We start from the raw sequence: 57,671 nt of genomic DNA on the forward strand, positions 1-57,671 counted from the left end.
TAAAATCAATTTTAGAAAATAGCAAAAAGAAAACAAAACCAAGAAGTTTAGATTTATATGAAGTATTTTGTGCAATTTTATATGTATTAAAAAGTGGTTGTCAATGAAGAATGCTACCAAAAAATTTTCCAAAATGACAAACTGTATATTATTATTTTCAAATTTGAAGTAAAAATAACGGTAAAGAAGCTAGTGTATGGCAATTAATTTTAAAAAAAATTGGTTAAAAAAGTTCGTATCAACAATAATCGCAAAGAACAAACTAGTTTTTGTATAATTGATTCGCAAAGTGTTAAAAATACAGATACTACTGAAAATAAAGGTTATGATGCTGGTAAAAAGATTTCAGGAATAAAGCGTCATATTATTGTTGATTCTCAAGGTTTACCACATGCAATTTACATAACCACAGCAGAAAAAACAGATCGTAATAGCGCTATAATAATGATTGAAAATGAAAAAGAAAATCTTTCTGCAGTTCAAAAAATAATAGTAGATGCTGGTTATACTGGTGAAAAATTTGCTTCTGAAATCAAAACAATCATAAATGCAAATGTTGAAATTATAAAACGCAATGAACTACATACTTTTGTAGTATTACCAAAAAGATGAATTGTAGAACGAAGCTTTGCTTGATTAGAAAAATACAGAAGATTATGAAAAAATTGTGAAAGAAAACTAAATACTAGTTTACAAATGGTTGTTCTTTCCTTTATTTCAGTTTTATTAAAAAGATTCTAAACAGGTTCTTATTAAAAATTTTAATTTTACTTGTTTTAGGATTATTTTTACTAGTTTTAATGGGTAAAAATGTATTACTATGAATTTTTTGTAAACCTTGATAACCTTTATCTGCAAGAATTACAGTTTCTGACAAAAATTCTAACTTTGAATTTTTAAAAGTTTTAAAATCATGATTTTTACCAGTATCAGGAAAAATATTTAAAATTTCATTAGTAGACTTACTGCATAACTAGTTATGCAGTAAGTCTAAGAACCTGTTTAGGATCTTTTTTGATTAATTTTTAATAAAATTTATATTATAATGGTTATTTTATAATAAAAAATAGATTTTTAGTCGATAAGTTTTCAAATGATAAAATCTTTTTAACAAAAAAATGAAAAAGAAAATAAATTATTGGTTAAGTACCTATTTATAAATGATTATTTCTTGTTTTAGTTAAATTCTATTAAAAAGATCCTAAACAGGTTCTAAGGTAATAACTAAACTGCAAAAAGATAAACTAGTACGAATGAATCTTAAGGATGCACAACGTCAAAGAAAACTTAATAAAAAAAATAGTCCTTTATTAGGAACACTTAGTGATAAAATTATAAAAAGTAAAAATAAAATTAAAAAAAGAAAAGATAAACTGCAAGAAGCAGAAAATAAATTAAAAAATTTAAAAGCAAAAAATCAAAGATTAGAAGAAAAAGAACTTAATAAACAAGTTAAAATAGCTAAAAAGTTAAAAAAAATTAATAATTTTCAAAATGAAGTAAATGATAGTGAACCATTAATTACTAGATATAATTCTTCACCTTCACGTTCATTATAATATTTTTCTTATTTAAAAAAAGATTGCAACCGCAATCTTTTTTATTGTCAACAATATAATATTTTATTCATAATATAATTTATAAAAATAATATTAAGTTAGTTGTTAAAGAATAATAATTAATTAATGAATTTTGCAAAAAATGAAGTTTTATAAGTAAAAATATAGTTACTCTAACTTATCAATGTTATAATTTATCAAAGGAATAACTAATATTAATTTATGAAAATTTAGATAGAAAGGTGCTATTGCCATTAATATGTTTTTTAAAAGTGTAAAATTTAAGAAGACAAATGATGATTTTGAAACAGATGATAATTCTGAATCAAAAGGTAATATAGAAGGAAAACAAGAAATAATTACACCTTTTAAACAGTATAAAAGTAAAGATAGTAAAAATCTTTTTGCTAAAAAAATGTTATTAAAAAGAAAGCAATCAAAATTAAATAGTAAGAAAAAATTTAGTGTTCATGATTGAGGGATTGATAATACTAATTATGTTTTTATTGATTTTGAAATTGCAAATTCGAATAAAACAAGTGCTTGTCAATTAATTATGATAAAAGTAACACAAGGTAAAATTGTCAAAACTTATAGTTCGTTAATTAAACCACATCCCGAAGAATTTACTTTTTCTCATGTTCATGGAATTACAAGTGAAAGCGTATCTTTAATGTCAAATTTTAAAGAATTATGAGTAGACATCGTTGCCTTTTTTACTGAAAATACTGTTGTTATTGCTCATCATGCTAATTTTAACATTAATATCTTAAGATCATTAATTAATCATTATGATTTAAAATGTCCTAATTTTTTTTACATTTGTTCAGTTAATTTATTTAGAATAACATATGATTATCCTAATAACCGTTTAAGTGCTCTTGCTCATAGTAATCAAATTAAATTTGAACATCATGATCCATTGGCAGATGTTACCACTTTACATAAATTAATTAATATACATTTCAGTAAACATTACCATTTAAAAACTTTATGTAATAATCTTAATATTAAAATGGAGAGATTATTTGGTGATTCTTTATCTTAATTAATATAAGATGTATTTTTATATATAAAAATACTTTTTAAGTTTAAAGGTATAGTAAATAAAAATTTGCAAATTTAAAAATTAACATTATAATTATACTTATGTAGGGATATTAAGATAAATTATTTAAGTCAAATTGTATACAAAAGAGGTTACAGTTATGGAAAAAGAAATAGATGTTGCATATGTTTTATCACCATTGGATACAGTCACTAATGTTAATGACAAAAGTGTCTTTTCAATAAAAACACATCTTGTGCTAATAAATAAAATACTTAAAAGTAAGTAATTACTGATTTTAAATTAGTATTAATGATTATTAATTAAAACAGTTGCTATTTTTAGGTGCAACACTAATTCTTTAAATAATATTTATATCTTGTATAAAATATAATGAATTATAATCGAGAAGATTATTAACTAAAATTCAATTTTTATTAAATAAAAATCTAAAAAGTACATGAATATTTTGCTTATTTATGATAACATTACTAAAGAAATTAAAAATAAAATTTCTTATTTTTGATGTTATTAATTTTGATATGTAATATTTTATGAAATGGAGGTGAAATCAATGGAATATGACTATGAAATTATTGTAATTGGTGCTGGTCATGCTGGTGTTGAAGCGGCATTATCTTCTGCCCGAGCAGGTCATAAAACTGCTATTATTACTCTTGATAAAACTAAAATTGCATTAATGCCATGTAATCCTTCTATTGGTGGACCCGCCAAAGGAGTTGTGGTTCGTGAAATTGATGCACTTGGTGGCGAAATGGCTAAAGCAGCAGATGCTACTGCTTTGCAAATGAAACTATTAAATCATTCACGTGGTCCAGCAGTTTGAGCTATTCGTGCTCAATCTGATAAAATTGCTTATTCACAATATATGCAAAATGCAATAAATAAACAAGAAAATTTAACAATTTTAGAAGTTATGGTACAATCATTAATAATTGAAAAAAACACCGCTAAGGGTGTTATTTTAGAGAATGGCGAAAAAATTACAAGTGAAATTGTGATTTTAACTACTGGCACTTATATGACAGCTTTAACTTTACAAGGTCATAATAAGAAATCAGAAGGACCAGATGGTCAAAGAACAAGTAATGGTATTTCTGAACAATTAAAAATTGTAGGCTTTAATATGATACGTTTAAAAACAGGAACACCACCTCGTATTAAAAAAAATAGTATTGATTTTGACAAAACTAATATTGAACTAGGTAGTGATTTACCTTTAGCATTTTCACATGAAACTAAAAATTTTTTACCATTAGCAAAACAATTACCTTGCTATTTACTTTATACAAATGATAAAACTCATACCATTATTAATAATAATTTAGATAAATCACCAATGTATAATGGTGAAGCACAAGGTACTGGACCACGTTATTGTCCAAGTATTGAGGATAAAGTAGTACGTTTTGCTGATAAGCCTCGTCATCAAATTTTTTTAGAGCCAGAATCACTTGCTTTGGATTCAATTTATGTCCAAGGTTTTTCAACATCGATGCCAATTGATGTGCAAGATAAAATGTTGAGAACGTTACCTGGTTTAGAAAATTGTGAAGTATTAAAATGAGCATATGCTATTGAATATGATGCTTTTGAACCAACACAATTATGACCAACATTGGAAACTAAATTAATTAAAAACTTATTTAGTGCTGGTCAAATTAATGGTACTAGTGGTTATGAAGAAGCAGCGTGTCAAGGTTTAATGGCCGGAATTAATGCACATTTAAAAATAAAAAAAGAAAAACCATTAATTTTAAAGCGTGATGAAGCATATATCGGAGTTTTAATTGATGATTTAGTAACAAAAGGAACAGTTGAACCTTATCGTTTATTAACTTCTTTAGCTGAACATCGTTTATTATTACGAAATGATAATGCTCAAACAAGATTAATTAAATATGGTTATCAAGTTGGCTTAGTTAGTGAACAACGTTGATCACAATTTAATATTCAACAAACATTAATGTCTAATATTGTTGAAAAATTAAAAACTATTAAAGTTAGTCCCAATTCAGAAGTTGCTAAGTATATCATTAATAATAATTTAGGTCCAATTCCAGATAATCATATTATTGCTTATGAATTATTAAAACGTCCAGGTGTCAAATTATCAATGTTTACTTCACAGTTACCTTTAATAAATGATTTACAATATCATGAATTAATGGAATTAGAAATTACAATTAAATATTCAGGGTATATTAATCAACAACTAAAAATGGCGCAACAAACTAATAGTTTAGAAAAAAAACAAATTCCTAGTGATATTGATTATGATTTAGTAGAAAGTATTACTGGTGAAGCTAGAGAAAAATTAAAGCGTGTTAGACCATTAACAATTGGTCATGCTACAAGAATTTCTGGTGTTAGTCCTGCTGATATTCAAGTTTTATTATTTTTTTTAAAGCGCAAATATCCAAATTTAAATATTTAATAAATTAGCGATTTTTTAATTAAGTTCGCTAATTTTATATATTAAATATTTTATTTGCATTTTAAAGTTTAAAGAAGATTTTGATTTGTGATGACCAAAAAAAATAAACAATAATAAAAATCGTAAATCTGAAACAATGACCCAGATTTAAGGGGTGATAAATTTATGAATAATGAAAAACAAAAAGAGTATAAGAACCTGTTTAGAATCTTTTCGAAAATAATGTAAAATGATTATATATTTTAAAATCAGAGGTATATATTATGCATAAAAATTATCCAAGTCATGTCACCAAAGAACAATTTGAGAACATAAAATCAATTTTAGAAAATAGCAAAAAGAAAACAAAACCAAGAAGTTTAGATTTATATGAAGTATTTTGTGCAATTTTATATGTATTAAAAAGTGGTTGTCAATGAAGAATGCTACCAAAAAATTTTCCAAAATGACAAACTGTATATTATTATTTTCAAATTTGAAGTAAAAATAACGGTAAAGAAGCTAGTGTATGGCAATTAATTTTAAAAAAAATTGGTTAAAAAAGTTCGTATCAACAATAATCGCAAAGAACAAACTAGTTTTTGTATAATTGATTCGCAAAGTGTTAAAAATACAGATACTACTGAAAATAAAGGTTATGATGCTGGTAAAAAGATTTCAGGAATAAAGCGTCATATTATTGTTGATTCTCAAGGTTTACCACATGCAATTTACATAACCACAGCAGAAAAAACAGATCGTAATAGCGCTATAATAATGATTGAAAATGAAAAAGAAAATCTTTCTGCAGTTCAAAAAATAATAGTAGATGCTGGTTATACTGGTGAAAAATTTGCTTCTGAAATCAAAACAATCATAAATGCAAATGTTGAAATTATAAAACGCAATGAACTACATACTTTTGTAGTATTACCAAAAAGATGAATTGTAGAACGAAGCTTTGCTTGATTAGAAAAATACAGAAGATTATGAAAAAATTGTGAAAGAAAACTAAATACTAGTTTACAAATGGTTGTTCTTTCCTTTATTTCAGTTTTATTAAAAAGATTCTAAACAGGTTCTAAGAAAAAGTGATATCAAAAAAATAAAAAAAGAATACAAGAATATGCTCAAAGGCCAGAAGTGAAGACAAAAAAGCAAAAATATGAGCAAAAATCTGAGGTAAAAGCAAAAAAGAAAAAATATGACCAAAAAAGATATCAAAAAACTAAAAAAACAAAACAAAAATTACAATTTAATAATAATTATCAAAAAGAAGTAATGGTAAATGCAATCAACAAATTAGTTGATGAATATCCTCCTGCTGCACATGTTTTAAGTGAAAATCAAAAAATTTGAAAATCTTATTTATAAAATAGAAATAAATTAAAAAAATGAATTGATAAAAAATAAATCTAATTCTTTTTCATGTAAATCATATATAGCTAACTAAAGTAATGTTTACTCATATCTTGAAAAACAAAATCAATCGCTTTTTTAATATTTGGTCAATAATTTGGTAATATTTTTCTTATATTATGTTTTATAGCAAATCAAAAATGTTCAATTGGATTTAAATTAGGAGAATATGGCGGAAGAAATAATAGTTTGCATCCAGCATTTTCAATTAATTGTTGTGTTAATTTAGATTTATGAAACGTTGCATTATCTAAAACTGGAATGGCAACACTTTTTAGGACTATTTTTTGGTAGACATTTGTTTTTGATAATTAACTGGAGTTAAGTAGTTTAAAGTGCTGTGGATTCTTATGTTGTTGTATCAATTGATGTAATCAAATAATTCTAATTTTAATTGGATTAATGATCTAAAATTTTTATCATTAATAAATTCAGTTTTGAAAGTTTTAAAAGTTGCTTCAGCAACAGCATTGTCATAAGGACAACCTTTTTTGCTTAAAGAGCGAGTAATATTGAATGCTAGTAAAAGTTTATCAATAATTTTATTATTAAATTCATTACCACAATCACTATGAAATATTTGAATATCTTTTAAACAGCGATTTGATTGCATAAATGCTTGATGTACTAATAAGGCATCTTTTCTAGTACCTACATATGTCCAATAATTTCGCGGTTAAATAGGTCAATTAATAAGCAAATATAGTTTCATTTACCATTAACTTGAACATAAGTTAAATCACTGACAATAACTTCATTTTTAAGCCTATTATTAAAGTTTCTATTCACAAGATTAGTGATTTTTTCATCATTTACTTTGTTATTATGATTTTTGAATGATAATTTAGTGTATTTTGATATTAAATTATGCTTATTCATAATTTCTTTAATTTTTCGTCTTGATAAATAAATTTCTTGGTTTTCTAATATTACTTTTAATCTTCTTGTTCCATAAACACATTTATTTTCTTTAAAAGCACTAATAATAGCTTCATCATAAATATTATTTTGAATTTTATTTTCTTTTTTCTTTAAATTAAAATAATATGTTGATTTAGAAATTTTTAAAAAATGACACATTGTGCGAATTTTATATTTAAACTTATTGTTTGTAATAATTTCTATTTTCTGCCTATTATTAGTGCTGCTTGCTTTAAAATATCATTTTCCATTCGTAATTGTTTTAATTCTTTTCTTAATTTAATTAATTCATTTTCTTCAACAGAACGATTATCTTTAGCTTTAAAACTACCTGAATTAGTAAATTGCTTAATTCAATTATAAGTAGCTGCTCTTGTAACATTATATTCTTTAGCAAGGTAAGATACTGATTTGCCGCTTTGATATAAAGCTACTATTTGTTTTTTAAATTCATCGGTATATGAATTAATATTGGCCATAATTATAGTTCCTTTCTTTCAACTAATTTGTTCACTTGTCTACGTAATTAGTGTCCAATAAAGTGTAACCCATCCATAGTTTATATGCCCAGTTTCTTTTTTTCTTTTTCTTCATAAAAATAAAGTCTTTCTAGTGATATTGAACACTTTACAAATTTCTTTAATTTTCATATTTTTACTTTCATAAGCTTCTATTACTTTTCTTCGTAAGTCTTCACTGTATGGTTTTGGCATAATTTAATCTTCCTAATCTATTTTAATTATTGCTGAATTGTACTTTTAAATTCAAAAACTGTTTAAATTACATATTATTATTTTACATTATTTATGAGTAAATATTACTTTAGTTAGCTATATATTAAATTTATACCTTATAAAAAATACAAAAAATATATTCGTTGTAAACCAAAACCAACAATACTAAATAACATCGACTATTAAAATGTATGACCTAAAATGTGAGGAAAACTAATGAAACAAAGTAGTATTAATAGAATAAAATTAAGACAAAAAGTTAATATAAATTCAATTGAAATGTTTAAAGCATGCTTGCAATATAATTCTCAATTTCAACCGAAAGTTAAAATTGAATTAGCAAAATGGCCAATGTATTTTGAATATTGAGAATACCTAGAAAAACATGAAAATATAATTCCTTTTTCAATTAAAACATCAATTGACAATTTAACATTATACGGTAATTTTTTAAAAAGTCCCCTTAAAAATGAAAATAATAATAAAACAATAATTTTATTACACGGAATAACTAATACAAGATTTTGAATATTTAAACAGGCTTTCATTTTTTTACGTGCTGGCTACAATGTTATTTGATATGATGCTCGTAACCATGGTGAAAGTGATGCATCACCAACAACTTTTGGTTTAAAAGAATCACAAGATTTACAAGACATTATTGAATACTGTTGTAAAACATATAAACAAGAAACTACTGCTTTAGGATTATATGGTTTTTCATTAGGTGGCGCAACAGTAGTAATGTGAAGCAATTTATATGCAAAACATAAAATTAATCAAAAAATAAAATTCATTATTTCTGATTGTACATTTAGTCGCTTAGATCGTACGTATAGTGAAAAACTATACAATTATGCTTTCTTACCTACTAATTTAATGCTGAAATTAAGTCGTAAAAAAGCACAAAAAACATTTGGTGTCGATGGTTTACAAGAAATACAACCAATTAAATATTTAAAACTAATACCTGATATGCCAATGTTATTTCTTCATGGTCAAAATGATCACTTTATTAACTACACTAATGCTAACGAATTATTTCAAGAAAAAATTCGATATGAAATACCAAAAAAAAGTTCATTATACACTATCCTTGATGCTAACCACGGTCAAAGTTTTTTAATTGGTGATTTAGACCACACAGTTGTTAATGAATATAATTTAGTAACTGATAAAGGTATTAGTGACACTACTTTAGAATTTGTTGAAAAATGAATCAATACTTAAGATAAACACTATTAATTGATATTTTTATTAAATATATATTATAATTAATGAGAGTGGAGCGATGATAAAAATGAAAATTAAAGTTATTATTATTGGTGCTGGCGCGACTGGGATGGGAGTTGCGAGTAAATTATTACGTAGTGAAAAAAATAGTGATAAAAATTTTGATATCCATGTTTATCAAGAAAAAAACTATATTTCACTTGGTGCTTGTGGTATTCCTTATTATATTGCTAATGAATTTAAAGATAAAAAACTTTTAAATGATTGTACAAAAAAAGATTTTTCAGAAAAAACTAATAATAAAAATAAAATTAAAATTCATTTAAATCAAAATGTTATTAAAGTCGATACAGCAAAACAAGAAATTCATGTCAAAAAAACAACAGACGATAAAACTAAAGCAAAAGTTGTATCTTATCATGCCTTAGTTATTGCAACAGGAGCCAAACCAAAAATTCCGCCACCTTTTAGTCATGGTATTTTACCACATAATGTTTATAATGTTTTTACTAAAGAAGATGCTATAAATCTAAAAAAAGCAATGAAAAATGCTAAAAAAATAGTTATTATTGGTGGTGGATTCATTGGCATGGAAATGGCAGAAGCATGCTTAAAACAAAAAAAAGATGTCACAATCGTTGAAATGAAAGATCGATTAATGGCAGACGTTGTTGATAAAGAATTTAGCCAATTAATTTATGATGAACTAACCAAAAAAAATATTAATCATAAAACTAAATCAAAAAACGATGCCACTATTTTACTAAACTATCAAGTTGAAGAACTAATGATGACTCATAATAATGTTAATGATTTGCGTTTAAGAAGTGTAAGTGATAAAAAAAATGGAAAAACAATACCTTGTGACTTAGTAATACTAGCAGTTGGTTTTGAACCAAATACGAATTTTTTACAAAATAGCAACATTGAATTAAATAAAAATAAAGCAATTATTATTAACGAATTCTGTCAAATTCCTTCTAAAGAAAATGTTACAAAAAAGTTTTCAAATATGTATAGTGGTGGTGATTGTGCACAAATATATAGTGTCAATTTGATAAATCATCAATATATGTTCCCTTGGCAACTAATGCTAATAAAATGGCACGTATTATTGCTGATAATATTAAAAACCCAGAACATAAATATCCAGGAACTTTAGGATCAAGTATTTTACGTGTTGGTAATTTAGAAATAACAAAAACTGGTAGTTTTGATACGATTGATAAAAATAAAATTGGTAGTGTTTATATTAAAGATTATGATCTACCAAGATACTTAAAACAATCTCGTCCTTTATACTTGAAACTATTTTATGATAAAACAAATTTCCAATTACTGGCAGCACAAATGGCAGGCTATAATCATGCCACATTAAGAATTAATGCTCTTGCTACTGCCATTTGAAATAAAATGGACATCCGTGATTTACAAAATTTAGATTTAGTTTATTCACCTCCTTTTGCTCGTACTAGTGATATTATTCATATAGCAAGCAGAAAAGTAACATCGTCATAACCTATAAAAAATAAAAAGAATGAGGTAGCAACTATGACAACTCTTAGTAATGACAATATTAACTTATTAAGAGACTTTGTTGGTATTTCACACTGACAAAGTCTAATCGGGATAATTGTCTTTTTTAGTATTATCCTAGCACTTTCTATTTTTATTAAAAAAACTAAACCTAAATTTCCAATTCGTATTTTTACTGGAATGGGATTAGGACTAATTTTTGGTATTACTATCCAAGCTATTACTGGTTTTAATAGAGTCATAACATTACTTATCCTAACTTACCTGGAACACCAATAAAAACTAATCCTGACTTATATACCCTGAGTTGCAGAAATTGTACACTGAATTGAATTATTAAAAACTATTTTTATTATTGGTATTACTATGTTAACTATTCCATTAGTATTTTTAGCTATTGCTAGAATTACTAGTAAAAAAAATAGTAACTCAAAAACAATAACTAAAGTTTCAGGAGTTGGTATTACTATTTTATTAATAAATGTGGCTATTGCTTTTACTATTCCTTTGGACTAGGAATTACTTTTAAAATTGGCCAAGGTTTTAATTTAACTGATGGTGGTAGTTACGATAAAACTACTGCCAAAACAATTCCCGAAATTATCATTAGTTACGTTCCCAGCAGCTTAATTGGTGTTTTTACTCAAACATTAATTATTCCAATCATTGTCCTTGGTGCTTTAATTAGATTTGCAATTAAAAAACTAACTAAGCATAATGAAGAACGAATGGACAAAGCAAGAAACACTTTAGAAACAATGTGAAAAATTATTATTTCAATATTAATGATGTTTATTAAAATTATGCCATTTGCTGTTATGAGTATGCTAGCAACAGCAATTATTAATCAACCAATTGGTGCACTTGCTAATATTGGCATTATTATTGGAGTTGCTTATTTAGCACTACTTATTACTTTCTTATGACATTTATTATCATTATATTTATTTGGTATTAATCCTTATCGTTGATTATTAAAAGCACAGAAACCAATTATTGCTGGTTTTACAACTCAGTCTTCTAATGCCGCTTTACCAATTGCTATGAATACCTTAAAAGAAGATTTAAAAGTGAAAGAAGAGGGTAGTGATACAGTAATGCCGCTTTCAACAACAATAGGTTTAAGTGGCTGTGCTGGAGTGCAAGCTGGCATTATTTTATCTTTCTTATGATTTAGTGTTATCCTTCCTGGTAATTTCCCCAACTGAACAATTGCTATTTTATTTATTAATGGCTTAATTGTAACATTAGTTGCTTCATTAGGAATTGCGGGAGTACCAGGAACTGCTGCTGTTGTAACAGCTGGTGTTTTAGGTGGTCTTGGTTTTGGTAGCTATTATGCTGCTGTTTATGGTATTATTGGTGCTTTAGATGGTTTATTTGATATGGGCAGAACTGCAGTTAATATTTCTGGTGGTTTACAAGCTACTGTTATTGCTTCTCGTAATCAAGAATTAATTGAAGATGAAAAACTTTTATTAAAAAAATACCCTTTTAGGGGTTTACACATTTTAACAAAGAAAGTTGGAGCCAAATTGTTAATTAGATCTGAAAAAAATGATAAGATTCAAGCATTAAAAAAAGATACTAAAGTTAAAATTGAAGCATTAAAAAAAGTAAAAAATAGTGAGAATGATATTAAATTTTTAAAAGAGCAGTTAAAAAAAGATATTAAAGCAATTAAAAGTGGTAAAGATATCTAATTTCCAATTATTATCTAAATAAATTTTTAGTAATCTATTTCATAAAGATATCACAAAACTAAATATATAGTAGAAATTAAGTGAGGAAAATAACTAATTTTTTGATATGGACTAATAAAAATTAATTGATGCGCTAATATATTTCTACCTTCAATAATACCTTTTATTAAAGGACTCTTATAAAATCTTAATGTATAATCATTATCCTTTGAAAAACCTCATTCAAATTTTTTTTGATTAACTTTTGCTTTTTTAATTTCTAATTCATTAAAATTAGTTTTATTGGAAATTAAAAAATTTAATTTATTAAAAATAAATATTAAATTTCCTTTAACTTCAAAAAAAATACTACTAAAAAATCAATTATCTTGTAAAAAGTTTAAACTTTCCATTAAAATATTAAAATTATCTTTTAAATTAATTTCTATAACTTCTAAATAATATTTATTTATTTCATTTCAAAACAATTTTTCTAAATCTTCATATTGTTTTTTTGTTTTTATTAAATCTCATAATTTCATTAAAGAAATTTTTTTATTAACTCCATTTTCATTAATAAAAACGAATCTATTTCATATTTCTCTATTTTCAAAGAGAAATTTTTCAACATATTTATATATAGCTAACTAAAGTAATGTTTACTCATATCTTGAAAAACAAAATCAATCGCTTTTTTAATATTTGGTCAATAATTTGGTAATATTTTTCTTATATTATGTTTTATAGCAAATCAAAAATGTTCAATTGGATTTAAATTAGGAGAATATGGCGGAAGAAATAATAGTTTGCATCCAGCATTTTCAATTAATTGTTGTGTTAATTTAGATTTATGAAACGTTGCATTATCTAAAACTATAATTTGTCCACGCTTTAATACTGGAATTAGTTTATTTTTAACATATGATTCAAAAATTTTACTATTGCAATGTCCTTCAAATGCTCATAAGGCTTTTAATTTACCTTTATTTAGTGAACCAATTATACTCATTCTCTTTATTTTATATGCGGGTTTATTATCAAATAATCTTTTACCTTTTTCAGATCAACCATATTTATAAAATTCATTATCATCAATTCCAGATTCATCAATATATACTAAATCTTCATTCATTATTTTAGCTATTTCTTTTAAAAAATCTTCTTGTTTATTTTTATCTCTTTGTTCATATAGAAAAGTTTTTTTTATATGTATAATTTAGTTTTTTAAAATAGTTATAAACTGTTTCTTTAGTCATATTTCCAAATTTATCAATTACTTTTTGAACTGTAACATCTTTATTTTCTGCTAAATAATTTTTTAATTCATCTAAATCCTTTATTTTGTGGCTATGTCCTTTTTGATAATTCAAAATTGGTTTTATATGCCCAGTTTCTTTTTTTCTTTTTCTTCATAAAAATAAAGTCTTTCTAGTGATATTGAACACTTTACAAATTTCTTTAATTTTCATATTTTTACTTTCATAAGCTTCTATTACTTTTCTTCGTAAGTCTTCACTGTATGGTTTTGGCATAATTTAATCTTCCTAATCTATTTTAATTATTGCTGAATTGTACTTTTAAATTCAAAAACTGCTTAAATTACATATTATTATTTTACATTATTTATGAGTAAATATTACTTTAGTTAGCTATACTTTATCTTTAATTTTATTTTTCAAAAATAAAATCTCTATTCTATTAGAGTAATTTATTTGGGCGGTTGTCAAATTTACGAAATAATTAATTATCATATTAGTAACTTGTTTCCAAAAATGAATTATTGCAAAATAATGAAAAAATAGACAAAATTACTCTCTTTAACCCTTAAATTTAAATTTATATTCGACGTATTTTAAAAATATACATTTAAAAAAAATAAAAATTATTCTCAAAGTTATTAGAACCTGTTTAGGATCTTTTTTGATTAATTTTTAATAAAATTTATATTATAATGGTTATTTTATAATAAAAAATAGATTTTTAGTCGATAAGTTTTCAAATGATAAAATCTTTTTAACAAAAAAATGAAAAAGAAAATAAATTATTGGTTAAGTACCTATTTATAAATGATTATTTCTTGTTTTAGTTAAATTCTATTAAAAAGATCCTAAACAGGTTCTTAAGGAAAAGACAAGAAATAATCTTGTCTTTTTTTGTAATTGTAAAATTTTAAAATTTTTAATAACCCTCTTTAATACTATTATCAACACGTGTTAGGGAATTAAAAAAGTGAACTACAACACAGTTGTTAAAAATAGTAGCTAGAGCATGTGGACTTGCATGGATAAATAATAAGTGGAGTGATACCTAATAAAATATACTAACCATTAATGGTAATTCTTGGGGTGGGAGCGAATTGGAAACTAGTATAGCTAACTAAAGTAATGTTTACTCATATCTTGAAAAACAAAATCAATCGCTTTTTTAATATTTGGTCAATAATTTGGTAATATTTTTCTTATATTATGTTTTATAGCAAAGCAAAAATGTTCAATTGGATTTAAATTAGGAGAATATGGCGGAAGAAATAATAGTTTGCATCCAGCATTTTCAATTAATTGTTGTGTTAATTTAGATTTATGAAACGTTGCATTATCTAAAACTATAATTTGTCCACGCTTTAATACTGGAATTAGTTTATTTTTAACATATGATTCAAAAATTTTACTATTGCAATGTCCTTCAAATGCTCATAAGGCTTTTAATTTACCTTTATTTAGTGAACCAATTATACTCATTCTCTTTATTTTATATGCGGGTTTATTATCAAATAATCTTTTACCTTTTTCAGATCAACCATATTTATAAAATTCATTATCATCAATTCCAGATTCATCAATATATACTAAATCTTCATTCATTATTTTAGCTATTTCTTTTAAAAAATCTTCTTGTTTATTTTTATCTCTTTGTTCATATAGAAAAGTTTTTTTTATATGTATAATTTAGTTTTTTAAAATAGTTATAAACTGTTTCTTTAGTTATATTTCCAAATTTATCAATTACTTTTTGAACTGTAACATCTTTATTTTCTGCTAAATAATTTTTTAATTCATCTAAATCCTTTATTTTGTGGCTATGTCCTTTTTGATAATTCAAAATTGGTTTTATATGCCTAGTTTCTTTTTTTCTTTTTCTTCATAAAAATAAAGTCTTTCTAGTGATATTGAACACTTTACAAATTTCTTTAATTTTCATATTTTTACTTTTATAAGCTTCTATTACTTTTCTTCGTAAGTCTTCACTGTATGGTTTTGGCATAATTTAATCTTCCTAATCTATTTTAATTATTGCTGAATTGTACTTTTAAATTCAAAAACTGTTTAAATTACATATTATTATTTTACATTATTTATGAGTAAACATTACTTTAGTTAGCTATATATGGCTAACTAAAGTAATGTTTACTCATATCTTCAAAAACAAAATCAATCGCTTTTTTAATATTTGGTCAATAATTTGGTAATATTTTTCTTATATTATGTTTTATAGCAAATCAAAAATGTTCAATTGGATTTAAATTAGGAGAATATGGCGGAAGAAATAATAGTTTGCATCCAGCATTTTCAATTAATTGTTGTGTTAATTTAGATTTATGAAACGTTGCATTATCTAAAACTATAATTTGTCCACGCTTTAATACTGGAATTAGTTTATTTTTAACATATGATTCAAAAATTTTACTATTGCAATGTCCTTCAAATGCTCATAAGGCTTTTAATTTACCTTTATTTAGTGAACCAATTATACTCATTCTCTTTATTTTATATGCGGGTTTATTATCAAATAATCTTTTACCTTTTTCAGATCAACCATATTTATAAAATTCATTATCATCAATTCCAGATTCATCAATATATACTAAATCTTCATTCATTATTTTAGCTATTTCTTTTAAAAAATCTTCTTGTTTATTTTTATCTCTTTGTTCATATAGAAAAGTTTTTTTTATATGTATAATTTAGTTTTTTAAAATAGTTATAAACTGTTTCTTTAGTCATATTTCCAAATTTATCAATTACTTTTTGAACTGTAACATCTTTATTTTCTGCTAAATAATTTTTTAATTCATCTAAATCCTTTATTTTGTGGCTATGTCCTTTTTGATAATTCAAAATTGGTTTTATATGCCCAGTTTCTTTTTTTCTTTTTCTTCATAAAAATAAAGTCTTTCTAGTGATATTGAACACTTTACAAATTTCTTTAATTTTCATATTTTTACTTTCATAAGCTTCTATTACTTTTCTTCGTAAGTCTTCACTGTATGGTTTTGGCATAATTTAATCTTCCTAATCTATTTTAATTATTGCTGAATTGTACTTTTAAATTCAAAAACTGTTTAAATTACATATTATTATTTTACATTATTTATGAGTAAATATTACTTTAGTTAGCTATATATAGCTAACTAAAGTAATGTTTACTCATATCTTCAAAAACAAAATCAATCGCTTTTTTAATATTTGGTCAATAATTTGGTAATATTTTTCTTATATTATGTTTTATAGCAAATCAAAAATGTTCAATTGGATTTAAATTAGGAGAATATGGCGGAAGAAATAATAGTTTGCATCCAGCATTTTCAATTAATTGTTGTGTTAATTTAGATTTATGAAACGTTGCATTATCTAAAACTATAATTTGTCCACGCTTTAATACTGGAATTAGTTTATTTTTAACATATGATTCAAAAATTTTACTATTGCAATGTCCTTCAAATGCTCATAAGGCTTTTAATTTACCTTTATTTAGTGAACCAATTATACTCATTCTCTTTATTTTATATGCGGGTTTATTATCAAATAATCTTTTACCTTTTTCAGATCAACCATATTTATAAAATTCATTATCATCAATTCCAGATTCATCAATATATACTAAATCTTCATTCATTATTTTAGCTATTTCTTTTAAAAAATCTTCTTGTTTATTTTTATCTCTTTGTTCATATAGAAAAGTTTTTTTTATATGTATAATTTAGTTTTTTAAAATAGTTATAAACTGTTTCTTTAGTCATATTTCCAAATTTATCAATTACTTTTTGAACTGTAACATCTTTATTTTCTGCTAAATAATTTTTTAATTCATCTAAATCCTTTATTTTGTGGCTATGTCCTTTTTGATAATTCAAAATTGGTTTTATATGCCCAGTTTCTTTTTTTCTTTTTCTTCATAAAAATAAAGTCTTTCTAGTGATATTGAACACTTTACAAATTTCTTTAATTTTCATATTTTTACTTTCATAAGCTTCTATTACTTTTCTTCGTAAGTCTTCACTGTATGGTTTTGGCATAATTTAATCTTCCTAATCTATTTTAATTATTGCTGAATTGTACTTTTAAATTCAAAAACTGTTTAAATTACATATTATTATTTTACATTATTTATGAGTAAATATTACTTTAGTTAGCTATAATTGAGAAATTATTTCTTTACAAGTATTTTTATTTTTAAAAATAAAACAAAATTTTCTAAATTTACGATAATAAATATTAACTTTATTAATATTTTTATCATTTTTATACTTTTCTACAAATTTGTTAAATTTATAATCAAATTTAGTAAAATCAGCACTATTAATTAAATATTTCATTTTAAACTACACCTCAACTAATAATATAAAGTTATAAAAACTTTTATTAGTCCAAAAAGTGTGTCTAATCTACATATTTAATTAAAGATTTGATTTGCAATCAAAAATTAAATATGATAAAGTTAAATTATAAAAATTGAATACTAAAATAGGTACACTCGCGAAATTATTATAGACCTATCTAGTTTTTTTATTTTATTCTTCTTTTTTTGTAAGTAAGGAAAATTAAAAATAATTTGAGTTGTAACCTATGATGTTACAATTTTTATTTTTAAAAATACTTTGAAAGGAAGATTTTTTTTATGAATAAAGAATATTTAAAAATTATAGAAGTTGAATTTATGCATGGAGTAGAAGAACCTTGATGCAATAACCAAGGTGTTGCTATATTACCCTATGTTTTAAAAGATAATGAATATCATTATTTATTAACTAAAGAATACAACCCGTTGTTTAAAAATAAACAGATTAGTCAGTACAGTACTATCACTGGTGGTTTAGAAAAGCATAGTCATTATCAAACTGTAATTCAAGAAATGTTAGAAGAAACTGGTATTGATGTTAGAAATGAAAAAACTAAAATTCATTATTTAGGAAAACATTATGCAAATAAGTCAAGTACGAAATTATGATATTTTTATGGAATTGATTTGTCTAAATTAGATTTAGATTTAACTGCAACCTATAAAGGAAAAAGTGATAATACAGTTGGTGAAAAAGAAATTAGTGCAAGATTTGTTAATGAAAAGCAATTAAACAAATCAAATGACGCTTTAAGTTTAGCTACTTATGGCAAATTAAATTTAAAAAATATGATTAATTTTGATAATAGCATAAATCAAAAATTAGATATGATTTTACAAATTTTAAGTGAACAAAAAAATAATACTGATAAATCTAACGAAATATCTTGAAAAGATTAGGAGGAGAAAATTATGCAATTAACAAATAATGAGCAAGAGCTTTTATCAAGTTATCAAAATTGATTAAAGAAGTATAATTTAAGTAGCTATTGTAATGCTTATTTTATTTTTAAAACTTCGATGTTGGTGTTTCAAGTATGAAATTTACAAAAAATTATTAGTGAAACCATTTGATTAAAAAATGATAATGAAAAATGACAGTTTTATATTAAAAATTTAGGAGAAAAATTTAGTAAATATTTTTCATTAGAAGAAATTTTGAAAATTGAAAAAGATTTTGTTTTGAAAACTTTTAAAGAAAAGCAGAATTTGTAAACAATATGGAACAATGTATAATAATATAGTGTTTAAACAAATATAAAGCGTTGAATTTAAGAATATGAATACAAAAACCATTCATATTCTTAAACATCGCTAAAAACAGCAAATATGAGCGAAATAAGGGATGGTAATTATGAGAGGCTTTTATGTAATCTGTGTATCTTTGTTTTACAAAGTTACTAGTTCAGATTAATTCTATCTTCAAATTTTATCATAAAATGAGCAATTGCTGTATTTCAATTTTGAATGGGCATTGTTCATTTTTTTGTTATATTTTCAATTGCTAAGTAAAATATTTTGAAAACTGCCATATCATTAGGAAAAACTTTTTTATTTCTGATAACTTTTCGTAATTGACTATTAACAGATTCAATAGCATTTGTAGTATAAATCACTCTTTTAATTTCTGGTGGATAACTAATAAAAACCATTAAATTATCTCAATTTTTATATCAAGATTTAGTAATTTGCGGATATTGTTTATTTCATTTACTTTCAAATGATTCTAAAGCTTGCATTGCTTGTTCTTCACTACATGCACTATAAATTGGTTTTAAATCTGCAACTAAGGTTTTTCGATGTTTGTATGAAACATATTTTAAACTATTTCTAATTTGATGAACTATGCATAATTGATGTTCAGTTTTAGGATAAACTGCTTGTATTGCTTCTGACATGCCTGTTAAATTATCACTACAAGCAATCAAAATATCATTTAAGCCTCGATTTTTCATTTCTGTAAAATTAGCTAGTCAAAATTTAGAACCTTCATTTTCACTAATTCATAAACCTAAAACATCTTTTTTGCCTTCTAAATCCACTCCTAATGCTATATAAACTGATTTGTTAATAATGCGTTTATCTTGCCGTACTTTAACTACTATACAATCAAAATAAACAATAGAATAAATACTTTCTAATGGTCGATTTTGCCACGCCTTGACATCATCTATCACATCATCAGTAATTTGACTAATAACACTTTCACTAATATCTGCACCATGATATAACTCTTGCAACTGCATTCTAATATCTGATAAAGTCATTCCTTTGGCATATAGTGAAAGAACTTGTTGATCAAAGCCATCAAATCTTCTCTGTCTTTTTGCAACTATTACAGGAGTAAAATCACTATTACGATCTCTTGGTACATTAATTTCAATTTTACCTTGTTGAGTTATTAATTTTTTTGAACTTATACCATTACGAGCATTTTCACTATTACTATGTTGATTTTTTTCATACCCTAAATAATTTTGCATTTCAGAATTTAACATCTTTTCTACTAATCTTTTTGTTAATTCTTTATATAATCCTCCTTCTTTAAATACTGTTGTTAAATCTTCAGTATTTTCTAGTAATAAATCTACTGCTTTTGATATTGGATCATTATTATTAATACTTTGTTTTTTAGCCATCTGTAACTCACTCTTTCTAGTCATTTAATTATATTTACTAGAATTAATTAAACATAGTTATTTTTGTAAGTTACACAGATTACTAAACATTACCAATTATGAATCAAAATTTTTCAGAAAAAAATATCATATTATTAGAAAATATAGTATTAAAAATTATTGGTTATGGAGTTGCTGGTATTTTGTGTGTACTTGGAATTATAACTATGGCCAGTCACGTATATTTAAAATTACCTTATCCAGATTGATTGATTATTGGTTTAGTTTCTACAATAATTTGTTCACTTGTCTACGTAATTAGTGTCCAATAAAGTGTAACCCATCCAGATGATATGTTTATCTTGCAACTAATAATAGATTTAAAAGTATAGAAATTGAAATAAAAGATGCACCAACAATTGATAGTTTACAAAAATTATTATTAGATATGTTAAGTTATACATATAACTATAATAGAAATTTCGAAGGTGCAGATTATGATGATAAAGGTAAACCAAAAAATAAAATAGCAGAATTAAGAAAAAAATTTGAAGGTCAAAAACCCGATGAAGTAATTACCAACTTATTTAGGCAATGAGAGTTAGATTATCCAAATTATGTTAATTTATCACAAGTTAAAATATTTAAACAAATATTTACTATGTTATCAAAATATATAGCTAACTAAATTAATGTTTACTCATATCTTGAAAAACAAAATCAATAGCTTTTTTAATATTTGGTCAATAATTTGGTAATATTTTTCTTATATTATGTTTTATAGCAAATCAAAAATGTTCAATTGGATTTAAATTAGGAGAATATGGCGGAAGAAATAATAGTTTGCATCCAGCATTTTCAATTAATTGTTGTGTTAATTTAGATTTATGAAACGTTGCATTATCTAAAACTATAATTTGTCCACGCTTTAATACTGGAATTAGTTTATTTTTAACATATGATTCAAAAATTTTACTATTGCAATGTCCTTCAAATGCTCATAAGGCTTTTAATTTACCTTTATTTAGTGAACCAATTATACTCATTCTCTTTATTTTATATGCGGGTTTATTATCAAATAATCTTTTACCTTTTTCAGATCAACCATATTTATAAAATTCATTATCATCAATTCCAGATTCATCAATATATACTAAATCTTCATTCATTATTTTAGCTATTTCTTTTAAAAAATCTTCTTGTTTATTTTTATCTCTTTGTTCATATAGAAAAGTTTTTTTTATATGTATAATTTAGTTTTTTAAAATAGTTATAAACTGTTTCTTTAGTCATATTTCCAAATTTATCAATTACTTTTTGAACTGTAACATCTTTATTTTCTGCTAAATAATTTTTTAATTCATCTAAATCCTTTATTTTGTGGCTATGTCCTTTTTGATAATTCAAAATTGGTTTTATATGCCCAGTTTCTTTTTTTCTTTTTCTTCATAAAAATAAAGTCTTTCTAGTGATATTGAACACTTTACAAATTTCTTTAATTTTCATATTTTTACTTTCATAAGCTTATATTACTTTTCTTCGTAAGTCTTAACTGTATGGTTTTGGCATAATTTAATCTTCCTAATCTATTTTAATTATTGCTGAATTGTACTTTTAAATTCAAAAACTGTTTAAATTACATATTATTATTTTACATTATTTATGAGTAAATATTACTTTAGTTAGCTATATTTATTCATCATTATCAATAAATAAAGGATTAAATGATGATAATAAAATTTTATTGCCATATTATTTTGAATTACAATCAGGTCCAATACAACCTAGCGAAAATGATATTTGACAGTATAAAGATATAAAAGTAATATTAAAATCTGTATATTTTGATTTTACATATATGGAATGGCAACACTTTTTAGGACTATTTTTTGGTAGACATTTGTTTTTGATAATTAACTGGAGTTAAGTAGTTTAAAGTGCTGTGGATTCTTATGTTGTTGTATCAATTGATGTAATCAAATAATTCTAATTTTAATTGGATTAATGATCTAAAATTTTTATCATTAATAAATTCAGTTTTGAAAGTTTTAAAAGTTGCTTCAGCAACAGCATTGTCATAAGGACAACCTTTTTTGCTTAAAGAGCGAGTAATATTGAATGCTAGTAAAAGTTTATCAATAATTTTATTATTAAATTCATTACCACAATCACTATGAAATATTTGAATATCTTTTAAACAGCGATTTGATTGCATAAATGCTTGATGTACTAATAAGGCATCTTTTCTAGTACCTACACTATGTCCAATAATTTCGCGGTTAAATAGGTCAATTAATAAGCAAATATAGTTTCATTTACCATTAACTTGAACATAAGTTAAATCACTGACAATAACTTCATTTTTAAGCCTATTATTAAAGTTTCTATTCACAAGATTAGTGATTTTTTCATCATTTACTTTGTTATTATGATTTTTGAATGATAATTTAGTGTATTTTGATATTAAATTATGCTTATTCATAATTTCTTTAATTTTTCGTCTTGATAAATAAATTTCTTGGTTTTCTAATATTACTTTTAATCTTCTTGTTCCATAAACACATTTATTTTCTTTAAAAGCACTAATAATAGCTTCATCATAAATATTATTTTGAATTTTATTTTCTTTTTTCTTTAAATTAAAATAATATGTTGATTTAGAAATTTTTAAAAAATGACACATTGTGCGAATTTTATATTTAAACTTATTGTTTGTAATAATTTCTATTTTCTGCCTATTATTAGTGCTGCTTGCTTTAAAATATCATTTTCCATTCGTAATTGTTTTAATTCTTTTCTTAATTTAATTAATTCATTTTCTTCAACAGAACGATTATCTTTAGCTTTAAAACTACCTGAATTAGTAAATTGCTTAATTCAATTATAAGTAGCTGCTCTTGTAACATTATATTCTTTAGCAAGGTAAGATACTGATTTGCCGCTTTGATATAAAGCTACTATTTGTTTTTTAAATTCATCGGTATATGAATTAATATTGGCCATAATTATAGTTCCTTTCTTTCAACTAATTTGTTCACTTGTCTACGTAATTAGTGTCCAATAAAGTGTAACCCATCCAGATATAAATAATATTAAATTAAAAAAACAATGATATTAGTCAAAATGAATTATGCAAACTAGATGATAATCAATTTAACTGACTATCTATAACTAATGAACTAGAAAGTAATAATATACCTTCATTAATTCCAGCAGACTGGACATTAGCAAATGGTGAATATGGTAAATATTTTACAAGAGCAATTATTGGAAAAATGAAAAATGAAAATGCTTTAAATTTATATGGTTCAAATAAATCTCAATTATTTTCTAAATTAGAATTTTATAAAGAAATTTCTCAAATTGATAATTTTAATGAATTTGAATTACAAATTGAAAATCCGATTAATAATTTAAATCGGATTGAAATCAGTGGCATTTTTGGTGCTGGTAATTATGATTTAATTTTAATTACTGATAAACAAGAAATAAACTTACAAAATATTAATTTATTTGATAAATATAATGAAAATATTTCTTATATTAACTTAGAGATATAAATTATTTATTAAAATATCCATTAGGATATTTACCATTTCATACTATATCTGTACTATAATATCAATTTTGAAAAGATATATCAAATTTTCTTCTTAATGGTTCATCTGCAAAATATAACTCAAATTTATAATCTTTTTTTTAAAGTATCATTAGGATTAGTTGTCCAAATAGTTTGAACACCTCATTCAACTTGTTTATGTGGAGTTAAAAAATATTTAACTCCACTAACATTATGGGTAAGCATTCCCCCCCCCATGATTAATCCTATTGTTCCAGTTGTAGCACCAGTTAGTGCTAATGCTAATGTTATTTTACTTAAATTTGTTTTTATTCATGTTTTCATATTAAATTACTCCTTTTTTATAAATGAGGTGCAGTTGAATTTATTTCATAAATTTCTGGAACTGAACAATATTCATCACCTAATTTATTTATTTCTTCAGATTCTTGAAAAATATTTTTATTTTTATGGTAAAATTTATGAGCTTGTAATTTCAAATCTTCATGTAAATTTGATGAATGTGAAATTAACATTTCATCCCTTAATCTTTGCAGTTTATCAAATATACTATTGTCTAAATCTTCTTCAAGTTTCAAAAATTCTTGTCGATTTTCTATAAGTAAAAATTCATTTATTAATTCTGGGTTTTCTTCGTCAATTTCATTAATATGAATTCCAGTTAAAAACTTATCAGATAATATGTCATTTTTAAAATTAAATAGTTGTTTTGCTTTTTCTTTTATTATTTTTTTTCTAGAAGTTCAGTTACCAAAAATTGCTAAACATAAAGAATCATTAGATTGGCAAATTTTTTCATAACTTATAAATTTTGCAATGATGTCTTTTTCTGCTTCTGTTCCATCACCATTACCTTTGTATGTTTTTGTTAAATTCAAATTCAACATTGTTAAATCTATAGAAAAAAAATATCATAATTTTGTACTTGATTTATTTGCATAATGTTTACCTAAATAATAAATTTTTGATTTATCATTTTTAACATCAATTCCAGTTTCTTCTAACATTTCATTAATTACTGTTTGATAAGGGTCAAGATTTTCAAGACCTCCAGTGATAGTACCATATTCACTAATTTCTTTATCTTTAAATAATGGATTATTTTCTTTAACTAGTAAATAATAATATTCATTGTTTTTAATAACATAAGGTAATATCGCAACTCCTTGGTTATTGCATCAAGGCTCTTCTACACCATGCATAAAATCAACTTTAACTAATTTTAAAAATTCTGGATTCATTAAATTACTCCTCTATTTTTTAATTTTACTTATAAATTGTACTATTTTTGATTATTTTTACAAGTATGCTTATAAATGCAAAATAAGGCCTAAATTAAAGGTGTTTATTTTGTGAGACCTATACTATTAATTATATGTAACTTGTTTATTATATAGCAAATATGAAAGGATTTTTTTAAATAATTTTTATTTTAGTTAAAATTACACTTATATATGTTTATAATATTAAAGTAAATTATTTTTTTAAATATATTTACAATAAATTTAAAATTTAAAAAAAGTTAGAAGAAAAAATGAATTTTAATATGGATTTTAATTATAAATGAAATTATAAAGAACAATATCCTAAAATTGATAAATTAATTATCGAAAATTTTAAAAATAAATGAGAAAAATGAGATAGAAAAATATTTAAAACAAGAGATAAAAAGAAATATAAAATTGTTGACTATCAATATCGAACTAGAAAAACATTATATGGAATGGTAACTTATAAAAGAAGAATTTATGAATATTTTAATGAAGAATTACAAAAATGAATTCGTGTTTGTTTAGTTGATGAAATACTACAATTACCTAAATATAAAAGAATTGGTGAAGATATTGAAGATACTATTATTGAAAATTTTGCAGATGGAAAAAGATATCGTGATATTTGTGCTATTTGTAAAAAAGCAGGTATTAGTGTTAGTAGTGTTCATAGAGTTTTTAAAAATTTTGAAATAGTTGAAGCAAATCCAGTAAAAGTAAAATTAGAAAAAAATCAACCTATTTTTGTAGCAATTGATGATGGTCATCGAAAATTTTGAAATTTTAAACGTAAAGGTACAAAACATTCTATGCGATTAATAGTAACATATACAGATAATATTAATCACAAAGTACAAAATAAAAGAGTAAAAGCAATTATAAGAAAAACAAGAACTCCAATTGGAGTTAAAAAAACTGCTGAATTTGTTAAAAAACATTGTCAAAAATTTTATGAAAATATTGAACAAGCAAAAATTATTATTTGTGGTGATAGTGCAGGATGAATTAAAGAAGTTGCTGATTATTTAGGTGCAAAGTTTGTTTTAGATAAATTTCATTTAATTAGAACATTATATCTTGGAATAATGGCTGGAAATAAAGAAAAATATTTAGAAGAATATAATCATTGTAAATATTTAATTAATAATGGTCAATATGAACAATTAATTAACTATTTATATAATCAATTAGATAATCATAAAAAAATAAAAAAACAATACTTTAAAAATAATAAAGAAGGTATTGAAAATCAAGGTGCAAAGTGAAATATTGGTTGTTTTACAGAAACTAATATTTGACATGTTTTAAAAGAAATGCTTGGTAATAGAACATATAATATTTCAATTTATATTAAAATGGTTATTTTTAAATGTAATAAGATAAATTTAGAAACATAATTTTATATAAAAATTTCTAATTAAAAATATTTTAATAAAAAATAAGTACTTTACATATACTTAATAAGTTAAGTATTTTTATTGTGTATAAATATTAAATTTATTTTAGTAATTTTTAAAATTAAGTATTTTAGTTGAAATATTTTTTAAAAAATAGTAATATGAATGTACGAGGCTTTTATGTAATCTGTGTATCTTTGTTTTACAAAGTTACTAGTTCAGATTAATTCTATCTTCAAATTTTATCATAAAATGAGCAATTGCTGTATTTCAATTTTGAATGGGCATTGTTCATTTTTTTGTTATATTTTCAATTGCTAAGTAAAATATTTTGAAAACTGCCATATCATTAGGAAAAACTTTTTTATTTCTGATAACTTTTCGTAATTGACTATTAACAGATTCAATAGCATTTGTAGTATAAATCACTCTTTTAATTTCTGGTGGATAACTAATAAAAACCATTAAATTATCTCAATTTTTATATCAAGATTTAGTAATTTGCGGATATTGTTTATTTCATTTACTTTCAAATGATTCTAAAGCTTGCATTGCTTGTTCTTCACTACATGCACTATAAATTGGTTTTAAATCTGCAACTAAGGTTTTTCGATGTTTGTATGAAACATATTTTAAACTATTTCTAATTTGATGAACTATGCATAATTGATGTTCAGTTTTAGGATAAACTGCTTGTATTGCTTCTGACATGCCTGTTAAATTATCACTACAAGCAATCAAAATATCATTTAAGCCTCGATTTTTCATTTCTGTAAAATTAGCTAGTCAAAATTTAGAACCTTCATTTTCACTAATTCATAAACCTAAAACATCTTTTTTGCCTTCTAAATCCACTCCTAATGCTATATAAACTGATTTGTTAATAATGCGTTTATCTTGCCGTACTTTAACTACTATACAATCAAAATAAACAATAGAATAAATACTTTCTAATGGTCGATTTTGCCACGCCTTGACATCATCTATCACATCATCAGTAATTTGACTAATAACACTTTCACTAATATCTGCACCATGATATAACTCTTGCAACTGCATTCTAATATCTGATAAAGTCATTCCTTTGGCATATAGTGAAAGAACTTGTTGATCAAAGCCATCAAATCTTCTCTGTCTTTTTGCAACTATTACAGGAGTAAAATCACTATTACGATCTCTTGGTACATTAATTTCAATTTTACCTTGTTGAGTTATTAATTTTTTTGAACTTATACCATTACGAGCATTTTCACTATTACTATGTTGATTTTTTTCATACCCTAAATAATTTTGCATTTCAGAATTTAACATCTTTTCTACTAATCTTTTTGTTAATTCTTTATATAATCCTCCTTCTTTAAATACTGTTGTTAAATCTTCAGTATTTTCTAGTAATAAATCTACTGCTTTTGATATTGGATCATTATTATTAATACTTTGTTTTTTAGCCATCTGTAACTCACTCTTTCTAGTCATTTAATTATATTTACTAGAATTAATTAAACATAGTTATTTTTGTAAGTTACACAGATTACTAAACATTACCAATTATGAATCAAAATTTTTCAGAAAAAAATATCATATTATTAGAAAATATAGTATTAAAAATTATTGGTTATGGAGTTGCTGGTATTTTGTGTGTACTTGGAATTATAACTATGGCCAGTCACGTATATTTAAAATTACCTTATCCAGATTGATTGATTATTGGTTTAGTTTCTACAATAATTTGTTCACTTGTCTACGTAATTAGTGTCCAATAAAGTGTAACCCATCCAGATGATATGTTTATCTTGCAACTAATAATAGATTTAAAAGTATAGAAATTGAAATAAAAGATGCACCAACAATTGATAGTTTACAAAAATTATTATTAGATATGTTAAGTTATACATATAACTATAATAGAAATTTCGAAGGTGCAGATTATGATGATAAAGGTAAACCAAAAAATAAAATAGCAGAATTAAGAAAAAAATTTGAAGGTCAAAAACCCGATGAAGTAATTACCAACTTATTTAGGCAATGAGAGTTAGATTATCCAAATTATGTTAATTTATCACAAGTTAAAATATTTAAACAAATATTTACTATGTTATCAAAATATATAGCTAACTAAATTAATGTTTACTCATATCTTGAAAAACAAAATCAATCGCTTTTTTAATATTTGGTCAATAATTTGGTAATATTTTTCTTATATTATGTTTTATAGCAAATCAAAAATGTTCAATTGGATTTAAATTAGGAGAATATGGCGGAAGAAATAATAGTTTGCATCCAGCATTTTCAATTAATTGTTGTGTTAATTTAGATTTATGAAACGTTGCATTATCTAAAACTATAATTTGTCCACGCTTTAATACTGGAATTAGTTTATTTTTAACATATGATTCAAAAATTTTACTATTGCAATGTCCTTCAAATGCTCATAAGGCTTTTAATTTACCTTTATTTAGTGAACCAATTATACTCATTCTCTTTATTTTATATGCGGGTTTATTATCAAATAATCTTTTACCTTTTTCAGATCAACCATATTTATAAAATTCATTATCATCAATTCCAGATTCATCAATATATACTAAATCTTCATTCATTATTTTAGCTATTTCTTTTAAAAAATCTTCTTGTTTATTTTTATCTCTTTGTTCATATAGAAAAGTTTTTTTTATATGTATAATTTAGATTTATGAAACGTTGCATTATCTAAAACTATAATTTGTCCACGCTTTAATACTGGAATTAGTTTATTTTTAACATATGATTCAAAAATTTTACTATTGCAATGTCCTTCAAATGCTCATAAGGCTTTTAATTTACCTTTATTTAGTGAACCAATTATACTCATTCTCTTTATTTTATATGCGGGTTTATTATCAAATAATATTTTACCTTTTTCAGATCAACCATATTTATAAAATTCATTATCATCAATTCCAGATTCATCAATATATACTAAATCTTCATTCATTATTTTAGCTATTTCTTTTAAAAAATCTTCTTGTTTATTTTTATCTCTTTGTTCATATAGAAAAGTTTTTTTTATATGTATAATTTAGTTTTTTAAAATAGTTATAAACTGTTTCTTTAGTCATATTTCCAAATTTATCAATTACTTTTTGAACTGTAACATCTTTATTTTCTGCTAAATAATTTTTTAATTCATCTAAATCCTTTATTTTGTGGCTATGTCCTTTTTGATAATTCAAAATTGGTTTTATATGCCCAGTTTCTTTTTTTCTTTTTCTTCATAAAAATAAAGTCTTTCTAGTGATATTGAACACTTTACAAATTTCTTTAATTTTCATATTTTTACTTTCATAAGCTTCTATTACTTTTCTTCGTAAGTCTTCACTGTATGGTTTTGGCATAATTTAATCTTCCTAATCTATTTTAATTATTGCTGAATTGTACTTTTAAATTCAAAAACTGTTTAAATTACATATTATTATTTTACATTATTTATGAGTAAATATTACTTTAGTTAGCTATATTTATTCATCATTATCAATAAATAAAGGATTAAATGATGATAATAAAATTTTATTGCCATATTATTTTGAATTACAATCAGGTCCAATACAACCTAGCGAAAATGATATTTGACAGTATAAAGATATAAAAGTAATATTAAAATCTGTATATTTTGATTTTACATATATAAATAATATTAAATTAAAAAAACAATGATATTAGTCAAAATGAATTATGCAAACTAGATGATAATCAATTTAACTGACTATCTATAACTAATGAACTAGAAAGTAATAATATACCTTCATTAATTCCAGCAGACTGGACATTAGCAAATGGTGAATATGGTAAATATTTTACAAGAGCAATTATTGGAAAAATGAAAAATGAAAATGCTTTAAATTTATATGGTTCAAATAAATCTCAATTATTTTCTAAATTAGAATTTTATAAAGAAATTTCTCAAATTGATAATTTTAATGAATTTGAATTACAAATTGAAAATCCGATTAATAATTTAAATCGGATTGAAATCAGTGGCATTTTTGGTGCTGGTAATTATGATTTAATTTTAATTACTGATAAACAAGAAATAAACTTACAAAATATTAATTTATTTGATAAATATAATGAAAATATTTCTTATATTAACTTAGAGATATAAATTATTTATTAAAATATCCATTAGGATATTTACCATTTCATACTATATCTGTACTATAATATCAATTTTGAAAAGATATATCAAATTTTCTTCTTAATGGTTCATCTGCAAAATATAACTCAAATTTATAATCTTTTTTTTAAAGTATCATTAGGATTAGTTGTCCAAATAGTTTGAACACCTCATTCAACTTGTTTATGTGGAGTTAAAAAATATTTAACTCCACTAACATTATGGGTAAGCATTCCCCCCCATGATTAATCCTATTGTTCCAGTTGTAGCACCAGTTAGTGCTAATGCTAATGTTATTTTACTTAAATTTGTTTTTATTCATGTTTTCATATTAAATTACTCCTTTTTTATAAATGAGGTGCAGTTGAATTTATTTCATAAATTTCTGGAACTGAACAATATTCATCACCTAATTTATTTATTTCTTCAGATTCTTGAAAAATATTTTTATTTTTATGGTAAAATTTATGAGCTTGTAATTTCAAATCTTCATGTAAATTTGATGAATGTGAAATTAACATTTCATCCCTTAATCTTTGCAGTTTATCAAATATACTATTGTCTAAATCTTCTTCAAGTTTCAAAAATTCTTGTCGATTTTCTATAAGTAAAAATTCATTTATTAATTCTGGGTTTTCTTCGTCAATTTCATTAATATGAATTCCAGTTAAAAACTTATCAGATAATATGTCATTTTTAAAATTAAATAGTTGTTTTGCTTTTTCTTTTATTATTTTTTTTCTAGAAGTTCAGTTACCAAAAATTGCTAAACATAAAGAATCATTAGATTGGCAAATTTTTTCATAACTTATAAATTTTGCAATGATGTCTTTTTCTGCTTCTGTTCCATCACCATTACCTTTGTATGTTTTTGTTAAATTCAAATTCAACATTGTTAAATCTATAGAAAAAAAATATCATAATTTTGTACTTGATTTATTTGCATAATGTTTACCTAAATAATAAATTTTTGATTTATCATTTTTAACATCAATTCCAGTTTCTTCTAACATTTCATTAATTACTGTTTGATAAGGGTCAAGATTTTCAAGACCTCCAGTGATAGTACCATATTCACTAATTTCTTTATCTTTAAATAATGGATTATTTTCTTTAACTAGTAAATAATAATATTCATTGTTTTTAATAACATAAGGTAATATCGCAACTCCTTGGTTATTGCATCAAGGCTCTTCTACACCATGCATAAAATCAACTTTAACTAATTTTAAAAATTCTGGATTCATTAAATTACTCCTCTATTTTTTAATTTTACTTATAAATTGTACTATTTTTGATTATTTTTACAAGTATGCTTATAAATGCAAAATAAGGCCTAAATTAAAGGTGTTTATTTTGTGAGACCTATACTATTAATTATATGTAACTTGTTTATTATATAGCAAATATGAAAGGATTTTTTTAAATAATTTTTATTTTAGTTAAAATTACACTTATATATGTTTATAATATTAAAGTAAATTATTTTTTTAAATATATTTACAATAAATTTAAAATTTAAAAAAAGTTAGAAGAAAAAATGAATTTTAATATGGATTTTAATTATAAATGAAATTATAAAGAACAATATCCTAAAATTGATAAATTAATTATCGAAAATTTTAAAAATAAATGAGAAAAATGAGATAGAAAAATATTTAAAACAAGAGATAAAAAGAAATATAAAATTGTTGACTATCAATATCGAACTAGAAAAACATTATATGGAATGGTAACTTATAAAAGAAGAATTTATGAATATTTTAATGAAGAATTACAAAAATGAATTCGTGTTTGTTTAGTTGATGAAATACTACAATTACCTAAATATAAAAGAATTGGTGAAGATATTGAAGATACTATTATTGAAAATTTTGCAGATGGAAAAAGATATCGTGATATTTGTGCTATTTGTAAAAAAGCAGGTATTAGTGTTAGTAGTGTTCATAGAGTTTTTAAAAATTTTGAAATAGTTGAAGCAAATCCAGTAAAAGTAAAATTAGAAAAAAATCAACCTATTTTTGTAGCAATTGATGATGGTCATCGAAAATTTTGAAATTTTAAACGTAAAGGTACAAAACATTCTATGCGATTAATAGTAACATATACAGATAATATTAATCACAAAGTACAAAATAAAAGAGTAAAAGCAATTATAAGAAAAACAAGAACTCCAATTGGAGTTAAAAAAACTGCTGAATTTGTTAAAAAACATTGTCAAAAATTTTATGAAAATATTGAACAAGCAAAAATTATTATTTGTGGTGATAGTGCAGGATGAATTAAAGAAGTTGCTGATTATTTAGGTGCAAAGTTTGTTTTAGATAAATTTCATTTAATTAGAACATTATATCTTGGAATAATGGCTGGAAATAAAGAAAAAAATTTAGAAGAATATAATCATTGTAAATATTTAATTAATAATGGTCAATATGAACAATTAATTAACTATTTATATAATCAATTAGATAATCATAAAAAATTAAAAAAACAATACTTTAAAAATAATAAAGAAGGTATTGAAAATCAAGGTGCAAAGTGAAATATTGGTTGTTTTACAGAAACTAATATTTGACATGTTTTAAAAGAAATGCTTGGTAATAGAACATATAATATTTCAATTTATATTAAAATGGTTATTTTTAAATGTAATAAGATAAATTTAGAAACATAATTTTATATAAAAATTTCTAATTAAAAATATTTTAATAAAAAATAAGTACTTTACATATACTTAATAAGTTAAGTATTTTTATTGTGTATAAATATTAAATTTATTTTAGTAATTTTTAAAATTAAGTATTTTAGTTGAAATATTTTTTAAAAAATAGTAATATGAATGTACGAGGCTTTTATGTAATCTGTGTATCTTTGTTTTACAAAGTTACTAGTTCAGATTAATTCTATCTTCAAATTTTATCATAAAATGAGCAATTGCTGTATTTCAATTTTGAATGGGCATTGTTCATTTTTTTGTTATATTTTCAATTGCTAAGTAAAATATTTTGAAAACTGCCATATCATTAGGAAAAACTTTTTTATTTCTGATAACTTTTCGTAATTGACTATTAACAGATTCAATAGCATTTGTAGTATAAATCACTCTTTTAATTTCTGGTGGATAACTAATAAAAACCATTAAATTATCTCAATTTTTATATCAAGATTTAGTAATTTGCGGATATTGTTTATTTCATTTACTTTCAAATGATTCTAAAGCTTGCATTGCTTGTTCTTCACTACATGCACTATAAATTGGTTTTAAATCTGCAACTAAGGTTTTTCGATGTTTGTATGAAACATATTTTAAACTATTTCTAATTTGATGAACTATGCATAATTGATGTTCAGTTTTAGGATAAACTGCTTGTATTGCTTCTGACATGCCTGTTAAATTATCACTACAAGCAATCAAAATATCATTTAAGCCTCGATTTTTCATTTCTGTAAAATTAGCTAGTCAAAATTTAGAACCTTCATTTTCACTAATTCATAAACCTAAAACATCTTTTTTGCCTTCTAAATCCACTCCTAATGCTATATAAACTGATTTGTTAATAATGCGTTTATCTTGCCGTACTTTAACTACTATACAATCAAAATAAACAATAGAATAAATACTTTCTAATGGTCGATTTTGCCACGCCTTGACATCATCTATAGCTAACTAAAGTAATATTTACTCATAAATAATGTAAAATAATAATATGTAATTTAAACAGTTTTTGAATTTAAAAGTACAATTCAGCAATAATTAAAATAGATTAGGAAGATTAAATTATGCCAAAACCATACAGTGAAGACTTACGAAGAAAAGTAATAGAAGCTTATGAAAGTAAAAATATGAAAATTAAAGAAATTTGTAAAGTGTTCAATATCACTAGAAAGACTTTATTTTTATGAAGAAAAAGAAAAAAAGAAACTGGGCATATAAAACCAATTTTGAATTATCAAAAAGGACATAGCCACAAAATAAAGGATTTAGATGAATTAAAAAATTATTTAGCAGAAAATAAAGATGTTACAGTTCAAAAAGTAATTGATAAATTTGGAAATATGACTAAAGAAACAGTTTATAACTATTTTAAAAAACTAAATTATACATATAAAAAAAACTTTTCTATATGAACAAAGAGATAAAAATAAACAAGAAGATTTTTTAAAAGAAATAGCTAAAATAATGAATGAAGATTTAGTATATATTGATGAATCTGGAATTGATGATAATGAATTTTATAAATATGGTTGATCTGAAAAAGGTAAAAGATTATTTGATAATAAACCCGCATATAAAATAAAGAGAATGAGTATAATTGGTTCACTAAATAAAGGTAAATTAAAAGCCTTATGAGCATTTGAAGGACATTGCAATAGTAAAATTTTTGAATCATATGTTAAAAATAAACTAATTCCAGTATTAAAGCGTGGACAAATTATAGTTTTAGATAATGCAACGTTTCATAAATCTAAATTAACACAACAATTAATTGAAAATGCTGGATGCAAACTATTATTTCTTCCGCCATATTCTCCTAATTTAAATCCAATTGAACATTTTTGATTTGCTATAAAACATAATATAAGAAAAATATTACCAAATTATTGACCAAATATTAAAAAAGCGATTGATTTTGTTTTTCAAGATATGAGTAAACATTACTTTAGTTAGCTATATCACATCATCAGTAATTTGACTAATAACACTTTCACTAATATCTGCACCATGATATAACTGTTGCAACTGCATTCTAATATCTGATAAAGTCATTCCTTTGGCATATAGTGAAAGAACTTGTTGATCAAAGCCATCAAATCTTCTCTGTCTTTTTGCAACTATTACAGGAGTAAAATCACTATTACGATCTCTTGGTACATTAATTTCAATTTTACCTTGTTGAGTTATTAATTTTTTTGAACTTATACCATTACGAGCATTTTCACTATTACTATGTTGATTTTTTTCATACCCTAAATAATTTTGCATTTCAGAATTTAACATCTTTTCTACTAATCTTTTTGTTAATTCTTTATATAATCCTCCTTCTTTAAATACTGTTGTTAAATCTTCAGTATTTTCTAGTAATAAATCTACTGCTTTTGATATTGGATCATTATTATTAATACTTTGTTTTTTAGCCATCTGTAACTCACTCTTTCTAGTCATTTAATTATATTTACTAGAATTAATTAAACATAGTTATTTTTGTAAGTTACACAGATTACTAAACATTACCAATTATGAATCAAAATTTTTCAGAAAAAAATATCATATTATTAGAAAATATAGTATTAAAAATTATTGGTTATGGAGTTGCTGGTATTTTGTGTGTACTTGGAATTATAACTATGGCCAGTCACGTATATTTAAAATTACCTTATCCAGATTGATTGATTATTGGTTTAGTTTCTACAATAATTTGTTCACTTGTCTACGTAATTAGTGTCCAATAAAGTGTAACCCATCCAGATGATATGTTTATCTTGCAACTAATAATAGATTTAAAAGTATAGAAATTGAAATAAAAGATGCACCAACAATTGATAGTTTACAAAAATTATTATTAGATATGTTAAGTTATACATATAACTATAATAGAAATTTCGAAGGTGCAGATTATGATGATAAAGGTAAACCAAAAAATAAAATAGCAGAATTAAGAAAAAAATTTGAAGGTCAAAAACCCGATGAAGTAATTACCAACTTATTTAGGCAATGAGAGTTAGATTATCCAAATTATGTTAATTTATCACAAGTTAAAATATTTAAACAAATATTTACTATGTTATCAAAATATATAGCTAACTAAATTAATGTTTACTCATATCTTGAAAAACAAAATCAATCGCTTTTTTAATATTTGGTCAATAATTTGGTAATATTTTTCTTATATTATGTTTTATAGCAAATCAAAAATGTTCAATTGGATTTAAATTAGGAGAATATGGCGGAAGAAATAATAGTTTGCATCCAGCATTTTCAATTAATTGTTGTGTTAATTTAGATTTATGAAACGTTGCATTATCTAAAACTATAATTTGTCCACGCTTTAATACTGGAATTAGTTTATTTTTAACATATGATTCAAAAATTTTACTATTGCAATGTCCTTCAAATGCTCATAAGGCTTTTAATTTACCTTTATTTAGTGAACCAATTATACTCATTCTCTTTATTTTATATGCGGGTTTATTATCAAATAATCTTTTACCTTTTTCAGATCAACCATATTTATAAAATTCATTATCATCAATTCCAGATTCATCAATATATACTAAATCTTCATTCATTATTTTAGCTATTTCTTTTAAAAAATCTTCTTGTTTATTTTTATCTCTTTGTTCATATAGAAAAGTTTTTTTTATATGTATAATTTAGATTTATGAAACGTTGCATTATCTAAAACTATAATTTGTCCACGCTTTAATACTGGAATTAGTTTATTTTTAACATATGATTCAAAAATTTTACTATTGCAATGTCCTTCAAATGCTCATAAGGCTTTTAATTTACCTTTATTTAGTGAACCAATTATACTCATTCTCTTTATTTTATATGCGGGTTTATTATCAAATAATATTTTACCTTTTTCAGATCAACCATATTTATAAAATTCATTATCATCAATTCCAGATTCATCAATATATACTAAATCTTCATTCATTATTTTAGCTATTTCTTTTAAAAAATCTTCTTGTTTATTTTTATCTCTTTGTTCATATAGAAAAGTTTTTTTTATATGTATAATTTAGTTTTTTAAAATAGTTATAAACTGTTTCTTTAGTCATATTTCCAAATTTATCAATTACTTTTTGAACTGTAACATCTTTATTTTCTGCTAAATAATTTTTTAATTCATCTAAATCCTTTATTTTGTGGCTATGTCCTTTTTGATAATTCAAAATTGGTTTTATATGCCCAGTTTCTTTTTTTCTTTTTCTTCATAAAAATAAAGTCTTTCTAGTGATATTGAACACTTTACAAATTTCTTTAATTTTCATATTTTTACTTTCATAAGCTTCTATTACTTTTCTTCGTAAGTCTTCACTGTATGGTTTTGGCATAATTTAATCTTCCTAATCTATTTTAATTATTGCTGAATTGTACTTTTAAATTAGACTTACTGCATAACTAGTTAACTTTTCATTTTTTTGTTATTATTAAAATAAAATTTGAATAGTTAAGGATAAATTTTATGACATATTTTGAATTAAAAGATAAACCGGATCAATATTTTCGTAAAATAGTTGGTATTAATAAACTAGTTTTTAATGAAATTTTAAATATTTTATTAGATCATCAAAATCTAAAAAATACCACTGGTGGAAGGCCATATAAAATGTCAATAGAAGATAGACTAGTAATGACTTTAAGATATTTATATGAAAATCGTACATATCATAGTATTGGTGCTGAGTATGATATGGTTGATACTACTGCTTTACGAAATATTCGTTCAATTGAAGACATTTTAATAAATAATAATAAGTTTAATAATTTAACAAATAAAAATATTTTTTTAAAAAGAAGAATTCAAAAATAAAATTTTGATAATTGATGTAACAGAAGTAGAAACAGAACGACCAAAATATAATCAAAAAGATTGATTTTCTGGCAAAAAATGAATGCATACTGTTAAGTTTCAAACCATAATTAATGCACATACTAATGAAATTTTAAATATTTTTCCTGATACTGGTAAAAATCATGATTTTAAAACTTTTAAAAATTCAAAGTTAGAATTTTTGTCAGAAACTGTAATTCTTGCAGATAAAGGTTATCAAGGTTTACAAAAAATTCATAGTAATACATTTTTACCCATTAAAACTAGTAAAAATAATCCTAAAACAAGTAAAATTAAAATTTTTAATAAGATTATTAATAAAACTCGCAGAAAAATTGAACATGTTTTTGCATTTTTAAAATGTTTTAAAATTATTGGTTATAAATTTAGAAAAGGTAGAAAACGAATATTTTTAAGATTTAATTTAATTGCAGGATTTTATAATTTATCATTAAAACTTAAAAACGTTATGCAGTAAGTCTATTCAAAAACTGTTTAAATTACATATTATTATTTTACATTATTTATGAGTAAATATTACTTTAGTTAGCTATATTTATTCATCATTATCAATAAATAAAGGATTAAATGATGATAATAAAATTTTATTGCCATATTATTTTGAATTACAATCAGGTCCAATACAACCTAGCGAAAATGATATTTGACAGTATAAAGATATAAAAGTAATATTAAAATCTGTATATTTTGATTTTACATATAGCTAACTAAAGTAATGTTTACTCATATCTTCAAAAACAAAATCAATCGCTTTTTTAATATTTGGTCAATAATTTGGTAATATTTTTCTTATATTATGTTTTATAGCAAATCAAAAATGTTCAATTGGATTTAAATTAGGAGAATATGGCGGAAGAAATAATAGTTTGCATCCAGCATTTTCAATTAATTGTTGTGTTAATTTAGATTTATGAAACGTTGCATTATCTAAAACTATAATTTGTCCACGCTTTAATACTGGAATTAGTTTATTTTTAACATATGATTCAAAAATTTTACTATTGCAATGTCCTTCAAATGCTCATAAGGCTTTTAATTTACCTTTATTTAGTGAACCAATTATACTCATTCTCTTTATTTTATATGCGGGTTTATTATCAAATAATCTTTTACCTTTTTCAGATCAACCATATTTATAAAATTCATTATCATCAATTCCAGATTCATCAATATATACTAAATCTTCATTCATTATTTTAGCTATTTCTTTTAAAAAATCTTCTTGTTTATTTTTATCTCTTTGTTCATATAGAAAAGTTTTTTTTATATGTATAATTTAGTTTTTTAAAATAGTTATAAACTGTTTCTTTAGTCATATTTCCAAATTTATCAATTACTTTTTGAACTGTAACATCTTTATTATCTGCTAAATAATTTTTTAATTCATCTAAATCCTTTATTTTGTGGCTATGTCCTTTTTGATAATTCAAAATTGGTTTTATATGCCCAGTTTCTTTTTTTCTTTTTCTTCATAAAAATAAAGTCTTTCTAGTGATATTGAACACTTTACAAATTTCTTTAATTTTCATATTTTTACTTTCATAAGCTTCTATTACTTTTCTTCGTAAGTCTTCACTGTATGGTTTTGGCATAATTTAATCTTCCTAATCTATTTTAATTATTGCTGAATTGTACTTTTAAATTCAAAAACTGTTTAAATTACATATTATTATTTTACATTATTTATGAGTAAATATTACTTTAGTTAGCTATATATAAATAATATTAAATTAAAAAAACAATGATATTAGTCAAAATGAATTATGCAAACTAGATGATAATCAATTTAACTGACTATCTATAACTAATGAACTAGAAAGTAATAATATACCTTCATTAATTCCAGCAGACTGGACATTAGCAAATGGTGAATATGGTAAATATTTTACAAGAGCAATTATTGGAAAAATGAAAAATGAAAATGCTTTAAATTTATATGGTTCAAATAAATCTCAATTATTTTCTAAATTAGAATTTTATAAAGAAATTTCTCAAATTGATAATTTTAATGAATTTGAATTACAAATTGAAAATCCGATTAATAATTTAAATCGGATTGAAATCAGTGGCATTTTTGGTGCTGGTAATTATGATTTAATTTTAATTACTGATAAACAAGAAATAAACTTACAAAATATTAATTTATTTGATAAATATAATGAAAATATTTCTTATATTAACTTAGAGATATAAATTATTTATTAAAATATCCATTAGGATATTTACCATTTCATACTATATCTGTACTATAATATCAATTTTGAAAAGATATATCAAATTTTCTTCTTAATGGTTCATCTGCAAAATATAACTCAAATTTATAATCTTTTTTTTAAAGTATCATTAGGATTAGTTGTCCAAATAGTTTGAACACCTCATTCAACTTGTTTATGTGGAGTTAAAAAATATTTAACTCCACTAACATTATGGGTAAGCATTCCCCCCCATGATTAATCCTATTGTTCCAGTTGTAGCACCAGTTAGTGCTAATGCTAATGTTATTTTACTTAAATTTGTTTTTATTCATGTTTTCATATTAAATTACTCCTTTTTTATAAATGAGGTGCAGTTGAATTTATTTCATAAATTTCTGGAACTGAACAATATTCATCACCTAATTTATTTATTTCTTCAGATTCTTGAAAAATATTTTTATTTTTATGGTAAAATTTATGAGCTTGTAATTTCAAATCTTCATGTAAATTTGATGAATGTGAAATTAACATTTCATCTCTTAATCTTTGCAGTTTATCAAATATACTATTGTCTAAATCTTCTTCAAGTTTCAAAAATTCTTGTCGATTTTCTATAAGTAAAAATTCATTTATTAATTCTGGGTTTTCTTCGTCAATTTCATTAATATGAATTCCAGTTAAAAACTTATCAGATAATATGTCATTTTTAAAATTAAATAGTTGTTTTGCTTTTTCTTTTATTATTTTTTTTCTAGAAGTTCAGTTACCAAAAATTGCTAAACATAAAGAATCATTAGATTGGCAAATTTTTTCATAACTTATAAATTTTGCAATGATGTCTTTTTCTGCTTCTGTTCCATCACCATTACCTTTGTATGTTTTTGTTAAATTCAAATTCAACATTGTTAAATCTATAGAAAAAAAATATCATAATTTTGTACTTGATTTATTTGCATAATGTTTACCTAAATAATAAATTTTTGATTTATCATTTTTAACATCAATTCCAGTTTCTTCTAACATTTCATTAATTACTGTTTGATAAGGGTCAAGATTTTCAAGACCTCCAGTGATAGTACCATATTCACTAATTTCTTTATCTTTAAATAATGGATTATTTTCTTTAACTAGTAAATAATAATATTCATTGTTTTTAATAACATAAGGTAATATCGCAACTCCTTGGTTATTGCATCAAGGCTCTTCTACACCATGCATAAAATCAACTTTAACTAATTTTAAAAATTCTGGATTCATTAAATTACTCCTTTATTTTTTAATTTTACTTATAAATTGTACTATTTTTGATTATTTTTACAAGTATGCTTATAAATGCAAAATAAGGCCTAAATTAAAGGTGTTTATTTTGTGAGACCTATACTATTAATTATATAGCTAACTAAAGTAATATTTACTCATAAATAATGTAAAATAATAATATGTAATTTAAACAGTTTTTGAATTTAAAAGTACAATTCAGCAATAATTAAAATAGATTAGGAAGATTAAATTATGCCAAAACCATACAGTGAAGACTTACGAAGAAAAGTAATAGAAGCTTATGAAAGTAAAAATATGAAAATTAAAGAAATTTGTAAAGTGTTCAATATCACTAGAAAGACTTTATTTTTATGAAGAAAAAGAAAAAAAGAAACTGGGCATATAAAACCAATTTTGAATTATCAAAAAGGACATAGCCACAAAATAAAGGATTTAGATGAATTAAAAAATTATTTAGCAGAAAATAAAGATGTTACAGTTCAAAAAGTAATTGATAAATTTGGAAATATGACTAAAGAAACAGTTTATAACTATTTTAAAAAACTAAATTATACATATAAAAAAAACTTTTCTATATGAACAAAGAGATAAAAATAAACAAGAAGATTTTTTAAAAGAAATAGCTAAAATAATGAATGAAGATTTAGTATATATTGATGAATCTGGAATTGATGATAATGAATTTTATAAATATGGTTGATCTGAAAAAGGTAAAAGATTATTTGATAATAAACCCGCATATAAAATAAAGAGAATGAGTATAATTGGTTCACTAAATAAAGGTAAATTAAAAGCCTTATGAGCATTTGAAGGACATTGCAATAGTAAAATTTTTGAATCATATGTTAAAAATAAACTAATTCCAGTATTAAAGCGTGGACAAATTATAGTTTTAGATAATGCAACGTTTCATAAATCTAAATTAACACAACAATTAATTGAAAATGCTGGATGCAAACTATTATTTCTTCCGCCATATTCTCCTAATTTAAATCCAATTGAACATTTTTGATTTGCTATAAAACATAATATAAGAAAAATATTACCAAATTATTGACCAAATATTAAAAAAGCGATTGATTTTGTTTTTCAAGATATGAGTAAACATTACTTTAGTTAGCTATATGTAACTTGTTTATTATATAGCAAATATGAAAGGATTTTTTTAAATAATTTTTATTTTAGTTAAAATTACACTTATATATGTTTATAATATTAAAGTAAATTATTTTTTTAAATATATTTACAATAAATTTAAAATTTAAAAAAAGTTAGAAGAAAAAATGAATTTTAATATGGATTTTAATTATAAATGAAATTATAAAGAACAATATCCTAAAATTGATAAATTAATTATCGAAAATTTTAAAAATAAATGAGAAAAATGAGATAGAAAAATATTTAAAACAAGAGATAAAAAGAAATATAAAATTGTTGACTATCAATATCGAACTAGAAAAACATTATATGGAATGGTAACTTATAAAAGAAGAATTTATGAATATTTTAATGAAGAATTACAAAAATGAATTCGTGTTTGTTTAGTTGATGAAATACTACAATTACCTAAATATAAAAGAATTGGTGAAGATATTGAAGATACTATTATTGAAAATTTTGCAGATGGAAAAAGATATCGTGATATTTGTGCTATTTGTAAAAAAGCAGGTATTAGTGTTAGTAGTGTTCATAGAGTTTTTAAAAATTTTGAAATAGTTGAAGCAAATCCAGTAAAAGTAAAATTAGAAAAAAATCAACCTATTTTTGTAGCAATTGATGATGGTCATCGAAAATTTTGAAATTTTAAACGTAAAGGTACAAAACATTCTATGCGATTAATAGTAACATATACAGATAATATTAATCACAAAGTACAAAATAAAAGAGTAAAAGCAATTATAAGAAAAACAAGAACTCCAATTGGAGTTAAAAAAACTGCTGAATTTGTTAAAAAACATTGTCAAAAATTTTATGAAAATATTGAACAAGCAAAAATTATTATTTGTGGTGATAGTGCAGGATGAATTAAAGAAGTTGCTGATTATTTAGGTGCAAAGTTTGTTTTAGATAAATTTCATTTAATTAGAACATTATATCTTGGAATAATGGCTGGAAATAAAGAAAAATATTTAGAAGAATATAATCATTGTAAATATTTAATTAATAATGGTCAATATGAACAATTAATTAACTATTTATATAATCAATTAGATAATCATAAAAAATTAAAAAAACAATACTTTAAAAATAATAAAGAAGGTATTGAAAATCAAGGTGCAAAGTGAAATATTGGTTGTTTTACAGAAACTAATATTTGACATGTTTTAAAAGAAATGCTTGGTAATAGAACATATAATATTTCAATTTATATTAAAATGGTTATTTTTAAATGTAATAAGATAAATTTAGAAACATAATTTTATATAAAAATTTCTAATTAAAAATATTTTAATAAAAAATAAGTACTTTACATATACTTAATAAGTTAAGTATTTTTATTGTGTATAAATATTAAATTTATTTTAGTAATTTTTAAAATTAAGTATTTTAGTTGAAATATTTTTTAAAAAATAGTAATATGAATGTACGAGGCTTTTATGTAATCTGTGTATCTTTGTTTTACAAAGTTACTAGTTCAGATTAATTCTATCTTCAAATTTTATCATAAAATGAGCAATTGCTGTATTTCAATTTTGAATGGGCATTGTTCATTTTTTTGTTATATTTTCAATTGCTAAGTAAAATATTTTGAAAACTGCCATATCATTAGGAAAAACTTTTTTATTTCTGATAACTTTTCGTAATTGACTATTAACAGATTCAATAGCATTTGTAGTATAAATCACTCTTTTAATTTCTGGTGGATAACTAATAAAAACCATTAAATTATCTCAATTTTTATATCAAGATTTAGTAATTTGCGGATATTGTTTATTTCATTTACTTTCAAATGATTCTAAAGCTTGCATTGCTTGTTCTTCACTACATGCACTATAAATTGGTTTTAAATCTGCAACTAAGGTTTTTCGATGTTTGTATGAAACATATTTTAAACTATTTCTAATTTGATGAACTATGCATAATTGATGTTCAGTTTTAGGATAAACTGCTTGTATTGCTTCTGACATGCCTGTTAAATTATCACTACAAGCAATCAAAATATCATTTAAGCCTCGATTTTTCATTTCTGTAAAATTAGCTAGTCAAAATTTAGAAGCTTCATTTTCACTAATTCATAAACCTAAAACATCTTTTTTGCCTTCTAAATCCACTCCTAATGCTATATAAATTGATTTGTTAATAATGCGTTTATCTTGCCGTACTTTAACTACTATACAATCAAAATAAACAATAGAATAAATACTTTCTAATGGTCGATTTTGCCACGCCTTGACATCATCTATCACATCATCAGTAATTTGACTAATAACACTTTCACTAATATCTGCACCATGATATAACTCTTGCAACTGCATTCTAATATCTGATAAAGTCATTCCTTTGGCATATAGTGAAAGAACTTGTTGATCAAAGCCATCAAATCTTCTCTGTCTTTTTGCAACTATTACAGGAGTAAAATCACTATTACGATCTCTTGGTACATTAATTTCAATTTTACCTTGTTGAGTTATTAATTTTTTTGAACTTATACCATTACGAGCATTTTCACTATTACTATGTTGATTTTTTTCATACCCTAAATAATTTTGCATTTCAGAATTTAACATCTTTTCTACTAATCTTTTTGTTAATTCTTTATATAATCCTCCTTCTTTAAATACTGTTGTTAAATCTTCAGTATTTTCTAGTAATAAATCTACTGCTTTTGATATTGGATCATTATTATTAATACTTTGTTTTTTAGCCATCTGTAACTCACTCTTTCTAGTCATTTAATTATATTTACTAGAATTAATTAAACATAGTTATTTTTGTAAGTTACACAGATTACTAAACATTACCAATTATATCAAAATTTTTCAGAAAAAAATATCATATTATTAGAAAATATAGTATTAAAAATTATTGGTTATGGAGTTGCTGGTATTTTGTGTGTACTTGGAATTATAACTATGGCCAGTCACGTATATTTAAAATTACCTTATCCAGATTGATTGATTATTGGTTTAGTTTCTACAATAATTTGTTCACTTGTCTACGTAATTAGTGTCCAATAAAGTGTAACCCATCCATATGTTAAGTTATACATATAACTATAATAGAAATTTCGAAGGTGCAGATTATGATGATAAAGGTAAACCAAAAAATAAAATAGCAGAATTAAGAAAAAAATTTGAAGGTCAAAAACCCGATGAAGTAATTACCAACTTATTTAGGCAATGAGAGTTAGATTATCCAAATTATGTTAATTTATCACAAGTTAAAATATTTAAACAAATATTTACTATGTTATCAAAATATATAGCTAACTAAATTAATGTTTACTCATATCTTGAAAAACAAAATCAATCGCTTTTTTAATATTTGGTCAATAATTTGGTAATATTTTTCTTATATTATGTTTTATAGCAAATCAAAAATGTTCAATTGGATTTAAATTAGGAGAATATGGCGGAAGAAATAATAGTTTGCATCCAGCATTTTCAATTAATTGTTGTGTTAATTTAGATTTATGAAACGTTGCATTATCTAAAACTATAATTTGTCCACGCTTTAATACTGGAATTAGTTTATTTTTAACATATGATTCAAAAATTTTACTATTGCAATGTCCTTCAAATGCTCATAAGGCTTTTAATTTACCTTTATTTAGTGAACCAATTATACTCATTCTCTTTATTTTATATGCGGGTTTATTATCAAATAATCTTTTACCTTTTTCAGATCAACCATATTTATAAAATTCATTATCATCAATTCCAGATTCATCAATATATACTAAATCTTCATTCATTATTTTAGCTATTTCTTTTAAAAAATCTTCTTGTTTATTTTTATCTCTTTGTTCATATAGAAAAGTTTTTTTTATATGTATAATTTAGATTTATGAAACGTTGCATTATCTAAAACTATAATTTGTCCACGCTTTAATACTGGAATTAGTTTATTTTTAACATATGATTCAAAAATTTTACTATTGCAATGTCCTTCAAATGCTCATAAGGCTTTTAATTTACCTTTATTTAGTGAACCAATTATACTCATTCTCTTTATTTTATATGCGGGTTTATTATCAAATAATCTTTTACCTTTTTCAGATCAACCATATTTATAAAATTCATTATCATCAATTCCAGATTCATCAATATATACTAAATCTTCATTCATTATTTTAGCTATTTCTTTTAAAAAATCTTCTTGTTTATTTTTATCTCTTTGTTCATATAGAAAAGTTTTTTTTATATGTATAATTTAGATTTATGAAACGTTGCATTATCTAAAACTATAATTTGTCCACGCTTTAATACTGGAATTAGTTTATTTTTAACATATGATTCAAAAATTTTACTATTGCAATGTCCTTCAAATGCTCATAAGGCTTTTAATTTACCTTTATTTAGTGAACCAATTATACTCATTCTCTTTATTTTATATGCGGGTTTATTATCAAATAATATTTTACCTTTTTCAGATCAACCATATTTATAAAATTCATTATCATCAATTCCAGATTCATCAATATATACTAAATCTTCATTCATTATTTTAGCTATTTCTTTTAAAAAATCTTCTTGTTTATTTTTATCTCTTTGTTCATATAGAAAAGTTTTTTTTATATGTATAATTTAGATTTTTAAAATAGTTATAAACTGTTTCTTTAGTCATATTTCCAAATTTATCAATTACTTTTTGAACTGTAACATCTTTATTTTCTGCTAAATAATTTTTTAATTCATCTAAATCCTTTATTTTGTGGCTATGTCCTTTTTGATAATTCAAAATTGGTTTTATATGCCCAGTTTCTTTTTTTCTTTTTCTTCATAAAAATAAAGTCTTTCTAGTGATATTGAACACTTTACAAATTTCTTTAATTTTCATATTTTTACTTTCATAAGCTTCTATTACTTTTCTTCGTAAGTCTTCACTGTATGGTTTTGGCATAATTTAATCTTCCTAATCTATTTTAATTATTGCTGAATTGTACTTTTAAATTCAAAAACTGTTTAAATTACATATTATTATTTTACATTATTTATGAGTAAATATTACTTTAGTTAGCTATATTTATTCATCATTATCAATAAATAAAGGATTAAATGATGATAATAAAATTTTATTGCCATATTATTTTGAATTACAATCAGGTCCAATACAACCTAGCGAAAATGATATTTGACAGTATAAAGATATAAAAGTAATATTAAAATCTGTATATTTTGATTTTACATATATAAATAATATTAAATTAAAAAAACAATGATATTAGTCAAAATGAATTATGCAAACTAGATGATAATCAATTTAACTGACTATCTATAACTAATGAACTAGAAAGTAATAATATACCTTCATTAATTCCAGCAGACTGGACATTAGCAAATGGTGAATATGGTAAATATTTTACAAGAGCAATTATTGGAAAAATGAAAAATGAAAATGCTTTAAATTTATATGGTTCAAATAAATCTCAATTATTTTCTAAATTAGAATTTTATAAAGAAATTTCTCAAATTGATAATTTTAATGAATTTGAATTACAAATTGAAAATCCGATTAATAATTTAAATCGGATTGAAATCAGTGGCATTTTTGGTGCTGGTAATTATGATTTAATTTTAATTACTGATAAACAAGAAATAAACTTACAAAATATTAATTTATTTGATAAATATAATGAAAATATTTCTTATATTAACTTAGAGATATAAATTATTTATTAAAATATCCATTAGGATATTTACCATTTCATACTATATCTGTACTATAATATCAATTTTGAAAAGATATATCAAATTTTCTTCTTAATGGTTCATCTGCAAAATATAACTCAAATTTATAATCTTTTTTTTAAAGTATCATTAGGATTAGTTGTCCAAATAGTTTGAACACCTCATTCAACTTGTTTATGTGGAGTTAAAAAATATTTAACTCCACTAACATTATGGGTAAGCATTCCCCCCCATGATTAATCCTATTGTTCCAGTTGTAGCACCAGTTAGTGCTAATGCTAATGTTATTTTACTTAAATTTGTTTTTATTCATGTTTTCATATTAAATTACTCCTTTTTTATAAATGAGGTGCAGTTGAATTTATTTCATAAATTTCTGGAACTGAACAATATTCATCAACTAATTTATTTATTTCTTCAGATTCTTGAAAAATATTTTTATTTTTATGGTAAAATTTATGAGCTTGTAATTTCAAATCTTCATGTAAATTTGATGAATGTGAAATTAACATTTCATCCCTTAATCTTTGCAGTTTATCAAATATACTATTGTCTAAATCTTCTTCAAGTTTCAAAAATTCTTGTCGATTTTCTATAAGTAAAAATTCATTTATTAATTCTGGGTTTTCTTCGTCAATTTCATTAATATGAATTCCAGTTAAAAACTTATCAGATAATATGTCATTTTTAAAATTAAATAGTTGTTTTGCTTTTTCTTTTATTATTTTTTTTCTAGAAGTTCAGTTACCAAAAATTGCTAAACATAAAGAATCATTAGATTGGCAAATTTTTTCATAACTTATAAATTTTGCAATGATGTCTTTTTCTGCTTCTGTTCCATCACCATTACCTTTGTATGTTTTTGTTAAATTCAAATTCAACATTGTTAAATCTATAGAAAAAAAATATCATAATTTTGTACTTGATTTATTTGCATAATGTTTACCTAAATAATAAATTTTTGATTTATCATTTTTAACATCAATTCCAGTTTCTTCTAACATTTCATTAATTACTGTTTGATAAGGGTCAAGATTTTCAAGACCTCCAGTGATAGTACCATATTCACTAATTTCTTTATCTTTAAATAATGGATTATTTTCTTTAACTAGTAAATAATAATATTCATTGTTTTTAATAACATAAGGTAATATCGCAACTCCTTGGTTATTGCATCAAGGCTCTTCTACACCATGCATAAAATCAACTTTAACTAATTTTAAAAATTCTGGATTCATTAAATTACTCCTCTATTTTTTAATTTTACTTATAAATTGTACTATTTTTGATTATTTTTACAAGTATGCTTATAAATGCAAAATAAGGCCTAAATTAAAGGTGTTTATTTTGTGAGACCTATACTATTAATTATATGTAACTTGTTTATTATATAGCAAATATGAAAGGATTTTTTTAAATAATTTTTATTTTAGTTAAAATTACACTTATATATGTTTATAATATTAAAGTAAATTATTTTTTTAAATATATTTACAATAAATTTAAAATTTAAAAAAAGTTAGAAGAAAAAATGAATTTTAATATGGATTTTAATTATAAATGAAATTATAAAGAACAATATCCTAAAATTGATAAATTAATTATCGAAAATTTTAAAAATAAATGAGAAAAATGAGATAGAAAAATATTTAAAACAAGAGATAAAAAGAAATATAAAATTGTTGACTATCAATATCGAACTAGAAAAACATTATATGGAATGGTAACTTATAAAAGAAGAATTTATGAATATTTTAATGAAGAATTACAAAAATGAATTCGTGTTTGTTTAGTTGATGAAATACTACAATTACCTAAATATAAAAGAATTGGTGAAGATATTGAAGATACTATTATTGAAAATTTTGCAGATGGAAAAAGATATCGTGATATTTGTGCTATTTGTAAAAAAGCAGGTATTAGTGTTAGTAGTGTTCATAGAGTTTTTAAAAATTTTGAAATAGTTGAAGCAAATCCAGTAAAAGTAAAATTAGAAAAAAATCAACCTATTTTTGTAGCAATTGATGATGGTCATCGAAAATTTTGAAATTTTAAACGTAAAGGTACAAAACATTCTATGCGATTAATAGTAACATATACAGATAATATTAATCACAAAGTACAAAATAAAAGAGTAAAAGCAATTATAAGAAAAACAAGAACTCCAATTGGAGTTAAAAAAACTGCTGAATTTGTTAAAAAACATTGTCAAAAATTTTATGAAAATATTGAACAAGCAAAAATTATTATTTGTGGTGATAGTGCAGGATGAATTAAAGAAGTTGCTGATTATTTAGGTGCAAAGTTTGTTTTAGATAAATTTCATTTAATTAGAACATTATATCTTGGAATAATGGCTGGAAATAAAGAAAAATATTTAGAAGAATATAATCATTGTAAATATTTAATTAATAATGGTCAATATGAACAATTAATTAACTATTTATATAATCAATTAGATAATCATAAAAAATTAAAAAAACAATACTTTAAAAATAATAAAGAAGGTATTGAAAATCAAGGTGCAAAGTGAAATATTGGTTGTTTTACAGAAACTAATATTTGACATGTTTTAAAAGAAATGCTTGGTAATAGAACATATAATATTTCAATTTATATTAAAATGGTTATTTTTAAATGTAATAAGATAAATTTAGAAACATAATTTTATATAAAAATTTCTAATTAAAAATATTTTAATAAAAAATAAGTACTTTACATATACTTAATAAGTTAAGTATTTTTATTGTGTATAAATATTAAATTTATTTTAGTAATTTTTAAAATTAAGTATTTTAGTTGAAATATTTTTTAAAAAATAGTAATATGAATGTACGAGGCTTTTATGTAATCTGTGTATCTTTGTTTTACAAAGTTACTAGTTCAGATTAATTCTATCTTCAAATTTTATCATAAAATGAGCAATTGCTGTATTTCAATTTTGAATGGGCATTGTTCATTTTTTTGTTATATTTTCAATTGCTAAGTAAAATATTTTGAAAACTGCCATATCATTAGGAAAAACTTTTTTATTTCTGATAACTTTTCGTAATTGACTATTAACAGATTCAATAGCATTTGTAGTATAAATCACTCTTTTAATTTCTGGTGGATAACTAATAAAAACCATTAAATTATCTCAATTTTTATATCAAGATTTAGTAATTTGCGGATATTGTTTATTTCATTTACTTTCAAATGATTCTAAAGCTTGCATTGCTTGTTCTTCACTACATGCACTATAAATTGGTTTTAAATCTGCAACTAAGGTTTTTCGATGTTTGTATGAAACATATTTTAAACTATTTCTAATTTGATGAACTATGCATAATTGATGTTCAGTTTTAGGATAAACTGCTTGTATTGCTTCTGACATGCCTGTTAAATTATCACTACAAGCAATCAAAATATCATTTAAGCCTCGATTTTTCATTTCTGTAAAATTAGCTAGTCAAAATTTAGAACCTTCATTTTCACTAATTCATAAACCTAAAACATCTTTTTTGCCTTCTAAATCCACTCCTAATGCTATATAAACTGATTTGTTAATAATGCGTTTATCTTGCCGTACTTTAACTACTATACAATCAAAATAAACAATAGAATAAATACTTTCTAATGGTCGATTTTGCCACGCCTTGACATCATCTATCACATCATCAGTAATTTGACTAATAACACTTTCACTAATATCTGCACCATGATATAACTCTTGCAACTGCATTCTAATATCTGATAAAGTCATTCCTTTGGCATATAGTGAAAGAACTTGTTGATCAAAGCCATCAAATCTTCTCTGTCTTTTTGCAACTATTACAGGAGTAAAATCACTATTACGATCTCTTGGTACATTAATTTCAATTTTACCTTGTTGAGTTATTAATTTTTTTGAACTTATACCATTACGAGCATTTTCACTATTACTATGTTGATTTTTTTCATACCCTAAATAATTTTGCATTTCAGAATTTAACATCTTTTCTACTAATCTTTTTGTTAATTCTTTATATAATCCTCCTTCTTTAAATACTGTTGTTAAATCTTCAGTATTTTCTAGTAATAAATCTACTGCTTTTGATATTGGATCATTATTATTAATACTTTGTTTTTTAGCCATCTGTAACTCACTCTTTCTAGTCATTTAATTATATTTACTAGAATTAATTAAACATAGTTATTTTTGTAAGTTACACAGATTACTAAACATTACCAATTATGAATCAAAATTTTTCAGAAAAAAATATCATATTATTAGAAAATATAGTATTAAAAATTATTGGTTATGGAGTTGCTGGTATTTTGTGTGTACTTGGAATTATAACTATGGCCAGTCACGTATATTTAAAATTACCTTATCCAGATTGATTGATTATTGGTTTAGTTTCTACAATAATTGGTTTGGAATGGCAACACTTTTTAGGACTATTTTTTGGTAGACATTTGTTTTTGATAATTAACTGGAGTTAAGTAGTTTAAAGTGCTGTGGATTCTTATGTTGTTGTATCAATTGATGTAATCAAATAATTCTAATTTTAATTGGATTAATGATCTAAAATTTTTATCATTAATAAATTCAGTTTTGAAAGTTTTAAAAGTTGCTTCAGCAACAGCATTGTCATAAGGACAACCTTTTTTGCTTAAAGAGCGAGTAATATTGAATGCTAGTAAAAGTTTATCAATAATTTTATTATTAAATTCATTACCACAATCACTATGAAATATTTGAATATCTTTTAAACAGCGATTTGATTGCATAAATGCTTGATGTACTAATAAGGCATCTTTTCTAGTACCTACACTATGTCCAATAATTTCGCGGTTAAATAGGTCAATTAATAAGCAAATATAGTTTCATTTACCATTAACTTGAACATAAGTTAAATCACTGACAATAACTTCATTTTTAAGCCTATTATTAAAGTTTCTATTCACAAGATTAGTGATTTTTTCATCATTTACTTTGTTATTATGATTTTTGAATGATAATTTAGTGTATTTTGATATTAAATTATGCTTATTCATAATTTCTTTAATTTTTCGTCTTGATAAATAAATTTCTTGGTTTTCTAATATTACTTTTAATCTTCTTGTTCCATAAACACATTTATTTTCTTTAAAAGCACTAATAATAGCTTCATCATAAATATTATTTTGAATTTTATTTTCTTTTTTCTTTAAATTAAAATAATATGTTGATTTAGAAATTTTTAAAAAATGACACATTGTGCGAATTTTATATTTAAACTTATTGTTTGTAATAATTTCTATTTTCTGCCTATTATTAGTGCTGCTTGCTTTAAAATATCATTTTCCATTCGTAATTGTTTTAATTCTTTTCTTAATTTAATTAATTCATTTTCTTCAACAGAACGATTATCTTTAGCTTTAAAACTACCTGAATTAGTAAATTCCTTAATTCAATTATAAGTAGCTGCTCTTGTAACATTATATTCTTTAGCAAGGTAAGATACTGATTTGCCGCTTTGATATAAAGCTACTATTTGTTTTTTAAATTCATCGGTATATGAATTAATATTGGCCATAATTATAGTTCCTTTCTTTCAACTAATTTGTTCACTTGTCTACGTAATTAGTGTCCAATAAAGTGTAACCCATCCAGATGATATGTTTATCTTGCAACTAATAATAGATTTAAAAGTATAGAAATTGAAATAAAAGATGCACCAACAATTGATAGTTTACAAAAATTATTATTAGATATGTTAAGTTATACATATAACTATAATAGAAATTTCGAAGGTGCAGATTATGATGATAAAGGTAAACCAAAAAATAAAATAGCAGAATTAAGAAAAAAATTTGAAGGTCAAAAACCCGATGAAGTAATTACCAACTTATTTAGGCAATGAGAGTTAGATTATCCAAATTATGTTAATTTATCACAAGTTAAAATATTTAAACAAATATTTACTATGTTATCAAAATATATAGCTAACTAAATTAATGTTTACTCATATCTTGAAAAACAAAATCAATCGCTTTTTTAATATTTGGTCAATAATTTGGTAATATTTTTCTTATATTATGTTTTATAGCAAATCAAAAATGTTCAATTGGATTTAAATTAGGAGAATATGGCGGAAGAAATAATAGTTTGCATCCAGCATTTTCAATTAATTGTTGTGTTAATTTAGATTTATGAAACGTTGCATTATCTAAAACTATAATTTGTCCACGCTTTAATACTGGAATTAGTTTATTTTTAACATATGATTCAAAAATTTTACTATTGCAATGTCCTTCAAATGCTCATAAGGCTTTTAATTTACCTTTATTTAGTGAACCAATTATACTCATTCTCTTTATTTTATATGCGGGTTTATTATCAAATAATCTTTTACCTTTTTCAGATCAACCATATTTATAAAATTCATTATCATCAATTCCAGATTCATCAATATATACTAAATCTTCATTCATTATTTTAGCTATTTCTTTTAAAAAATCTTCTTGTTTATTTTTATCTCTTTGTTCATATAGAAAAGTTTTTTTTATATGTATAATTTAGATTTATGAAACGTTGCATTATCTAAAACTATAATTTGTCCACGCTTTAATACTGGAATTAGTTTATTTTTAACATATGATTCAAAAATTTTACTATTGCAATGTCCTTCAAATGCTCATAAGGCTTTTAATTTACCTTTATTTAGTGAACCAATTATACTCATTCTCTTTATTTTATATGCGGGTTTATTATCAAATAATATTTTACCTTTTTCAGATCAACCATATTTATAAAATTCATTATCATCAATTCCAGATTCATCAATATATACTAAATCTTCATTCATTATTTTAGCTATTTCTTTTAAAAAATCTTCTTGTTTATTTTTATCTCTTTGTTCATATAGAAAAGTTTTTTTTATATGTATAATTTAGATTTTTAAAATAGTTATAAACTGTTTCTTTAGTCATATTTCCAAATTTATCAATTACTTTTTGAACTGTAACATCTTTATTTTCTGCTAAATAATTTTTTAATTCATCTAAATCCTTTATTTTGTGGCTATGTCCTTTTTGATAATTCAAAATTGGTTTTATATGCCCAGTTTCTTTTTTTCTTTTTCTTCATAAAAATAAAGTCTTTCTAGTGATATTGAACACTTTACAAATTTCTTTAATTTTCATATTTTTACTTTCATAAGCTTCTATTACTTTTCTTCGTAAGTCTTCACTGTATGGTTTTGGCATAATTTAATCTTCCTAATCTATTTTAATTATTGCTGAATTGTACTTTTAAATTCAAAAACTGTTTAAATTACATATTATTATTTTACATTATTTATGAGTAAATATTACTTTAGTTAGCTATATATTATAACTTTATTTTAAATATTTAATTAATAATCTATTGCAAATTTCAATCCATACCCTAAACTTCTAGTTAAATATACATTAGAAAATGAAATATCGAATGTTAATTTTTCAGGAAATAAAAATTGAATGTGTCAATCAAGATTATCAAAAAATAATGCAGTAGTTATACCTCTAACAACTTCAGCAGTTGCTAAAAATCTTGATACGATTCTTTAAATGAAAAATTCATTCTATTATATGCTACTTCTTCATTTGTAATTTTTCCCTCATTAATTTTATTAATTTCTTTTCCCATTATTTTTAAAGGAACAGAAAATACATCATAATGATCTGAACCTCAATCTATTTTATCTGAACCATTATTTAAAAATCATTCTAATATTCTAATAGATTTTGGTTTTTGAAAAGATTTTAAACCTGTAGAAACTACAAAATCTCAACTTTCATAAGCTGGATTTGATACTGATGAAGTTTTATAACTATGAACAATATCTTTATGTTTTTCACTAAATTCATAAGTTATTTCTTTAACTTCTTTTGGACTATTATTTATATTTAAAAAACTATTTGTAATTTTTTAGGTGTAATTTGATATTTTTTTAATAAAAGTAGTGTTTCGTTTATTCTTTCTACACTATTTATCATAACCAATCGTTCCTAATAATGTTACTAAAGTTTTCATATATATTTTCCTTTCATAAATTAAAATATTACATTTTTATTTTTATAAATATTCAATAATTTATTTTGTTAAACTTCTGGAACTCAATTAACTTTTAAATCATTATTTTCACCAATAAAATGATTTTTTCCCTCATCTGTTAATGTTAATTTAACATGTGTATCATGTTCTTTTAAATCTTCTGTAGTTAAAGGATCACCATCTACTTTTACAATATTAATCATATTAATATCTAATTTTGAAAAACCATTTTGTTTTTTTAATTCTTTTACTAAAATAGTTTTAAATTCAGCAATATCTGCTTTACAATTTACAGTTGGAGTTGTTAAAAATTTTAAGTTTTGTTTAACAAATAAATTTAATGAAACATCGTATTCTACTGTTTGATCTACTAGTTCAACTTTATTTGTTTCTTGTTTTACTCCTTTATATAAATTTAATTTAATTTTAATTGTAATAAAATTTTCTGAACCAATAATTAAACCTTGTTGATCTTCTGCAGAATATATTGCTACTAATTCATTTTCTTTAACT

79 protein-coding genes and 3 pseudogenes (2 of these 82 only partly in view) are annotated in these 57,671 nt (G+C 23.0%); 37 read left to right on the forward strand and 45 right to left on the reverse strand.

Annotation, left to right across the window (positions count from 1 at the left end):
• Positions 1-741 (forward strand): IS5 family transposase gene (locus ACQH26_RS10240; protein ID WP_425382012.1). Its coding sequence is split into 2 segments (ribosomal slippage): positions 1-212 and positions 214-741, totalling 789 coding nucleotides (it extends 49 nt beyond the left edge of the window); the frame shifts between segments, so codons are not numbered across the junction.
• Here the strand turns inward: ACQH26_RS10240 and ACQH26_RS10245 are convergent.
• Entirely contained in the window at positions 713-877 is a 165-nt protein-coding gene (locus ACQH26_RS10245; RefSeq protein WP_425382442.1) for a hypothetical protein, read from the reverse strand. The genes ACQH26_RS10240 and ACQH26_RS10245 overlap by 29 nt on opposite strands.
• A 376-nt stretch (positions 878-1,253) precedes the next feature.
• Between ACQH26_RS10245 and ACQH26_RS10250 the strand changes: the two genes are divergently transcribed.
• The 6 genes from ACQH26_RS10250 (at position 1,254) to ACQH26_RS10275 (ending at position 6,418) form a co-directional block, all read left to right on the forward strand.
• Positions 1,254-1,559, forward strand: coding sequence for a hypothetical protein (locus tag ACQH26_RS10250; RefSeq protein WP_425382443.1), 306 nt, complete (start codon positions 1,254-1,256; stop codon positions 1,557-1,559).
• Positions 1,560-1,818: 259 nt separating this feature from the next.
• Complete coding sequence (locus ACQH26_RS10255) at positions 1,819-2,607, forward strand: exonuclease domain-containing protein (RefSeq protein WP_425382444.1); 789 nt, start codon at positions 1,819-1,821, stop codon at positions 2,605-2,607.
• Between the two features lie 160 nt (positions 2,608-2,767).
• Positions 2,768-2,896 (forward strand): hypothetical protein, encoded by a 129-nt coding sequence (locus tag ACQH26_RS10260; protein ID WP_255495891.1) that lies wholly within the window; start codon positions 2,768-2,770, stop codon positions 2,894-2,896.
• Between the two features lie 285 nt (positions 2,897-3,181).
• Positions 3,182-5,065, forward strand: a complete 1,884-nt coding sequence (gene mnmG / locus ACQH26_RS10265; RefSeq protein ID WP_425382445.1) for a tRNA uridine-5-carboxymethylaminomethyl(34) synthesis enzyme MnmG — start codon at positions 3,182-3,184, stop codon at positions 5,063-5,065.
• Between the two features lie 263 nt (positions 5,066-5,328).
• Positions 5,329-6,118, forward strand: a protein-coding gene (locus tag ACQH26_RS10270; protein ID WP_425382012.1) for an IS5 family transposase whose coding sequence is annotated in 2 segments (ribosomal slippage) — positions 5,329-5,589 and positions 5,591-6,118 — 789 coding nt in all. Because the reading frame shifts where the segments join, the coding sequence is not laid out codon by codon here.
• A gap of 69 nt (positions 6,119-6,187) precedes the next feature.
• Positions 6,188-6,418 carry a hypothetical protein gene (locus ACQH26_RS10275; protein ID WP_425382446.1) on the forward strand — a complete coding sequence of 77 codons (231 nt, stop codon included), beginning with the start codon at positions 6,188-6,190 and terminating at the stop codon, positions 6,416-6,418.
• Between the two features lie 71 nt (positions 6,419-6,489).
• Here the strand turns inward: ACQH26_RS10275 and ACQH26_RS10280 are convergent, their stop codons facing one another.
• From ACQH26_RS10280 to ACQH26_RS10290, 3 genes and pseudogenes are all read right to left on the reverse strand, one after another.
• Positions 6,490-6,774, reverse strand: coding sequence for a transposase (locus ACQH26_RS10280; RefSeq protein ID WP_425383120.1), 285 nt, complete (start codon positions 6,772-6,774; stop codon positions 6,490-6,492).
• Positions 6,744-7,863, reverse strand: a pseudogene (locus ACQH26_RS10285) (IS3 family transposase). The gene ACQH26_RS10280 and the pseudogene ACQH26_RS10285 overlap by 31 nt, the downstream one beginning before the upstream one ends.
• Before the next feature lie 39 nt (positions 7,864-7,902).
• Entirely contained in the window at positions 7,903-8,097 is a 195-nt protein-coding gene (locus ACQH26_RS10290) for an IS630 transposase-related protein (protein ID WP_425382447.1), read from the reverse strand.
• A 237-nt stretch (positions 8,098-8,334) separates the two neighbouring features.
• Between ACQH26_RS10290 and ACQH26_RS10295 the strand changes: the two genes are divergently transcribed.
• From ACQH26_RS10295 to ACQH26_RS10315, 5 genes are all read left to right on the forward strand, one after another.
• Positions 8,335-9,348, forward strand: a complete 1,014-nt coding sequence (locus ACQH26_RS10295; protein ID WP_425382448.1) for an alpha/beta hydrolase — start codon at positions 8,335-8,337, stop codon at positions 9,346-9,348.
• Between the two features lie 70 nt (positions 9,349-9,418).
• A complete protein-coding gene (locus tag ACQH26_RS10300; protein WP_425382449.1) occupies positions 9,419-10,513 on the forward strand; it encodes an FAD-dependent oxidoreductase in 1,095 nt (364 codons plus the stop codon).
• Positions 10,453-10,869 carry a hypothetical protein gene (locus ACQH26_RS10305; RefSeq protein ID WP_425382450.1) on the forward strand — a complete coding sequence of 139 codons (417 nt, stop codon included), beginning with the start codon at positions 10,453-10,455 and terminating at the stop codon, positions 10,867-10,869. Before ACQH26_RS10300 ends, ACQH26_RS10305 begins: the two co-directional genes overlap by 61 nt.
• A gap of 33 nt (positions 10,870-10,902) precedes the next feature.
• Complete coding sequence (locus tag ACQH26_RS10310) at positions 10,903-11,166, forward strand: hypothetical protein (protein ID WP_425382451.1); 264 nt, start codon at positions 10,903-10,905, stop codon at positions 11,164-11,166.
• A 269-nt stretch (positions 11,167-11,435) separates the two neighbouring features.
• Positions 11,436-12,590 (forward strand): cation:dicarboxylate symporter family transporter, encoded by a 1,155-nt coding sequence (locus ACQH26_RS10315; RefSeq protein WP_425383121.1) that lies wholly within the window; start codon positions 11,436-11,438, stop codon positions 12,588-12,590.
• Positions 12,591-12,616: 26 nt separating this feature from the next.
• Here ACQH26_RS10315 and ACQH26_RS10320 read toward each other — a convergent pair whose 3' ends face one another.
• From ACQH26_RS10320 to ACQH26_RS10365, 10 genes are all read right to left on the reverse strand, one after another.
• Positions 12,617-12,982 carry a hypothetical protein gene (locus tag ACQH26_RS10320; RefSeq protein ID WP_425382452.1) on the reverse strand — a complete coding sequence of 122 codons (366 nt, stop codon included), beginning with the start codon at positions 12,980-12,982 and terminating at the stop codon, positions 12,617-12,619.
• Positions 12,983-13,212: 230 nt separating this feature from the next.
• Entirely contained in the window at positions 13,213-13,701 is a 489-nt protein-coding gene (locus ACQH26_RS10325) for an IS630 family transposase (RefSeq protein WP_425381862.1), read from the reverse strand.
• Positions 13,702-13,741: 40 nt separating this feature from the next.
• Positions 13,742-14,101: a helix-turn-helix domain-containing protein gene (locus ACQH26_RS10330; RefSeq protein WP_425381863.1), complete on the reverse strand. Its 360-nt coding sequence runs from the start codon at positions 14,099-14,101 to the stop codon at positions 13,742-13,744.
• An 840-nt stretch (positions 14,102-14,941) separates the two neighbouring features.
• Positions 14,942-15,430: an IS630 family transposase gene (locus ACQH26_RS10335; protein WP_425382269.1), complete on the reverse strand. Its 489-nt coding sequence runs from the start codon at positions 15,428-15,430 to the stop codon at positions 14,942-14,944.
• A 40-nt stretch (positions 15,431-15,470) separates the two neighbouring features.
• Positions 15,471-15,830 (reverse strand): IS630 transposase-related protein, encoded by a 360-nt coding sequence (locus ACQH26_RS10340; RefSeq protein ID WP_425382453.1) that lies wholly within the window; start codon positions 15,828-15,830, stop codon positions 15,471-15,473.
• A gap of 127 nt (positions 15,831-15,957) precedes the next feature.
• On the reverse strand, positions 15,958-16,446 hold the full coding sequence (locus ACQH26_RS10345) for an IS630 family transposase (protein ID WP_425382141.1): 489 nt from the start codon (positions 16,444-16,446) through the stop codon (positions 15,958-15,960).
• Positions 16,447-16,486: 40 nt separating this feature from the next.
• Positions 16,487-16,846 carry a helix-turn-helix domain-containing protein gene (locus tag ACQH26_RS10350; protein ID WP_425381863.1) on the reverse strand — a complete coding sequence of 120 codons (360 nt, stop codon included), beginning with the start codon at positions 16,844-16,846 and terminating at the stop codon, positions 16,487-16,489.
• Between the two features lie 127 nt (positions 16,847-16,973).
• Entirely contained in the window at positions 16,974-17,462 is a 489-nt protein-coding gene (locus ACQH26_RS10355) for an IS630 family transposase (protein WP_425382141.1), read from the reverse strand.
• Between the two features lie 40 nt (positions 17,463-17,502).
• The gene (locus ACQH26_RS10360; RefSeq protein ID WP_425381863.1) at positions 17,503-17,862 is read right to left on the reverse strand and encodes a helix-turn-helix domain-containing protein; all 360 of its coding nucleotides are present in this window, start codon (positions 17,860-17,862) and stop codon (positions 17,503-17,505) included.
• 117 nt (positions 17,863-17,979) lie between these two features.
• Positions 17,980-18,162, reverse strand: coding sequence for a hypothetical protein (locus ACQH26_RS10365; RefSeq protein ID WP_425382258.1), 183 nt, complete (start codon positions 18,160-18,162; stop codon positions 17,980-17,982).
• Between the two features lie 302 nt (positions 18,163-18,464).
• On the opposite strand from ACQH26_RS10365, the gene ACQH26_RS10370 reads away from it, so the two are divergent.
• Both ACQH26_RS10370 and ACQH26_RS10375 read left to right on the forward strand, forming a co-directional pair.
• Positions 18,465-19,085: an NUDIX domain-containing protein gene (locus ACQH26_RS10370; protein ID WP_425382256.1), complete on the forward strand. Its 621-nt coding sequence runs from the start codon at positions 18,465-18,467 to the stop codon at positions 19,083-19,085.
• Between the two features lie 12 nt (positions 19,086-19,097).
• The gene (locus ACQH26_RS10375) at positions 19,098-19,400 is read left to right on the forward strand and encodes a hypothetical protein (RefSeq protein WP_425382255.1); all 303 of its coding nucleotides are present in this window, start codon (positions 19,098-19,100) and stop codon (positions 19,398-19,400) included.
• Positions 19,401-19,585: 185 nt separating this feature from the next.
• Here ACQH26_RS10375 and ACQH26_RS10380 read toward each other — a convergent pair whose 3' ends face one another.
• The gene (locus ACQH26_RS10380) at positions 19,586-20,824 is read right to left on the reverse strand and encodes an IS256 family transposase (protein WP_425383069.1); all 1,239 of its coding nucleotides are present in this window, start codon (positions 20,822-20,824) and stop codon (positions 19,586-19,588) included.
• Positions 20,825-20,922: 98 nt separating this feature from the next.
• Here ACQH26_RS10380 and ACQH26_RS10385 point away from each other — a divergent pair, with 98 nt between their 5' ends.
• Both ACQH26_RS10385 and ACQH26_RS10390 read left to right on the forward strand, forming a co-directional pair.
• Positions 20,923-21,135 (forward strand): hypothetical protein, encoded by a 213-nt coding sequence (locus ACQH26_RS10385; RefSeq protein WP_425382454.1) that lies wholly within the window; start codon positions 20,923-20,925, stop codon positions 21,133-21,135.
• Between the two features lie 116 nt (positions 21,136-21,251).
• The gene (locus ACQH26_RS10390) at positions 21,252-21,491 is read left to right on the forward strand and encodes a hypothetical protein (RefSeq protein ID WP_425382455.1); all 240 of its coding nucleotides are present in this window, start codon (positions 21,252-21,254) and stop codon (positions 21,489-21,491) included.
• Position 21,492: 1 nt separating this feature from the next.
• Here ACQH26_RS10390 and ACQH26_RS10395 read toward each other — a convergent pair whose 3' ends face one another.
• The 3 genes from ACQH26_RS10395 to ACQH26_RS10405 form a co-directional block, all read right to left on the reverse strand.
• Positions 21,493-21,972: an IS630 family transposase gene (locus ACQH26_RS10395; RefSeq protein WP_425382307.1), complete on the reverse strand. Its 480-nt coding sequence runs from the start codon at positions 21,970-21,972 to the stop codon at positions 21,493-21,495.
• Positions 21,973-22,012: 40 nt separating this feature from the next.
• The gene (locus ACQH26_RS10400; RefSeq protein ID WP_425382456.1) at positions 22,013-22,309 is read right to left on the reverse strand and encodes an IS630 transposase-related protein; all 297 of its coding nucleotides are present in this window, start codon (positions 22,307-22,309) and stop codon (positions 22,013-22,015) included.
• 376 nt (positions 22,310-22,685) lie between these two features.
• Positions 22,686-23,806 (reverse strand): IS3 family transposase gene (locus tag ACQH26_RS10405; protein ID WP_425381867.1). Its coding sequence is split into 2 segments (ribosomal slippage): positions 22,686-23,536 and positions 23,536-23,806, totalling 1,122 coding nucleotides; the frame shifts between segments, so codons are not numbered across the junction.
• A 272-nt stretch (positions 23,807-24,078) separates the two neighbouring features.
• Between ACQH26_RS10405 and ACQH26_RS10410 the strand changes: the two genes are divergently transcribed.
• Entirely contained in the window at positions 24,079-24,363 is a 285-nt protein-coding gene (locus tag ACQH26_RS10410) for a hypothetical protein (protein ID WP_425382457.1), read from the forward strand.
• A gap of 125 nt (positions 24,364-24,488) precedes the next feature.
• Here ACQH26_RS10410 and ACQH26_RS10415 read toward each other — a convergent pair whose 3' ends face one another.
• Together ACQH26_RS10415 and ACQH26_RS10420 are read right to left on the reverse strand one after the other, a co-directional pair.
• Positions 24,489-24,707: a hypothetical protein gene (locus ACQH26_RS10415; protein ID WP_425382458.1), complete on the reverse strand. Its 219-nt coding sequence runs from the start codon at positions 24,705-24,707 to the stop codon at positions 24,489-24,491.
• 17 nt (positions 24,708-24,724) lie between these two features.
• Entirely contained in the window at positions 24,725-25,624 is a 900-nt protein-coding gene (locus ACQH26_RS10420) for a hypothetical protein (RefSeq protein WP_425382459.1), read from the reverse strand.
• Positions 25,625-25,917: 293 nt separating this feature from the next.
• Between ACQH26_RS10420 and ACQH26_RS10425 the strand changes: the two genes are divergently transcribed.
• Positions 25,918-27,051 (forward strand): Mbov_0401 family ICE element transposase-like protein, encoded by a 1,134-nt coding sequence (locus ACQH26_RS10425; RefSeq protein ID WP_425382460.1) that lies wholly within the window; start codon positions 25,918-25,920, stop codon positions 27,049-27,051.
• Between the two features lie 213 nt (positions 27,052-27,264).
• Here ACQH26_RS10425 and ACQH26_RS10430 read toward each other — a convergent pair whose 3' ends face one another.
• Positions 27,265-28,503, reverse strand: a complete 1,239-nt coding sequence (locus ACQH26_RS10430) for an IS256 family transposase (RefSeq protein ID WP_425383069.1) — start codon at positions 28,501-28,503, stop codon at positions 27,265-27,267.
• Positions 28,504-28,601: 98 nt separating this feature from the next.
• On the opposite strand from ACQH26_RS10430, the gene ACQH26_RS10435 reads away from it, so the two are divergent.
• Both ACQH26_RS10435 and ACQH26_RS10440 read left to right on the forward strand, forming a co-directional pair.
• Entirely contained in the window at positions 28,602-28,814 is a 213-nt protein-coding gene (locus ACQH26_RS10435) for a hypothetical protein (protein ID WP_425382454.1), read from the forward strand.
• A gap of 116 nt (positions 28,815-28,930) precedes the next feature.
• Positions 28,931-29,170, forward strand: coding sequence for a hypothetical protein (locus tag ACQH26_RS10440; RefSeq protein ID WP_425382455.1), 240 nt, complete (start codon positions 28,931-28,933; stop codon positions 29,168-29,170).
• Between the two features lies 1 nt (position 29,171).
• On the opposite strand, the gene ACQH26_RS10445 is transcribed toward ACQH26_RS10440, so the two are convergent.
• The 3 genes from ACQH26_RS10445 to ACQH26_RS10455 form a co-directional block, all read right to left on the reverse strand.
• A complete protein-coding gene (locus tag ACQH26_RS10445) occupies positions 29,172-29,651 on the reverse strand; it encodes an IS630 family transposase (protein WP_425382307.1) in 480 nt (159 codons plus the stop codon).
• 71 nt (positions 29,652-29,722) lie between these two features.
• Positions 29,723-30,025, reverse strand: coding sequence for a transposase (locus ACQH26_RS10450; RefSeq protein WP_425382461.1), 303 nt, complete (start codon positions 30,023-30,025; stop codon positions 29,723-29,725).
• Between the two features lie 40 nt (positions 30,026-30,065).
• Positions 30,066-30,425 (reverse strand): helix-turn-helix domain-containing protein, encoded by a 360-nt coding sequence (locus ACQH26_RS10455; RefSeq protein WP_425381863.1) that lies wholly within the window; start codon positions 30,423-30,425, stop codon positions 30,066-30,068.
• Between the two features lie 482 nt (positions 30,426-30,907).
• Between ACQH26_RS10455 and ACQH26_RS10460 the strand changes: the two genes are divergently transcribed.
• Positions 30,908-31,192: a hypothetical protein gene (locus tag ACQH26_RS10460; protein WP_425382457.1), complete on the forward strand. Its 285-nt coding sequence runs from the start codon at positions 30,908-30,910 to the stop codon at positions 31,190-31,192.
• Positions 31,193-31,551: 359 nt separating this feature from the next.
• On the opposite strand, the gene ACQH26_RS10465 is transcribed toward ACQH26_RS10460, so the two are convergent.
• Positions 31,552-32,451 (reverse strand): hypothetical protein, encoded by a 900-nt coding sequence (locus ACQH26_RS10465; protein ID WP_425382459.1) that lies wholly within the window; start codon positions 32,449-32,451, stop codon positions 31,552-31,554.
• Positions 32,452-32,744: 293 nt separating this feature from the next.
• Here ACQH26_RS10465 and ACQH26_RS10470 point away from each other — a divergent pair, with 293 nt between their 5' ends.
• Positions 32,745-33,878, forward strand: a complete 1,134-nt coding sequence (locus ACQH26_RS10470) for an Mbov_0401 family ICE element transposase-like protein (protein ID WP_425382462.1) — start codon at positions 32,745-32,747, stop codon at positions 33,876-33,878.
• Between the two features lie 213 nt (positions 33,879-34,091).
• Here ACQH26_RS10470 and ACQH26_RS10475 read toward each other — a convergent pair.
• A pseudogene (locus ACQH26_RS10475) lies at positions 34,092-34,865 on the reverse strand (IS256 family transposase); the annotation flags it as partial.
• Between the two features lie 119 nt (positions 34,866-34,984).
• Here ACQH26_RS10475 and ACQH26_RS10480 point away from each other — a divergent pair.
• Together ACQH26_RS10480 and ACQH26_RS10485 are read left to right on the forward strand one after the other, a co-directional pair.
• On the forward strand, positions 34,985-35,344 hold the full coding sequence (locus ACQH26_RS10480) for a helix-turn-helix domain-containing protein (RefSeq protein WP_425381863.1): 360 nt from the start codon (positions 34,985-34,987) through the stop codon (positions 35,342-35,344).
• 40 nt (positions 35,345-35,384) lie between these two features.
• The gene (locus ACQH26_RS10485; protein WP_425381862.1) at positions 35,385-35,873 is read left to right on the forward strand and encodes an IS630 family transposase; all 489 of its coding nucleotides are present in this window, start codon (positions 35,385-35,387) and stop codon (positions 35,871-35,873) included.
• 3 nt (positions 35,874-35,876) lie between these two features.
• Here ACQH26_RS10485 and ACQH26_RS10490 read toward each other — a convergent pair.
• Positions 35,877-36,344 (reverse strand): annotated as a pseudogene (locus ACQH26_RS10490) (transposase); the annotation flags it as partial.
• A 98-nt stretch (positions 36,345-36,442) separates the two neighbouring features.
• Between ACQH26_RS10490 and ACQH26_RS10495 the strand changes: the two are divergent.
• A complete protein-coding gene (locus ACQH26_RS10495) occupies positions 36,443-36,655 on the forward strand; it encodes a hypothetical protein (RefSeq protein WP_425382454.1) in 213 nt (70 codons plus the stop codon).
• 116 nt (positions 36,656-36,771) lie between these two features.
• Positions 36,772-37,011, forward strand: coding sequence for a hypothetical protein (locus tag ACQH26_RS10500; protein ID WP_425382455.1), 240 nt, complete (start codon positions 36,772-36,774; stop codon positions 37,009-37,011).
• Between the two features lies 1 nt (position 37,012).
• On the opposite strand, the gene ACQH26_RS10505 is transcribed toward ACQH26_RS10500, so the two are convergent.
• The 3 genes from ACQH26_RS10505 to ACQH26_RS10515 form a co-directional block, all read right to left on the reverse strand.
• Positions 37,013-37,492 carry an IS630 family transposase gene (locus ACQH26_RS10505; RefSeq protein ID WP_425382307.1) on the reverse strand — a complete coding sequence of 160 codons (480 nt, stop codon included), beginning with the start codon at positions 37,490-37,492 and terminating at the stop codon, positions 37,013-37,015.
• 71 nt (positions 37,493-37,563) lie between these two features.
• Positions 37,564-37,866, reverse strand: coding sequence for a transposase (locus tag ACQH26_RS10510; RefSeq protein WP_425382461.1), 303 nt, complete (start codon positions 37,864-37,866; stop codon positions 37,564-37,566).
• A gap of 40 nt (positions 37,867-37,906) precedes the next feature.
• The gene (locus ACQH26_RS10515; RefSeq protein ID WP_425381863.1) at positions 37,907-38,266 is read right to left on the reverse strand and encodes a helix-turn-helix domain-containing protein; all 360 of its coding nucleotides are present in this window, start codon (positions 38,264-38,266) and stop codon (positions 37,907-37,909) included.
• A 131-nt stretch (positions 38,267-38,397) separates the two neighbouring features.
• Here ACQH26_RS10515 and ACQH26_RS10520 point away from each other — a divergent pair, with 131 nt between their 5' ends.
• On the forward strand, positions 38,398-38,745 hold the full coding sequence (locus ACQH26_RS10520) for a transposase family protein (RefSeq protein WP_425381897.1): 348 nt from the start codon (positions 38,398-38,400) through the stop codon (positions 38,743-38,745).
• A gap of 4 nt (positions 38,746-38,749) precedes the next feature.
• Positions 38,750-39,244 (forward strand): transposase family protein, encoded by a 495-nt coding sequence (locus ACQH26_RS10525; protein WP_425381872.1) that lies wholly within the window; start codon positions 38,750-38,752, stop codon positions 39,242-39,244.
• Between the two features lie 246 nt (positions 39,245-39,490).
• On the opposite strand, the gene ACQH26_RS10530 is transcribed toward ACQH26_RS10525, so the two are convergent.
• Both ACQH26_RS10530 and ACQH26_RS10535 read right to left on the reverse strand, forming a co-directional pair.
• Positions 39,491-39,979: an IS630 family transposase gene (locus ACQH26_RS10530; RefSeq protein WP_425382141.1), complete on the reverse strand. Its 489-nt coding sequence runs from the start codon at positions 39,977-39,979 to the stop codon at positions 39,491-39,493.
• Between the two features lie 40 nt (positions 39,980-40,019).
• Positions 40,020-40,379, reverse strand: a complete 360-nt coding sequence (locus tag ACQH26_RS10535) for a helix-turn-helix domain-containing protein (protein ID WP_425382031.1) — start codon at positions 40,377-40,379, stop codon at positions 40,020-40,022.
• 316 nt (positions 40,380-40,695) lie between these two features.
• Between ACQH26_RS10535 and ACQH26_RS10540 the strand changes: the two genes are divergently transcribed.
• Entirely contained in the window at positions 40,696-40,980 is a 285-nt protein-coding gene (locus ACQH26_RS10540; protein ID WP_425382457.1) for a hypothetical protein, read from the forward strand.
• A 359-nt stretch (positions 40,981-41,339) separates the two neighbouring features.
• On the opposite strand, the gene ACQH26_RS10545 is transcribed toward ACQH26_RS10540, so the two are convergent.
• The gene (locus ACQH26_RS10545) at positions 41,340-42,239 is read right to left on the reverse strand and encodes a hypothetical protein (RefSeq protein ID WP_425382459.1); all 900 of its coding nucleotides are present in this window, start codon (positions 42,237-42,239) and stop codon (positions 41,340-41,342) included.
• Between the two features lie 255 nt (positions 42,240-42,494).
• On the opposite strand from ACQH26_RS10545, the gene ACQH26_RS10550 reads away from it, so the two are divergent.
• The 3 genes from ACQH26_RS10550 to ACQH26_RS10560 all read left to right on the forward strand — a co-directional run bounded on the left by ACQH26_RS10550 (position 42,495) and on the right by ACQH26_RS10560 (position 44,680).
• Positions 42,495-42,854, forward strand: coding sequence for a helix-turn-helix domain-containing protein (locus tag ACQH26_RS10550; RefSeq protein WP_425381863.1), 360 nt, complete (start codon positions 42,495-42,497; stop codon positions 42,852-42,854).
• Between the two features lie 40 nt (positions 42,855-42,894).
• A complete protein-coding gene (locus ACQH26_RS10555; RefSeq protein ID WP_425381862.1) occupies positions 42,895-43,383 on the forward strand; it encodes an IS630 family transposase in 489 nt (162 codons plus the stop codon).
• A gap of 163 nt (positions 43,384-43,546) precedes the next feature.
• Entirely contained in the window at positions 43,547-44,680 is a 1,134-nt protein-coding gene (locus tag ACQH26_RS10560) for an Mbov_0401 family ICE element transposase-like protein (RefSeq protein WP_425382463.1), read from the forward strand.
• A 213-nt stretch (positions 44,681-44,893) separates the two neighbouring features.
• On the opposite strand, the gene ACQH26_RS10565 is transcribed toward ACQH26_RS10560, so the two are convergent.
• Positions 44,894-46,132, reverse strand: coding sequence for an IS256 family transposase (locus ACQH26_RS10565; RefSeq protein WP_425383122.1), 1,239 nt, complete (start codon positions 46,130-46,132; stop codon positions 44,894-44,896).
• Between the two features lie 325 nt (positions 46,133-46,457).
• Between ACQH26_RS10565 and ACQH26_RS10570 the strand changes: the two genes are divergently transcribed.
• Entirely contained in the window at positions 46,458-46,697 is a 240-nt protein-coding gene (locus ACQH26_RS10570; protein ID WP_425382455.1) for a hypothetical protein, read from the forward strand.
• Between the two features lies 1 nt (position 46,698).
• Here ACQH26_RS10570 and ACQH26_RS10575 read toward each other — a convergent pair whose 3' ends face one another.
• From ACQH26_RS10575 to ACQH26_RS10590, 4 genes are all read right to left on the reverse strand, one after another.
• The gene (locus tag ACQH26_RS10575; protein ID WP_425382307.1) at positions 46,699-47,178 is read right to left on the reverse strand and encodes an IS630 family transposase; all 480 of its coding nucleotides are present in this window, start codon (positions 47,176-47,178) and stop codon (positions 46,699-46,701) included.
• Positions 47,179-47,249: 71 nt separating this feature from the next.
• On the reverse strand, positions 47,250-47,552 hold the full coding sequence (locus ACQH26_RS10580; RefSeq protein ID WP_425382464.1) for a transposase: 303 nt from the start codon (positions 47,550-47,552) through the stop codon (positions 47,250-47,252).
• A gap of 71 nt (positions 47,553-47,623) precedes the next feature.
• On the reverse strand, positions 47,624-47,926 hold the full coding sequence (locus ACQH26_RS10585; RefSeq protein ID WP_425382461.1) for a transposase: 303 nt from the start codon (positions 47,924-47,926) through the stop codon (positions 47,624-47,626).
• A 40-nt stretch (positions 47,927-47,966) separates the two neighbouring features.
• Positions 47,967-48,326, reverse strand: a complete 360-nt coding sequence (locus ACQH26_RS10590) for a helix-turn-helix domain-containing protein (RefSeq protein WP_425382465.1) — start codon at positions 48,324-48,326, stop codon at positions 47,967-47,969.
• A gap of 482 nt (positions 48,327-48,808) precedes the next feature.
• Between ACQH26_RS10590 and ACQH26_RS10595 the strand changes: the two genes are divergently transcribed.
• The gene (locus ACQH26_RS10595) at positions 48,809-49,093 is read left to right on the forward strand and encodes a hypothetical protein (RefSeq protein WP_425382457.1); all 285 of its coding nucleotides are present in this window, start codon (positions 48,809-48,811) and stop codon (positions 49,091-49,093) included.
• A 359-nt stretch (positions 49,094-49,452) separates the two neighbouring features.
• Here ACQH26_RS10595 and ACQH26_RS10600 read toward each other — a convergent pair whose 3' ends face one another.
• The gene (locus ACQH26_RS10600; protein WP_425382466.1) at positions 49,453-50,352 is read right to left on the reverse strand and encodes a hypothetical protein; all 900 of its coding nucleotides are present in this window, start codon (positions 50,350-50,352) and stop codon (positions 49,453-49,455) included.
• 293 nt (positions 50,353-50,645) lie between these two features.
• Here ACQH26_RS10600 and ACQH26_RS10605 point away from each other — a divergent pair, with 293 nt between their 5' ends.
• Positions 50,646-51,779 carry an Mbov_0401 family ICE element transposase-like protein gene (locus ACQH26_RS10605; RefSeq protein ID WP_425382463.1) on the forward strand — a complete coding sequence of 378 codons (1,134 nt, stop codon included), beginning with the start codon at positions 50,646-50,648 and terminating at the stop codon, positions 51,777-51,779.
• Between the two features lie 213 nt (positions 51,780-51,992).
• Here the strand turns inward: ACQH26_RS10605 and ACQH26_RS10610 are convergent, their stop codons facing one another.
• Entirely contained in the window at positions 51,993-53,231 is a 1,239-nt protein-coding gene (locus ACQH26_RS10610; protein ID WP_425383069.1) for an IS256 family transposase, read from the reverse strand.
• 98 nt (positions 53,232-53,329) lie between these two features.
• On the opposite strand from ACQH26_RS10610, the gene ACQH26_RS10615 reads away from it, so the two are divergent.
• Positions 53,330-53,581, forward strand: coding sequence for a hypothetical protein (locus ACQH26_RS10615; RefSeq protein WP_425382467.1), 252 nt, complete (start codon positions 53,330-53,332; stop codon positions 53,579-53,581).
• Here the strand turns inward: ACQH26_RS10615 and ACQH26_RS10620 are convergent.
• Positions 53,537-54,657, reverse strand: a protein-coding gene (locus ACQH26_RS10620; protein ID WP_425382468.1) for an IS3 family transposase whose coding sequence is annotated in 2 segments (ribosomal slippage) — positions 53,537-54,414 and positions 54,414-54,657 — 1,122 coding nt in all. Because the reading frame shifts where the segments join, the coding sequence is not laid out codon by codon here. The genes ACQH26_RS10615 and ACQH26_RS10620 overlap by 45 nt on opposite strands.
• Positions 54,658-54,834: 177 nt before the next feature.
• Between ACQH26_RS10620 and ACQH26_RS10625 the strand changes: the two genes are divergently transcribed.
• Positions 54,835-55,074, forward strand: coding sequence for a hypothetical protein (locus ACQH26_RS10625; RefSeq protein WP_425382455.1), 240 nt, complete (start codon positions 54,835-54,837; stop codon positions 55,072-55,074).
• A 1-nt stretch (position 55,075) separates the two neighbouring features.
• On the opposite strand, the gene ACQH26_RS10630 is transcribed toward ACQH26_RS10625, so the two are convergent.
• The 4 genes from ACQH26_RS10630 to ACQH26_RS10645 all read right to left on the reverse strand — a co-directional run.
• Positions 55,076-55,555, reverse strand: coding sequence for an IS630 family transposase (locus ACQH26_RS10630; protein ID WP_425382307.1), 480 nt, complete (start codon positions 55,553-55,555; stop codon positions 55,076-55,078).
• A 71-nt stretch (positions 55,556-55,626) separates the two neighbouring features.
• Positions 55,627-55,929: a transposase gene (locus ACQH26_RS10635; RefSeq protein ID WP_425382461.1), complete on the reverse strand. Its 303-nt coding sequence runs from the start codon at positions 55,927-55,929 to the stop codon at positions 55,627-55,629.
• 40 nt (positions 55,930-55,969) lie between these two features.
• The gene (locus tag ACQH26_RS10640) at positions 55,970-56,329 is read right to left on the reverse strand and encodes a helix-turn-helix domain-containing protein (RefSeq protein ID WP_425382465.1); all 360 of its coding nucleotides are present in this window, start codon (positions 56,327-56,329) and stop codon (positions 55,970-55,972) included.
• An 876-nt stretch (positions 56,330-57,205) separates the two neighbouring features.
• Positions 57,206-57,671, reverse strand: the 3' portion of a protein-coding gene (locus ACQH26_RS10645; protein ID WP_425382469.1) for a hypothetical protein. It continues 284 nt past the right edge of the window; 466 of the gene's 750 nt are visible here — the last part of the coding sequence; its start codon lies beyond the right edge, outside the window; the stop codon is at positions 57,206-57,208.

Source organism: Spiroplasma endosymbiont of Melieria omissa (assembly GCF_964031175.1).
GTDB lineage: Bacteria > Bacillota_I > Bacilli_A > Mycoplasmatales > VBWQ01 > Spiroplasma_E > Spiroplasma_E ixodetis_A.